53 protein-coding genes and 1 riboswitch (2 of these 54 running past the window's edge) are annotated in these 57,671 nt (G+C 63.4%); of the genes, 43 read left to right on the top strand and 10 right to left on the bottom strand.

What is annotated here, in order from left to right; all coding sequences use genetic code 11:
• The 4 genes in view from SADO_RS00550 to SADO_RS00535 are tightly spaced (at most 3 nt apart) and all read left to right on the top strand, a layout consistent with a single transcriptional unit that may run on beyond the window.
• On the top strand, window positions 1-29 hold the end of the coding sequence (locus SADO_RS00550) for a response regulator (protein ID WP_353108344.1). The gene continues 3,628 nt to the left of window position 1, outside the view; 29 of the gene's 3,657 nt are visible here — the last part of the coding sequence; the start codon falls outside the window, past its left edge; it ends in the stop codon at window positions 27-29.
• A 3-nt stretch (window positions 30-32) separates the two neighbouring features.
• Complete coding sequence (locus tag SADO_RS00545) at window positions 33-896, top strand: CheR family methyltransferase (RefSeq protein WP_353108343.1); 864 nt, start codon at window positions 33-35, stop codon at window positions 894-896.
• A complete protein-coding gene (locus SADO_RS00540) occupies window positions 893-1,501 on the top strand; it encodes a chemotaxis protein CheB (protein ID WP_353108342.1) in 609 nt (202 codons plus the stop codon). Before SADO_RS00545 ends, SADO_RS00540 begins: the two co-directional genes overlap by 4 nt.
• Complete coding sequence (locus tag SADO_RS00535) at window positions 1,489-2,559, top strand: diguanylate cyclase domain-containing protein (protein WP_353108341.1); 1,071 nt, start codon at window positions 1,489-1,491, stop codon at window positions 2,557-2,559. Before SADO_RS00540 ends, SADO_RS00535 begins: the two co-directional genes overlap by 13 nt.
• Here SADO_RS00535 and SADO_RS00530 read toward each other — a convergent pair.
• Entirely contained in the window at window positions 2,556-2,840 is a 285-nt protein-coding gene (locus tag SADO_RS00530; RefSeq protein WP_353108340.1) for an exodeoxyribonuclease VII small subunit, read from the bottom strand. The genes SADO_RS00535 and SADO_RS00530 overlap by 4 nt on opposite strands.
• A 191-nt stretch (window positions 2,841-3,031) precedes the next feature.
• Between SADO_RS00530 and parE the strand changes: the two genes are divergently transcribed.
• From parE to htpX, 3 genes are all read left to right on the top strand, one after another.
• Complete coding sequence (gene parE, locus SADO_RS00525) at window positions 3,032-4,939, top strand: DNA topoisomerase IV subunit B (protein WP_353108339.1); 1,908 nt, start codon at window positions 3,032-3,034, stop codon at window positions 4,937-4,939.
• A gap of 51 nt (window positions 4,940-4,990) precedes the next feature.
• Window positions 4,991-7,219, top strand: coding sequence for a DNA topoisomerase IV subunit A (parC, locus tag SADO_RS00520; protein WP_353108337.1), 2,229 nt, complete (start codon window positions 4,991-4,993; stop codon window positions 7,217-7,219).
• Window positions 7,220-7,456: 237 nt separating this feature from the next.
• The gene (gene htpX / locus SADO_RS00515; RefSeq protein WP_353110039.1) at window positions 7,457-8,353 is read left to right on the top strand and encodes a protease HtpX; all 897 of its coding nucleotides are present in this window, start codon (window positions 7,457-7,459) and stop codon (window positions 8,351-8,353) included.
• 68 nt (window positions 8,354-8,421) lie between these two features.
• Here htpX and SADO_RS00510 read toward each other — a convergent pair whose 3' ends face one another.
• A complete protein-coding gene (locus SADO_RS00510; RefSeq protein ID WP_353108335.1) occupies window positions 8,422-10,542 on the bottom strand; it encodes an EAL domain-containing protein in 2,121 nt (706 codons plus the stop codon).
• Between the two features lie 4 nt (window positions 10,543-10,546).
• Window positions 10,547-11,614: an EF-P beta-lysylation protein EpmB gene (gene epmB, locus SADO_RS00505; protein ID WP_353108333.1), complete on the bottom strand. Its 1,068-nt coding sequence runs from the start codon at window positions 11,612-11,614 to the stop codon at window positions 10,547-10,549.
• Window positions 11,615-11,702: 88 nt separating this feature from the next.
• Between epmB and efp the strand changes: the two genes are divergently transcribed.
• The gene (efp, locus tag SADO_RS00500) at window positions 11,703-12,275 is read left to right on the top strand and encodes an elongation factor P (protein WP_353108331.1); all 573 of its coding nucleotides are present in this window, start codon (window positions 11,703-11,705) and stop codon (window positions 12,273-12,275) included.
• Between the two features lie 15 nt (window positions 12,276-12,290).
• Complete coding sequence (epmA, locus tag SADO_RS00495; protein ID WP_353108329.1) at window positions 12,291-13,241, top strand: EF-P lysine aminoacylase EpmA; 951 nt, start codon at window positions 12,291-12,293, stop codon at window positions 13,239-13,241.
• A 24-nt stretch (window positions 13,242-13,265) separates the two neighbouring features.
• On the opposite strand, the gene asd is transcribed toward epmA, so the two are convergent.
• Window positions 13,266-14,162 (bottom strand): archaetidylserine decarboxylase, encoded by an 897-nt coding sequence (asd, locus tag SADO_RS00490; protein ID WP_353108328.1) that lies wholly within the window; start codon window positions 14,160-14,162, stop codon window positions 13,266-13,268.
• Between the two features lie 190 nt (window positions 14,163-14,352).
• Between asd and prmB the strand changes: the two genes are divergently transcribed.
• The 3 genes from prmB (at window position 14,353) to SADO_RS00475 (ending at window position 17,982) form a co-directional block, all read left to right on the top strand.
• Window positions 14,353-15,288: a 50S ribosomal protein L3 N(5)-glutamine methyltransferase gene (prmB, locus tag SADO_RS00485; RefSeq protein WP_353108327.1), complete on the top strand. Its 936-nt coding sequence runs from the start codon at window positions 14,353-14,355 to the stop codon at window positions 15,286-15,288.
• 6 nt (window positions 15,289-15,294) lie between these two features.
• Window positions 15,295-16,395, top strand: coding sequence for a chorismate synthase (aroC, locus tag SADO_RS00480; RefSeq protein WP_353108325.1), 1,101 nt, complete (start codon window positions 15,295-15,297; stop codon window positions 16,393-16,395).
• 87 nt (window positions 16,396-16,482) lie between these two features.
• A complete protein-coding gene (locus SADO_RS00475; protein WP_353108323.1) occupies window positions 16,483-17,982 on the top strand; it encodes a nuclear transport factor 2 family protein in 1,500 nt (499 codons plus the stop codon).
• 10 nt (window positions 17,983-17,992) lie between these two features.
• Here the strand turns inward: SADO_RS00475 and SADO_RS00470 are convergent, their stop codons facing one another.
• Window positions 17,993-18,871 carry a LysR family transcriptional regulator gene (locus SADO_RS00470; protein ID WP_353108321.1) on the bottom strand — a complete coding sequence of 293 codons (879 nt, stop codon included), beginning with the start codon at window positions 18,869-18,871 and terminating at the stop codon, window positions 17,993-17,995.
• Between the two features lie 106 nt (window positions 18,872-18,977).
• Between SADO_RS00470 and leuC the strand changes: the two genes are divergently transcribed.
• The 17 genes from leuC to SADO_RS00385 all read left to right on the top strand — a co-directional run bounded on the left by leuC (window position 18,978) and on the right by SADO_RS00385 (window position 37,581).
• Window positions 18,978-20,387 (top strand): 3-isopropylmalate dehydratase large subunit, encoded by a 1,410-nt coding sequence (leuC, locus tag SADO_RS00465; RefSeq protein WP_353108320.1) that lies wholly within the window; start codon window positions 18,978-18,980, stop codon window positions 20,385-20,387.
• Between the two features lie 65 nt (window positions 20,388-20,452).
• Complete coding sequence (locus SADO_RS00460) at window positions 20,453-21,160, top strand: class I SAM-dependent methyltransferase (protein WP_353108319.1); 708 nt, start codon at window positions 20,453-20,455, stop codon at window positions 21,158-21,160.
• Between the two features lie 33 nt (window positions 21,161-21,193).
• A complete protein-coding gene (leuD, locus tag SADO_RS00455; protein ID WP_353108318.1) occupies window positions 21,194-21,838 on the top strand; it encodes a 3-isopropylmalate dehydratase small subunit in 645 nt (214 codons plus the stop codon).
• A 44-nt stretch (window positions 21,839-21,882) separates the two neighbouring features.
• Window positions 21,883-22,959 (top strand): 3-isopropylmalate dehydrogenase, encoded by a 1,077-nt coding sequence (leuB, locus tag SADO_RS00450; RefSeq protein ID WP_353108317.1) that lies wholly within the window; start codon window positions 21,883-21,885, stop codon window positions 22,957-22,959.
• Between the two features lie 43 nt (window positions 22,960-23,002).
• Window positions 23,003-24,028 (top strand): aspartate-semialdehyde dehydrogenase, encoded by a 1,026-nt coding sequence (locus SADO_RS00445; RefSeq protein ID WP_353108316.1) that lies wholly within the window; start codon window positions 23,003-23,005, stop codon window positions 24,026-24,028.
• A 180-nt stretch (window positions 24,029-24,208) separates the two neighbouring features.
• Window positions 24,209-26,734 (top strand): motility hub landmark protein FimV, encoded by a 2,526-nt coding sequence (locus SADO_RS00440; RefSeq protein WP_353108315.1) that lies wholly within the window; start codon window positions 24,209-24,211, stop codon window positions 26,732-26,734.
• Window positions 26,734-27,513, top strand: a complete 780-nt coding sequence (truA, locus tag SADO_RS00435) for a tRNA pseudouridine(38-40) synthase TruA (RefSeq protein WP_353108313.1) — start codon at window positions 26,734-26,736, stop codon at window positions 27,511-27,513. Before SADO_RS00440 ends, truA begins: the two co-directional genes overlap by 1 nt.
• 44 nt (window positions 27,514-27,557) lie before the next feature.
• Entirely contained in the window at window positions 27,558-28,226 is a 669-nt protein-coding gene (locus tag SADO_RS00430) for a phosphoribosylanthranilate isomerase (RefSeq protein WP_353108311.1), read from the top strand.
• A gap of 101 nt (window positions 28,227-28,327) precedes the next feature.
• Window positions 28,328-29,575: a tryptophan synthase subunit beta gene (gene trpB / locus SADO_RS00425; protein ID WP_434547873.1), complete on the top strand. Its 1,248-nt coding sequence runs from the start codon at window positions 28,328-28,330 to the stop codon at window positions 29,573-29,575.
• Window positions 29,572-30,408 carry a tryptophan synthase subunit alpha gene (gene trpA, locus SADO_RS00420; protein ID WP_353108309.1) on the top strand — a complete coding sequence of 279 codons (837 nt, stop codon included), beginning with the start codon at window positions 29,572-29,574 and terminating at the stop codon, window positions 30,406-30,408. Before trpB ends, trpA begins: the two co-directional genes overlap by 4 nt.
• Window positions 30,405-31,316 (top strand): acetyl-CoA carboxylase, carboxyltransferase subunit beta, encoded by a 912-nt coding sequence (accD, locus tag SADO_RS00415; protein ID WP_353108307.1) that lies wholly within the window; start codon window positions 30,405-30,407, stop codon window positions 31,314-31,316. Before trpA ends, accD begins: the two co-directional genes overlap by 4 nt.
• Complete coding sequence (gene folC, locus SADO_RS00410) at window positions 31,313-32,569, top strand: bifunctional tetrahydrofolate synthase/dihydrofolate synthase (RefSeq protein WP_353108306.1); 1,257 nt, start codon at window positions 31,313-31,315, stop codon at window positions 32,567-32,569. The genes accD and folC overlap by 4 nt, the downstream gene beginning before the upstream one ends.
• 8 nt (window positions 32,570-32,577) lie before the next feature.
• A complete protein-coding gene (locus SADO_RS00405) occupies window positions 32,578-33,264 on the top strand; it encodes an SPOR domain-containing protein (RefSeq protein ID WP_353108305.1) in 687 nt (228 codons plus the stop codon).
• Window positions 33,265-33,331: 67 nt separating this feature from the next.
• Window positions 33,332-33,865, top strand: coding sequence for a CvpA family protein (locus tag SADO_RS00400; RefSeq protein WP_353108304.1), 534 nt, complete (start codon window positions 33,332-33,334; stop codon window positions 33,863-33,865).
• Between the two features lie 20 nt (window positions 33,866-33,885).
• Window positions 33,886-35,397 carry an amidophosphoribosyltransferase gene (purF, locus tag SADO_RS00395; protein WP_353108303.1) on the top strand — a complete coding sequence of 504 codons (1,512 nt, stop codon included), beginning with the start codon at window positions 33,886-33,888 and terminating at the stop codon, window positions 35,395-35,397.
• A 62-nt stretch (window positions 35,398-35,459) separates the two neighbouring features.
• Window positions 35,460-35,534: riboswitch (SAM riboswitch) on the top strand.
• Between the two features lie 62 nt (window positions 35,535-35,596).
• Window positions 35,597-36,784, top strand: a complete 1,188-nt coding sequence (locus tag SADO_RS00390) for an O-succinylhomoserine sulfhydrylase (protein WP_353108302.1) — start codon at window positions 35,597-35,599, stop codon at window positions 36,782-36,784.
• 2 nt (window positions 36,785-36,786) lie between these two features.
• Complete coding sequence (locus tag SADO_RS00385; RefSeq protein ID WP_434547881.1) at window positions 36,787-37,581, top strand: ferritin-like domain-containing protein; 795 nt, start codon at window positions 36,787-36,789, stop codon at window positions 37,579-37,581.
• A gap of 7 nt (window positions 37,582-37,588) precedes the next feature.
• Here SADO_RS00385 and SADO_RS00380 read toward each other — a convergent pair whose 3' ends face one another.
• From SADO_RS00380 to dusA, 4 genes are all read right to left on the bottom strand, one after another.
• Window positions 37,589-38,350 (bottom strand): SDR family NAD(P)-dependent oxidoreductase, encoded by a 762-nt coding sequence (locus SADO_RS00380; RefSeq protein WP_353108300.1) that lies wholly within the window; start codon window positions 38,348-38,350, stop codon window positions 37,589-37,591.
• Window positions 38,351-38,440: 90 nt separating this feature from the next.
• Window positions 38,441-39,163, bottom strand: coding sequence for a UDP-2,3-diacylglucosamine diphosphatase (locus tag SADO_RS00375; protein WP_353108299.1), 723 nt, complete (start codon window positions 39,161-39,163; stop codon window positions 38,441-38,443).
• A gap of 16 nt (window positions 39,164-39,179) precedes the next feature.
• Window positions 39,180-39,770, bottom strand: coding sequence for a peptidylprolyl isomerase (locus SADO_RS00370; RefSeq protein ID WP_353108298.1), 591 nt, complete (start codon window positions 39,768-39,770; stop codon window positions 39,180-39,182).
• Entirely contained in the window at window positions 39,770-40,777 is a 1,008-nt protein-coding gene (gene dusA, locus SADO_RS00365; protein ID WP_353108297.1) for a tRNA dihydrouridine(20/20a) synthase DusA, read from the bottom strand. Before dusA ends, SADO_RS00370 begins: the two co-directional genes overlap by 1 nt.
• Here dusA and SADO_RS00360 point away from each other — a divergent pair.
• A complete protein-coding gene (locus tag SADO_RS00360) occupies window positions 40,776-40,904 on the top strand; it encodes a hypothetical protein (RefSeq protein ID WP_353108295.1) in 129 nt (42 codons plus the stop codon). The genes dusA and SADO_RS00360 overlap by 2 nt on opposite strands.
• A 10-nt stretch (window positions 40,905-40,914) precedes the next feature.
• Window positions 40,915-41,997 (top strand): quinone-dependent dihydroorotate dehydrogenase, encoded by a 1,083-nt coding sequence (locus tag SADO_RS00355; protein WP_353108294.1) that lies wholly within the window; start codon window positions 40,915-40,917, stop codon window positions 41,995-41,997.
• Here the strand turns inward: SADO_RS00355 and SADO_RS00350 are convergent.
• The gene (locus SADO_RS00350) at window positions 41,948-42,466 is read right to left on the bottom strand and encodes a YqiA/YcfP family alpha/beta fold hydrolase (protein ID WP_353108292.1); all 519 of its coding nucleotides are present in this window, start codon (window positions 42,464-42,466) and stop codon (window positions 41,948-41,950) included. The genes SADO_RS00355 and SADO_RS00350 overlap by 50 nt on opposite strands.
• A 152-nt stretch (window positions 42,467-42,618) precedes the next feature.
• Here SADO_RS00350 and SADO_RS00345 point away from each other — a divergent pair, with 152 nt between their 5' ends.
• The 12 genes from SADO_RS00345 to pstB form a co-directional block, all read left to right on the top strand.
• Window positions 42,619-42,858 (top strand): hypothetical protein, encoded by a 240-nt coding sequence (locus SADO_RS00345; protein WP_353108291.1) that lies wholly within the window; start codon window positions 42,619-42,621, stop codon window positions 42,856-42,858.
• 46 nt (window positions 42,859-42,904) lie between these two features.
• Entirely contained in the window at window positions 42,905-44,341 is a 1,437-nt protein-coding gene (locus tag SADO_RS00340; protein WP_353108289.1) for an alpha/beta hydrolase family protein, read from the top strand.
• A 96-nt stretch (window positions 44,342-44,437) separates the two neighbouring features.
• Entirely contained in the window at window positions 44,438-45,559 is a 1,122-nt protein-coding gene (locus tag SADO_RS00335) for a beta-ketoacyl-ACP synthase III (RefSeq protein ID WP_353108288.1), read from the top strand.
• A 42-nt stretch (window positions 45,560-45,601) separates the two neighbouring features.
• Window positions 45,602-48,220, top strand: a complete 2,619-nt coding sequence (pepN, locus tag SADO_RS00330; protein ID WP_353108286.1) for an aminopeptidase N — start codon at window positions 45,602-45,604, stop codon at window positions 48,218-48,220.
• A gap of 94 nt (window positions 48,221-48,314) precedes the next feature.
• A complete protein-coding gene (gene phoB / locus SADO_RS00325) occupies window positions 48,315-49,010 on the top strand; it encodes a phosphate regulon transcriptional regulator PhoB (protein ID WP_353110036.1) in 696 nt (231 codons plus the stop codon).
• A gap of 36 nt (window positions 49,011-49,046) precedes the next feature.
• Window positions 49,047-50,369, top strand: a complete 1,323-nt coding sequence (gene phoR, locus SADO_RS00320; RefSeq protein ID WP_353108285.1) for a phosphate regulon sensor histidine kinase PhoR — start codon at window positions 49,047-49,049, stop codon at window positions 50,367-50,369.
• A 134-nt stretch (window positions 50,370-50,503) separates the two neighbouring features.
• Window positions 50,504-51,712 carry a porin gene (locus SADO_RS00315; protein WP_353108283.1) on the top strand — a complete coding sequence of 403 codons (1,209 nt, stop codon included), beginning with the start codon at window positions 50,504-50,506 and terminating at the stop codon, window positions 51,710-51,712.
• Window positions 51,713-51,799: 87 nt separating this feature from the next.
• Entirely contained in the window at window positions 51,800-53,410 is a 1,611-nt protein-coding gene (locus tag SADO_RS00310) for a choice-of-anchor I family protein (RefSeq protein WP_353108281.1), read from the top strand.
• Window positions 53,411-53,542: 132 nt separating this feature from the next.
• Window positions 53,543-54,568, top strand: coding sequence for a PstS family phosphate ABC transporter substrate-binding protein (locus SADO_RS00305; RefSeq protein WP_353108280.1), 1,026 nt, complete (start codon window positions 53,543-53,545; stop codon window positions 54,566-54,568).
• A gap of 104 nt (window positions 54,569-54,672) precedes the next feature.
• Window positions 54,673-55,902, top strand: a complete 1,230-nt coding sequence (gene pstC, locus SADO_RS00300) for a phosphate ABC transporter permease subunit PstC (protein WP_353108279.1) — start codon at window positions 54,673-54,675, stop codon at window positions 55,900-55,902.
• A 31-nt stretch (window positions 55,903-55,933) separates the two neighbouring features.
• Window positions 55,934-57,103 (top strand): phosphate ABC transporter permease PstA, encoded by a 1,170-nt coding sequence (gene pstA / locus SADO_RS00295; protein ID WP_353108277.1) that lies wholly within the window; start codon window positions 55,934-55,936, stop codon window positions 57,101-57,103.
• Between the two features lie 113 nt (window positions 57,104-57,216).
• Window positions 57,217-57,671: the 5' portion of a phosphate ABC transporter ATP-binding protein PstB gene (gene pstB, locus SADO_RS00290; protein WP_353110035.1), read on the top strand. 325 nt of this gene lie beyond the right edge of the window; 455 of the gene's 780 nt are visible here — the first part of the coding sequence; the start codon lies at window positions 57,217-57,219; its stop codon lies beyond the right edge, outside the window.

Here is a 57,671-nt window from a genome sequence, read left to right as displayed (position 1 = left end):
TGCTGCAACTCATGGCGCGCTTGGTGTAGACCATGATCAAACCCGTCGATACCGATGCCCAGGACGCGGCCGATGTGGAAGACATCGCGCTCGAGGTGTTCATTCAGGCGCTGCGCCTGCGGCACGGCTACGATTTTTCGGGTTATTCGCGCGCGTCGCTCAAGCGTCGGGTGGTCGAGCTGAGCCGCAAGTTCGGTGTCGAGCGGCTGGGCGATCTCATCCCCAGCACGCTCTACGAGCCCGAGCTCATGCGCGAGATCGTGTCGCATCTGTCGGTGCCGGTCTCGTCGCTGTTTCGCGATCCCGAGGTGTTTCTGCGGCTACGCGACGACGTGATGCCGATGCTGGCGTCCTGGCCGCGTATCAATATCTGGTTGGCCGGCTGTGCCTACGGCGAGGAAGTCTATTCGCTCGCGATTCTGCTGGCCGAGGCCGGCCTGACCCAGCGCTCCCAGATCTATGCCACCGATTTCAACGACCATGCTCTCGAGCGCGCCGCCGAGGGTATCTTCAACCGTCAGAATCTACCGGAATACCGGAACAATTATCGCGAGTCGGGCGGCCAGGGGCGACTTTCCGACTACTATCACACCCGGTACGAACTGTTGCGCATGCGCCGTGAACTGCTCGAACGAGTTGTCTTTGCCCATCACAACCTGGTGACCGACGGCGTCTTCGCCGAGGCGCATCTGATCATGTGTCGGAACGTGCTGATCTATTTCACCCAGCCGCTCAAGGATCGGGTGCTCGAGCTGTTCGCAGACAGCCTGGTGCGCGGCGGTTTTCTCGTGCTGGGCAATAAGGAAACGCTCAGCGCGTCGTCGCGCGTGGCCGACCGCTTCGAACTGGTCAGCGCGGCCGACCGAATTTATCGCCTCAAGCGGGATGCCGCATGAATAACGCCGAATACGCGGACTACGCAATACTCGCGATCGGCGGCTCGGCCGGCAGCCTGGATGTGATCTGCAACGTGCTGGAAGCACTGGTGGCGCCGACCGAGCTGGCGGTGGTTTTGTGTCTGCATACCGGCAGTCGCGATGTCGGTGATCTGTGCGACGTGCTGTCACTACATTGTGCGTTGCCTGTCGCCGAAGCGCTGGACGGCGAGACGCTGGCGCCGAATCGGGTCCATGTCGCCGGCGGCGGCTATCATCTGCTCGTCGAGCGTGCCGGCACGTTCGCTCTTTGTGCCGGCGAGCGCATCCAGTACGTGCGCCCCAGTATCGATGTGTTGTTCGAATCCATGGCCGAGGCCTATCGGCGGCGGCTCGCCGGTGTATTGCTGTCGGGCGCTAATGCCGATGGCGCGGTGGGGCTGCACGCCATCCATCGGCTCGGGGGACTGACCATCGTGCAAAACCCCGATACCGCTGCGGCGCGCGAAATGCCAGAGTCCGCGCTGAAACTATTCACCCCGGACCGGCAGAGCAGCCCCAGTGAGCTCGTGGACGCCGCTCTTGATATTTCACGGCTTGCACGGTGCATCGAATGTCGACGATAGATAGCGGGCTACAGGAACAGCGCCCGCGCATACTGGTTGTCGACGATCTGTACGCAAACCGCCTGGCGATGCGCAAGGTGCTCGCGACCCTGGCGGTGGAGGTCGTGGAGGCCGAAAACGGCAATGCCGCGCTCGCCGCCTGTATCGATAACGAGTTCGCGCTGATCCTGCTCGACGTGCAGATGCCGGACATGGACGGGATGGAGGTGGCCGAGATTCTGCACGGCGAGGAAAGCACCCGGGACACGCCCGTGATCTTCGTGACTGCGGGGGCCACCGACGATATGGATCGCCTCAAAGGCTATGACGTCGGCGCGGTGGACTACATCACCAAGCCGCTCAATCCGCCGCTGCTATCGGCCAAAGTGCGCAATTTCATCGATCATTATGAAAGCCGTCGTGCACTCAGGAATGCATTGGCCGAACTCGACGAGCGCAATAGCCAGCTCGAACGCGAGATCGAGGAGCGCAAGCGCGCCGAGGATCGCGCCCAGCAGCTGGCGACCCACGATGCGTTGACCGGCCTGCCGAATCGCCTGCTGTTTCTAGACCGCTTGGCGACGAGCATGCAGCGCGCCCGGCGCAACGGTACGGTGTTTGCGCTCGGCTATATGGATCTGGACGGATTCAAACCGATCAACGACGAGTTTGGCCACGGCATCGGTGACATCACGCTCCAGACCATCGCCGACCGGCTTGTCGAAAACACCCGAAAGTCCGACACCGTGGCGCGATTCGGCGGTGATGAATTCGCTCTGATTTTCGAGAACGTGACGGATGAAAAAAGCAGCGTGGCTATGTGTGAAGAGCTGCGCCTGCGTTTGAGCGCGCCGATTTCATTGCCTTGCGCCGGCGGCGAAGGCCTGCGGGTTGGCGTAAGCATCGGGCTGGCGTTCTATTCGGGGTACGATACGAACGCCGACCGGCTGATGCATAACGCCGATCGCGCGCTATACGCCGTCAAGCATGGCGGCAAAGGGGCGGTACACGTGTTCCGCGATGCCGACGAAGACGACGCCCATGTCCACGGCGCGCAGCTGCACCGCCATATGCGCTAGCTATCGGTCGTGTCGCTTTCTGGCGTATCGAAGGGGGCGATCTGTTCGCCGTTCTGGTCGGCAAGCAGTTGGTCGACGCGCAGTTCGGCGCGTTTGAGGGTCTGCTGGCATTCGCGGGCAAGGGTCACGCCACGCTCAAATTTTCCGAGTGCCTGTTCGAGTGACACGTCGCCGGTCTCGAGTGCTTCGACGAGGCCTTCGAGTTCGGTGACGGCATCCTCGAACTCGGCCAGACGGGGTTTGGTTTCGGCTTCGGCCGACGCGTCGGATTTCTTGGCCATGCGCGTTACTCGTATGGGGAACGATGAAGCCGGCAAGTGTAGCGACGCTGACGTGCTGCGTCAGTTCGGGCGTCGTACTCTATTGCCAGCGTGGGCGGCGTAGCTTAACGTGCCGCGCAATCTCTGGCGGGTATTTCAACGGCGGCCGATAGCGCCGCCGATCGATCAACTTTCTTGAATGACGAGGGCTCATGGCCAGCCGCTACGACGCTGCCGATATCGAAGTACTGTCCGGACTGGATCCGGTGCGCAAGCGCCCGGGGATGTTCACGGACACGGCCCGGCCGAATCATCTGGCCCAGGAAGTCATCGACAACAGCGTCGACGAGGCGCTGGCTGGTCATGCCACGGAGATCGACGTGGTGCTGTACGCGGACGGCTCGTTGTCGGTGTCAGACAACGGCCGCGGCATGCCGGTCGACGTACATCCCGAGCAGGGCGTGCCCGGGATCGAGCTGATCCTCACGCGCCTGCACGCGGGCGGCAAGTTCTCGAACAAGCAGTATCAGTTCTCGGGTGGCCTGCACGGCGTGGGCGTATCGGTGGTCAATGCCTTGTCGACCTCGCTGGTCGCCCAGGTCTGGCGCGGTGGCACGCATTACGAAATGCGCTTTGCCGGCGGCGAGCTCGAAAGCGCGCTCACCGAGATCGGCAGCTGTGCCAAGAACAAGACCGGCACCAAACTGCATTTCGATCCGGACCCGCAATATTTCGACAGCCCGCGTTTTGCTACGGCGCGCTTGAAGCACCTGCTGCGTGCCAAGGCCGTACTGTGCCCGAATCTCAAGGTGCACTTCGTCGATGAGGCGGGCGAAGAGGACATCGTCTGGCAGTACGCTGATGGCCTGGCTGACTACATGGCCGACGCGCTCGACGGGATCGAATGCATCATCAGCCCGGCCTTCACCGGGGCCGAAGACGGTGGCAGCCAGACCGTCGACTGGGCGCTGACTTGGCTCGCACCCGATCAACCGGGTATGGACGGCGTCGGCGAAAGCTATGTGAACCTGATTCCGACGTCCGCCGGCGGCACCCACGTCAACGGGCTTAGATCCGGCCTGACCGAAGCGGTGCGCGAGTTCTGCGAGTTCCGCAATCTGCTGCCGCGCGGCGTGAAGATCGCACCGGAAGACGTCTGGTCCGGCTGCACCTATGTGCTGTCGGTGAAGATGAATGAGCCGCAGTTCTCCGGTCAGACCAAGGAACGGCTGTCCTCGCGTGATATCAGCGGCTTCGTGTCCAGCGCGGTCAAGGACGGCTTCTCGCTATGGCTGAACCGTCACGCCGAGACAGGCGAGCTGCTGGCTGCTCAGATCATCGGCAATGCGCAGGCGCGGGCGCGCACGGCCAAGAAGGTCAAGCGCAAGCGAGTGACCGCCGGCCCGGCGCTGCCCGGCAAGCTCACCGACTGCGTGACCGACGATCCGTCTCGCTCCGAGTTGTTTCTGGTTGAGGGCGACTCGGCGGGTGGCTCGGCCAAGCAGGCGCGCGATCGCAATTTCCAGGCGGTGATGCCGCTGCGCGGCAAGATCCTCAACTCCTGGGAGGTCGAACCGGCCGATATCATGGCCTCCAACGAGATCCACGATATTTCGGTCGCGCTGGGTCTGGACCCGTCGAGCGACAACTTCGAGCGCCTGCGCTATCACAAGATCTGCATCCTCGCGGACGCGGATTCGGACGGCCTGCATATCGCCACGTTGCTGTGCGCGCTGTTCGTCAAGCATTTCCGGCCGCTGGTCGAGCACGGTCATGTGTTCGTGGCCATGCCGCCGCTGTTTCGTATCGATGCGGGCAAGGAAGTCTTCTACGCGCTGGATCGCGACGAACGCGACGCGGTGCTGCGCCGGCTCGAGAACGAGAAGAAGAAGCGCAAGATCAGCGTCACGCGTTTCAAGGGTCTGGGCGAGATGAGCGCACTGCAGCTGCGCGAAACCACCATGGCGCCGGATACGCGCCGTCTGGTGCAGCTGGGTATCGAAACGGCCAGCGAGGACGAGACCAGCGTCGACGAAATGCTCGACATGCTGCTGGCCAAGAAGCGCGCCGGCGATCGCCGCAGCTGGCTCGAGGCCAAGGGCCACGAAGCCGAGGTCTGATCCGGCGCCTGCAGCGCCACCTACTCGACAACATTCGGAACGACACAAGCCATGGCCGCCACGATGGAACACGAAAGCGAGCGCCAGCCGCTGCGCGTCTTTGCCGAAAAGGCGTATCTCGACTACGCCATGTACGTCATTCTCGATCGCGCGCTGCCGCATGTGGGCGACGGCCTCAAGCCGGTGCAGCGGCGTATTGTCTATGCCATGTCCGAGCTGGGCCTGTCGGCGGCCTCCAAGCCTAAGAAGGCCGCCCGCACGGTCGGCGACGTGATCGGCAAGTTCCATCCGCACGGCGATTCGGCCTGCTACGAAGCCATGGTGATCATGGCGCAGCCGTTCTCGTATCGCTATCCGTTGATCGACGGCCACGGCAACTGGGGTACCGCGGACGATCCCAAGTCCTTCGCTGCGATGCGTTACACCGAGTCGCGCCTGACCGCCTATGCGGCGACGCTGTTGTCCGAGTTGGGTCAGGGCACGGTCGAGTGGCAACCCAATTTCGACGGGACGCTCAACGAGCCGGTGACCATGCCGGCGCGTCTGCCGAACGTGCTGCTCAATGGCGGTACCGGTATTGCCGTGGGCATGGCGACCGATATTCCGCCGCACAATATCCGCGAAGTGGCGGACGCCACCGTGCACCTGCTCAACAATCCGCATGCCGATCTCGACGCACTGTGTGAATACCTGCCCGCGCCGGATTTTCCGACCGGTGCAGAGATCATCACGCCCGCCGACGAGATTCGTGAGCTCTATGCCAAGGGCAACGGCATCGTGCGTCTGCGCGCGACGTATACGATCGAGAACGGCGAAGTCGTGATCGATGCGCTGCCTTATCAGACCTCGGGCGCGCGCATCCTCGAGCAGATCGCCGGCCAGATGGCAGCCAAGAAACTGCCGATGGTGTCGGATCTGCGCGACGAGTCGGACCACGAGAATCCGACCCGTCTGATCATCGTGCCGCGCAGCAACCGGATCGATATCGAGTCGCTGATGGCGCATCTGTTCGCCACCACCGGGCTCGAGAAGGGCGTACGCGTCAATCTCAACGTCATCGGGCTGGACGGCGCACCCAGGGTGAAGAACCTGCGCGAGATCCTGAGCGAATGGCTGACCTATCGGCGCCAGACGGTCACTCGGCGCCTGCAGCATCGCCTCGATGCCGTGCTCGACCGGCTGCATATTCTCGAAGGCCTGCTCGTCGCTTATCTGAACATCGACGAGGTGATCCACATCATTCGCACCGAGGATGAGCCTAAGCCTGTGATGATGAAGCGCTTTGGGCTGACGGGCACGCAGACGGATGCCGTGCTGGATTTGCGCCTGCGTCATCTCATGAAGCTCGAAGAGTTCAAGATCCGCGGTGAGCAGGAAGAACTGGAAGCCGAACGCAAGACGCTGGAAGCACTGCTCGGCTCGAAGAAGAAGCTCGACAAGCTCATCGGCGACGAGATTATGGCCGACGCCGAGAAATACGGCGACGACCGGCGCAGCCGCCTGGTCGAGAGAGGCCAGGCCAAGGCACTGTCCGAAGCGGACCTGCTGCCCAGCGAGCCGATCACCGTGGTGCTGTCGCGCCAGGGCTGGATTCGTGCGGCCAAGGGCCACGAAGTGGATGCTGCCGGGCTGAATTTCCGTAGCGGCGATGATTATCTGACCCATGCTGCCGGGCGCAGCAACCAGACACTGATCGTGCTGGACTCGACCGGGCGCAGCTATACACTGGCGGCGCACAAACTGCCGTCGGCACGTGGCCAGGGCGAGCCGCTCACCGGCAGCCTGAACCCTGCCGATGGCGCGCGTTTCGTCGGCGTCGCGCTGGGCGACGAGAGCACGCGCTGCGTGCTGGCAAGCTCGGCGGGCAATGCGTTCGCCACCACGCTTGGCGATATCAGCAGCCGTAACAAGAGCGGCAAGGCGGCATTGTCCGTCGGCAAGGCCGCAGACGCGCTCTCGCCTGTGACGATCGCTGGAGAGGATCCCGAGGTCTGTGTTGTGACTAGTGCAGGGCAGCTGCTCTGCCTGCCGCTGGGTGAACTGCCCGAGTTGTCGAAGGGCAAGGGCAACAAGCTGATCTCTGTAAAGAAAGATGAGCAGGTGATCGCGCTCGCGGCCCTGCCGGCGAGCGCCGGACTGACCGTCTACAGCGGCAAGCGCCACATGACGCTCAAGTCCGGGGACCGGGATGCCTATCGCGGGCCGCGCGCCTCGCGTGGCAAACGCTTGCCGCGGGGCTTCACGCAAGTGCAATCCCTGGCGGTCGAGGGCGGCGAGTAAGCCAGCGCGGCGATCAGCTGGTCTGATGGGGCCGCTGGTCTCGTCTTTGGGCCGGCGCCCCGCATTCAACAGCGCGCGCGGTGACGCGGCTGACGAGTATCTCGCCTGCTTGGAGCGGCGTGGACGCCGCGCCGGGCGCGGACAGGCGCGGTAAAAATACCCGCGCTCGTATCTTGAAACCAATGACCGGCTCCGCTATCTAAAGCAGAGTAAACCATGGGCATTCGAGGGCCGTCGATGAAGCGTATCTTTCTGTTTCTGCTGACCAACATCGCCATCATGGTGGTGCTGTCGGTGATTCTGCAGCTGTTTGGTGTCACGAGCCTGCTGGACGAGCAGGGCGTGAATCTCGACCTGCCTTCCCTGCTGATCTTTGCGGCTGTTTTCGGTATGGGCGGTTCGCTCATTTCGTTGGCGCTGTCCAAGTTCATGGCCAAGCGCATGACCGGTGCGCGCGTAATCGAGCGGCCTTCGAACGCCATGGAGAACTGGCTCGTGGCGACAGTGACGCGCCACGCACGTCAGGCGGGTATCGGCATGCCTGACGTGGCGATCTACGACTCGCCGGACATGAACGCCTTTGCCACCGGTATGAGCCGTAACAAGGCACTGGTCGCCGTGTCCACGGGCCTGTTGCAGCAGATGAAACAGGACGAGGCCGAAGCGGTGATCGGCCACGAAGTGACCCATATCGCCAATGGCGACATGGTGACGCTGGCCCTGATCCAGGGTGTCGTGAACACGTTCGTATTCTTCTTCGCCCACGTAATCGGGCATATCGTGGATCGCATGGTGCTGCGCAACGAGCGCGGCCACGGCATCGGCTATTTCATGACCGTGATCTTTGCCGAGATGGTGCTCGGCGTGCTGGCGAGCATGATCGTGTTCTGGTTCTCGCGTCGGCGCGAATTCTCGGCCGATGCCGGCGGCGCGCATCTGGCCGGTCGGGCCAAGATGATCGCGGCGCTGCGCCGTCTGCAGGGCGGGGCGATCGCCACCGAACTGCCGGATCAGATTCAGGCGCTGGGGATTTCCGGCAAGAAAGGGCTGGGCATCAAGCGCTACTTCATGACCCATCCGCCGCTGGAGGAGCGCATCGCCGCGCTCGAGAACGCACGCGCCCAGCAAGCCTGATACCGATCGCGACCGCCCCGGGGCTACGTGTGGCCCCGGGGCGCAGTCGTATCAGCGCCGCGTAGCGGCTAAAGCGTCTGGCTGTCAGCCTGGGCCAGCGCCTCGGTATCCGGCTCCTGGATGAAATGGCCCTGCACGTAATTCACGCCGGCCTGCCAGAGCCGCGCCATGCTGTTGGCGTCCTCGATCTGTTCCGCGATCAGCGGAATCTCGCGCTCGCGCGCGCTGGCGATGATGTGCGTGAGGCGTTCGTCTTCGTCCCGACTCATCATCTGGCGCGCGAAGTCCGGTGCCAGCTTGATGAACGACGCAGGCATGCGGTCCAGTACCTGTACGGCCTTGGGCGTGCTGCCGTAGTGCGTCAAGGCGACGCGGAAACCCGCAGCCTCGAGCGCGTCGGCCAACTCGCGCGCCAGCCGCGTCTGCGTGCGGACGTCGTCCTCGCGGAAGCTGAAGATCAGGTTCCGTTTCGTGATCTCGCGTGTTTGCACGGCTGCGTTCAGCCAGGCCATGAAACCTTCGGCGTCTTCGATCGTGGCGGGCGACAGTTTTGCGAACAGCGCGATATGTGCGTCTCTTGCCCGCTGTTGCCAGATGACATCGATACAGCGCTGCACAACCCATCGATCAATATCGGGCATCAACCGCGCCTGTTCGGCAGCGGGTAGGAATTCGCCGGGGCGGACTAGCGATCCGCCATCATCCACATAACGAAGCAGCACGTCGAAGTAGGGTTGGCTGTCGCCGGCTAGGCTCGTGATGCCCTGATAAGCCAGACTGAATCGATCCTGCGTCAAGGCTTCTCGCAGTCGGGCGGCCCAGGCATCGTCGTCACTTGAATCGGCGCTCGCAGCGGTTTCCGTCTGACATCGTCTGATGGCGTTGCCGCCGTCCTCGCGAATCTCGTAGACGGTATCCATGAGCAGCTGCAGGCGGGAGTCGTTCTGTGCGGCGCCGCCCGACAATATGCAGTGCGCAAGGCTGGTCGAGAGACTGGCACTGCGGCGATCGTCGCCGAATACCTCGTCGGCGAGCGAGTTATGTAGATGCTGCGCGAAATCGTCGATTTCGGCCGCAGAGTTCCGCTCGACGAGCAACACATATTCGCCGGCGCCGAATCGGAAGACGCGATCCTCGCCGCGTAGCGCCTGCAGCAGATAGAGGCCGACCTCCTGCAAGAGCAAGTCGCTTTCGGCCGGACCGAGTTGATCCTGTAACGACGAGATTTCGTCGATCGCCACGAAGACCAGGCCCAGCACCCATTCCTTGGTACGGCTGACGGTCTGTGCGAGCACATTGTGCAGCGCCATACGACCGTCCATCGCAGGGCCGCGCGCGACATCGGCGGCGCGCTGCTCGCTATCGACCGACTGGAGCACCAGATTCGTACGCTGTTCGTCGGCCTTCTCGGCCACGCCTGCCTTCAGCAGGGCGCGTAGCGACTTGCGGTGGTTCAGGTGGGTGGTGATATCGAATACGAGTGCAGTGTCCGAATTCTCGGTCGCCACCTGTTCCAGTGCTTCGGAAAAACGTGTCCGGTCGTGGGGTGCAACGCGGTCAAGCATGTCGATGCCGCGCGCGGCGTCAATGTCGTCCACGCCGATCATTCGTGCGAATGCAGGACTCGGATCGGCCACGCGATGGTTCACAAGCGTGGCGCGCGCATCCTGGCCCTGGCTGAGAAGAACATCCAGCCGGCGCTGGGTCTGGTTCAACCGCTGGGCGGCATCGAGCATTTCGGCGCGTACGCGTCCGACCTCGAGCGCCTGGCGCAAGCGCAGGCGCAACTCCGCCTCGCTGGCCGGCGAAAGCAGGTCCCACGCACCGGATTCGATGGCAGCCGCGTGGTCGAGGCCTGCATCGCCGGTATCCAACATGATTACCGGCGCCGCACCGGCCAGTCCGCTTACCAGAGACAGTTCGCGGGTCGCGCGGGTGGTGTCTGCGTGACAGTGAAGAACAACAAGCGCGATGCCGGATACCAGCCCGTCATCGGCGAGCAGGGTGGGATCGTCCGAATGCACCAGATCGACTGGGTCGTTGTCGTCGTCCAACGCCTGCCGAATCGTCGCGAGCAGTTCATCCTCTGCGGTGATCGCCAATACGCCAAGAGTTTTGCCGACCCCGGTGCCGGGCGGCGGCAACGGTGCTGTGGTCTGCTGCTTCAATCCTGTCCCCTGTGCACTCATGAGTTCATAAGCCCGTCGCCTCGGCGCTATGGCCGAGCACCTGTTTGGCCTGTTCCCCGGCGTTCTCCCGCGCCAGCCGCGGCACGAGATACCCGGGAAGCCGGCCGGCGAGGTCTGTCATCAGCTGCTTTGCCGCCGCTTCGTCGACCTCGAAATGGGCCGTGCCCGCTACGCGATCGAGCATATGCAGATAGTACGGCATCACGCCGATGCTGAAGAGCCGCTCGCTCAGCGCAGCCAGTGTTTCAGCGTCGTCATTCACGCGGCGAAGCAGCACGGCTTGGTTAAGCAGGGTAGCGCCCGCCTCGCGCAGTCGGCCCATGCGCTGTGCCACGGCTTCGTCGAGTTCCTGTGCGTGATTCGCGTGGATGACAATGACGCACTGCTGAGGGCGACCGGCCACCCAGTCCACGAAGGCATCGTCGATACGTTCTGGCAGGACCACTGCGGTACGCGTGTGTATGCGTAGCCGTGTGACGTGCGAAATATCGTCGAGGCCGGCGCCGATCACGGCCAGTCGTTGGTTGCTTAGCGACAAGGGGTCGCCACCGGAAAGAATGACTTCACGAATACTGGTATCGGCCGCGATGTGGTCGAGTGCAGCATGGCCTTGTCGTGCGCCCGCGTGCTGGCTCGCGTAGTCGAAGTGCCGACGAAAGCAGTAGCGACAATGCACGGCACAGGCGCCGGTGGTCACGAGCAGCGCGCGGCCGTGATATTTGTGCAGTACGCCGTCGCCCAGCGCGCTGTCGCTGTCGCCGACTGCGTCGATGTCGAACCCGGGAACGACGTCATTTTCGGCGTCGATCGGCAGGACCTGACGTAGCAGCGGGTCGTCGATATCGCCGCGGCGCATACGCGCCACGTAGCCGCGCGGCACGCGAAGCCCGAATCCGGCGGCGGTCCGACGTGCCGGTTCGCGATAGCGCTCGGGCAGGGCGAGCAGGTCGAAAAGCGTATCCACGTCGGTGATGGCGCCACGCATCGCCTGCTGCCAGCCGCCGTCGCTTTGCGATAGACTGACGCGATCAACGGCTGGTACGCGCATCGACTCGGCAATTGCAGAATGCATGCCACGCAGTGTAGAGCGCTACCCTCGCCGCGCCAACCTTCGCGAATTGCAGTTGCGCGCGATTTCATTCACGCAAAAACAAGCTTCTATGGCCACGTTCAGCACTAACCAGTTCAAGGGCGGACTCAAGATCATCATTGACGGTGATCCGTACAACATCGTCGAGAATGAGTTCGTGAAGCCAGGCAAGGGCCAGGCTTTCAACCGCGTGAAGATGCGCAATCTCAAGACCAATCGTGTCGTCGAGCGGACCTTCAAGTCCGGCGATACCGTTGAAGCGGCCGATGTGTTCAATCTCGACCTGCAGTTTCTCTATCACGACGGAGAGTTCTGGCACTTCATGGAGCCGAACAGCTTCGAGCAGTATCAGGCAGGCGAGGCCGCCGTCGGTGAGTCGGCGAAATGGATCAAGGCCCAGGACATGTGCAGCATAACGCTCTGGAACGGCACGCCGTTGCAGGTCGATGCGCCGAACTTCGTGATCCTCACCGTGACCGAGACGGACCCCGGTGTACGCGGTGATACCTCAGGCGGCGGCGGCAAGCCGGCCACGCTGGAAACCGGTGCAGTGGTGCGCGTACCGCTTTTTATCGAAGAAGGCGAGACGTTGAAGGTAGACACCCGCAAGGGCGAGTACGTCTCGCGCGCCAGCGAAAGCTGATGCATCGAGTGCCCTGTGTCGGCTGAAAACTGGCGGCCCGGGGCGAGCTGGCCCACGCTCGAACGACGCGCGCGTCTGCGCGGCGACCTGCGCGCCTTCATGGCCGAGCGCGGTGTGCTCGAGGTCGATACGCCGCTGATCAGTTCTGCGGCGCCGTCCGAACGCGGGCTGCATACGTTCGTAGTCGAATCGGCAGGGCATCTCGTGCCGTCCCCGGAGCATGCGCTCAAGCGCCTGCTGGCCGCGGGCTCGGGGCCGATCTATCAGCTCGGGCCCGTGTTTCGGGCCGGCGAAGCCGGACGCTGGCATAACCCCGAGTTCTGCATGCTCGAGTGGTACCGCCCGGAAGCGACGGTGACCGACATCATCGACGAAACCGAAGCGCTGATGGGTGCTGTGACCGGTCTGACCTGCGCGCCGCGCCGTCGTTATCGCGACGTATTCGAGGCGGTTACCGGCCTCGATCCGATTACCAGCAACACACCGCAACTTGCCGCGTGGGCAATCCATCAGGATCTCGCGCCGCATACGGTCGAGGACCGCAGCGATCGCGCGTTCTGGCTCGATCTGATCATGAGCCTGGCGGTGCAGCCCTCGCTCGGCCGCGATGCGCCCATCTGCGTGACCGGGTTCCCGGCGGAAGACGCGGTGCTCGTGGAAACCCGCGCCAATGATCCACGTATCGCGGAGCGTTTCGAGTGCTTCTGGCAGGGCGTGGAATTGGCCAACGGCGCCCAGGAGCTCACGGACGTAGCACTCGCCCGTGAGCGCATGGATCGCGAGCACCGTCTGCGCGCCAAGGCAAACGCGCCGGAGACCCCGCGCGATGACCGACTGCTGGCCGCCATGGATGCGGGGCTGCCGCGCTGTGCAGGCGTGGCCCTGGGCGTCGATCGCCTGTTGGCGCTGACGTGCGGGTTCGATGCCCTCGCGCCGGTGCTCGCCTTCGACTGGATGCGGCGCTAGCGCTACAGGCTGCCGAGTCCGTATCTAAGCGCCGCTGCCAAGCCGCGCGATGGATTGCCCGAGCACCAGTTTCTGCCCGTTCTCGATACCGTCTTGCCAAGCCAGGGCGCCAGGGCCGAACAGCAGGATTACGCTCGAGCCGATCGAAAAGCGGCCCATTTCCTCCCCACGTGCGTAATACGCCTGCTCGAGCGCCGTATCGGCAAAGCTCTCGTCACGTGGCGCGGGGCGATGGGGCGGGCAGATCTGGCCGGCCCAGCGGGTATGGATGCCGCCTACGATGAACGCGCCGACCATGACCACGGCCATGGGCCCCACCGCCGTATCGAACAGCGTGACCAGGCGCTCGTTGCGGGCGAACAGACGCGGAATGGCGCGCACGCAGCGCGGATTGACGCCGAAAAGGCGTCCCGGAACGTAGCGCATTTCGCGCACGCAGCCGTCGAGCGGCATGTGAACACGGTGATAATTGTCCGGTGCGAGGTAGAAGGTCGCATAGCGCCCGCCCAGAAAAGCGGCCGACCAGGCTTCGCTGCCCCCCAGCAGGGTGCGTAGGTCGTAGGCCATGCCCTTGGTCTGGCAGATCATGCCCGTGGTGGCGTCTCCGAAAGCGCCGAGCGTGCCGTCCACGGGCGATACAATCTGTTCACGATCGACCGGCATCGGCCGCGCGCCGGGCGCGAGCGCGCGGGTGAAGAACGCGTTGAAACTGGAATAGGCCTTCGGGTCAGGCTGGGCGGCCTCGGCCATGTCGATGCCCGGGTAGAGCCGCATGAACGCGTCGATCAACCGCTGCTTCAGCCAAGGCATGCGCGAGCGCGCCAGAGAATGCGCAGCGCGCGAGATAGCCCGAGTGGGCAGCAGCCAGAGCAGGCCGGCGAACAGGCGGTCAGCAAAGCTGGCCGAGGTGGACGAGGTCATGTGCAGAAGGGGTCGCTCGATAGATGCGCGCAGCGTAGCGCTACGGTGGCGGCACGCAAAGTGCTCAGGTGGTTTATCCTAGCTGCGCCTCGGCCCGCTCTGTGGTCTAGACGCGCGCTGTCAGGCGTGTTTCCAAAGAGCGCCAAGGGCCGGAATTAAATAAAACAATGTCGCCAGACAACGAGCAGGTATGACGGAGAACGAACGCAACGAGATCGTCAGCACGCTCACTCGCGTGCTGGACTATATCCGCTGGGGAGCGTCGCAGTTCGCCGCCGCGGGACTGGCGTTCGGCCACGGCAGCGATAACCCGGTCGACGAGGCCGCGCATCTGGTGCTCGATACGCTGCGTCTCGACCCGAGCATGCCGGATGTCTATCTCGATGCCACGCTCACGCCGGATGAGCGCCGTGCCGTGGTCGCGATCATCGAGCGTCGTATCGATAGTCGCCAACCGGCTGCCTACATAACGCAGAAAGCCTGGTTCGCCGGGCTCGAGTTCTTTGTCGACGAACGAGTGATCGTGCCGCGTTCGCCGATCGCAGAGCTGGTGGAGACCGAGTTCCAGCCTTGGCTCGGCCACCGGGAGCCGCTTTCCGTCCTCGACTTGTGTACGGGCAGCGGGGCTATCGCCATCGCCTGTGCGCTGGCTTTTCCCGAAGCGCGCGTGGTCGCTACCGATGCCAGTCGCGACGCGCTCGACGTTGCCCGTATCAACAGCGACAAGCACGATATCGGCCCGCAGGTGGAGTATGTCGAGGCAGATCTGTTCGACGGGCTGCCTGCCGAACGGTTCGATCTGATCGTTACCAATCCGCCGTACGTCACCCGCGACGAATGGGAAGGCCTGGCGCCGGAATACCTGCATGAGCCGGGTTTCGCCTTCCACGGCAACACCAACGACCTGTCACTGGTCACGCGATTGCTGTTCGATGCCTGCGATTATCTCAGCGAGGACGGACTGCTCGTCCTTGAAGTTGGCTACAGCGCCTTTCTGTTGGAACAGGCCCATCCCGATCTGCCGATAACATGGGTCGAACTGGAACGCGGCGGGCTCGGCGTGGGCGTGCTCGAAGCGGAGGACCTGCGCGCCTGGGTTGCGGCGCAGCTCGAGACCACGGAATAGAAGACTATGGCTGGCAATACCTGGGGCGAACGATTCACGGTCACCACCTTTGGCGAAAGCCATGGGCCGGCGATCGGCTGCATCATCGACGGCTGTCCGCCGGGCATCGAGATCAGCGAGGCGGAATTGCAGGCCGATCTGGATCGGCGTAAGCCCGGCACGTCGCGCTATGTCACTCAGCGCCGCGAGGACGACGCCGCGCGTATCGTCTCCGGCGTGTTCGAAGGCAAGACCACGGGCACGCCGATCAGCCTGATCATCGAGAACACCGACCAACGCTCGCGTGACTATTCCAAGATCAAGGACGTGTTCCGGCCCAACCACGCCGATTACGCCTACCTGCAGAAGTACGGCATCCGCGACTATCGCGGTGGCGGGCGCTCCTCGGCCCGAGAGACGGCAACCCGTGTAGCGGCCGGCGCGGTCGCGCGCAAGGTCCTGGCCGAGCGCTTCGGCGTCCGTATTCAGGGCTATCTCGCGCAGATGGGCCCGCTCACGCTCGGTTGCGACGATCTCGATGCCGCCAACCAGAATCCGTTCTTCTGCGCCGAGCCGGCACGGCTGGAAGAGCTCGAGAACTACATCAACGCGTTGCGCAAGGACGGCGACTCGATCGGCGCGCGTATCAACGTCATCGCCACCGGTGTGCCGCCGGGCTGGGGCGAGCCGGTCTTCGATCGCCTGGATGCGGAAATCGCCAAGGCGCTGATGAGCATCAATGCGGTCAAGGGCGTGGAGATTGGCGACGGCTTTGCGGTGGTCAACCAGCGCGGCTCCGAACATCGCGACGAGATGGCGCCGGAAGGCTTTTCAAGCAACCATTCCGGTGGCATCCAGGGCGGTATATCCAGCGGGCAGACCATTCGCGCGAGCATGGCGCTCAAGCCGACCTCGAGCATCATCATTCCGGGTGACACTATCGACACCCAGGGCAATGCCACGCAGATGCGCACCACCGGGCGGCACGATCCCTGTGTGGGTCTGCGGGCGACACCCATCGCGGAAGCTATGCTCGCACTTACGCTACTCGACCATGCGCTGCGGCATCGCGCGCAGAACGCCGACGTCCAGAACACGCTGTCGCCAATCGCGGCTGAGCGCGACTAGGGCTTTGGCGTTCGTTTGCGTCGCAAGCTGATGACGACACGGCATAATATGATCGGATCAGAACATCGCTCGGGGGATTCAGTTTCGATGACCACCAGAATCAAGACCACGGCCGCCACGGCGCTCATTGTTTCCGCGCTGGCAGGCGGTATCGCACATGCTGATATGCAGAGCGCTCGTCAGGCGCTGGCGCAGAATAATTTTGCGGCTGCCGTCCAGGCGCTCGACGAAGTGCTGGCAGAGTCGCCGAACGACGCGGAGGCGCGTTTCCTAAAGGGGCTGGCGCTGGCACGCAATGGCGATACCGATGGCGCGCTTGATGTGTTCAACGCGCTGGTCGAGAACAACCCCGATATGGCCGAGGGCTGGAACAATCTCGGTGTTTTGCGCGCGCGAAACAACGATCTGGATGGTGCTCAACAGGCGCTGGAAAAGGCGGTCGAGCTCAACTCGGAACACGGGCCTGCACAAGAGAATCTCGGCGATATTTATGTCGCGATGGCCCAGAGTGCCTATAGCCGCGCCGGTGAACTCGAGAGCGACAACGCGATCGCGCGCGCCAAGAGTCAGCAACTGGCCGAGTTCATTGGCGGCGGCATGAATGCCGGCGGCGGTTCCTCGTCGCAGGCGCAGCCCACGCAGCCCACGCCGCCCGCGGTGCCGAACGTCACACGCAACGCCCAGGCCAAGGTGGCAGTCGACACGAGTACGCCGCAGGCGACGCTGCAGACCTGGGCCAAGCTCTGGTCGGCGCAGGACGTCAACGGCTATCTGTCGATGTACGGCGATGCGTTCGTGCCAGGCAACGGCATGAGCCGCTCGCAATGGGCTGCCCAGCGGCGTGACCGTGTCAGTGCGCCCGCGCGTATCGATATCGGTTTGAGCAACACGTCGATCGAGCGGCGCGGTGAACAGGCGCTGGTGTCCTTTACTCAGCGCTATCAGTCCAATACCTACCAGGACGAGGAGCGCAAGGCGCTGCTCCTCGGCGAGACGGCTGACGGCTGGCAGATCCTGCGCGAAGGCGAAGCCGATGACGTCGCGTTCACGGTTGCGAAGCAGGCCACGCCGGCGGAAACCGAGAGCGTCGACAGCCAAATCGTCAGCGAGGCGCCGCCGACGAGTGAGGCACCGCCGCAGGACGAGGCCGATGGGTCGGGCCAGGCGGCAGAAGTGGCGATGGCCGGCGAGTCCACTGAGAGCGCGCCGGCCGGATCAGCGCCTGCCCAGATGCAGGCCGAGAGCGAGGCGCAGGCCCGCCAGTCTGTGGAAAGCGCCTTGCGCGACTGGGCGGCTGCCTGGTCAGAACAGGATATCGGCGGCTATCTGAACGCGTACAGCGACAACTACGAGCCGCGTGGCGGCACCTCGCTGAGCGACTGGGTCCGTAGCCGGCGTCAGTCGCTAGGCGCGCCGGCCTGGATCAAGGTCGAAGTGAGCGACCTGCAGGTCAGCCTGCTTGGTGCGGACCGTGCGCAGGCCAGCTTCAACCAGCACTACCAGTCCAACACCTACGAGGACCGTGAGCGCAAACGCGTCACGCTGGTGCGTGAAGACGGTGGCTGGCGCATCGTGCGCGAAAGCTGAGAACCCGCCGCTACGCCGGCACGCGCGCCTGATCGAGTAACGACAGCAGAGCGCGTGCCGCATTCGACAAGCTGCGGCGCGGATGGCGGATCGCGCCGAGCCGGCGCCGTATGACGAGCTCCGGCAGTTCCAGGCGTACCAGTTCCGGGTGATCCATCGAAGTCGGTAATACCGTCCAGCCGATCCCCACGCCGGCAAGCATGCGCAGGGTTTCCAGGTAATGACTGGTCATGTGCGGTGCGACCTGTACATCGCGTGCGGCGAGCGCCTGCGCAATGATCTGATAGGTATAGCTGTCGACCGGCGGCAGCACGCAGGCGTGGGGCGCGAGATCGGTTGCCACGACCTGATTGCGTTTCGCCAGCTCGTGATCATGGCCGACGAAAACGCTCATCGGGTCTGGCCAGATACAGTCTTCGACCAGCGCCGGGTGCGCGGGCGTCGGTAGAGTAATAACGGCCAGTTCGCGTTCACCGTTGGCGACACTGCGGCAGGCGGCTTCCGAATCCACGAACACGATCTGCGGCTCGACGCCGGGATAGCGCGAGACGAACTCGCGCAACACGCCCGGCATGCGGTGCAGGCCGACATGATGCGACAAGGCCAGTCGTAATACGCCAGCTACCTCGGCGCCCAGGTTATCCAGCGCCCGGCGCCCATCCTGGAGCACTGCCAGAAGTTCACGGGCGTGGGGCAGGTAGGCGCGGCCTGCTTCGGTGAGCGCCACGCCGCGGCCGACGCGGTCGAACAGGGAATGTCCCAACCGCTGTTCGAGGCTCGCGAGGCGCTTGCTGATGGTCGGCTGGCTCAGATGCAGTGCTTCGCTCGCGGCCTGGAACGAGCCGAGATCACAGACAGCGACGAATGCGCGGATCGCATCGGTTTGCATGGCAGACCAATAAATGCCGAATGGTAATTGATTATATCCGAAAGATTCACTTGAGTAATCGACCGCACGGTCTTAATCTGCCGCGATCGAAAGTCAGGAGGCAGTCATGGGTCAGACCCTGTACGAAAAACTCTTCAACGAACATCTGGTGCGCGAAGAAGACGGCAACGCGCTGCTCTATATCGATCGCCATATGGTTCACGAAGTCACATCGCCGCAGGCCTTCGAAGGGCTGGACTTGGCTGGTCGGCCGGTATGGCGCGTGAATGCCAATCTCGCCGTGCCCGACCACAACGTACCCACGATCAACCGCGCCGGCGGCATCGCCGATACCATCTCGCGCGCCCAGGTCGATGCGCTGCTGAAGAACTGCAATACCCACGGTATTCGGTTGTTCGGTCTCGGCGACCCGCGTCAGGGCATCGTGCATATCATCGGCCCGGAGCAGGGAGCGACCCAACCGGGCATGACCATCGTCTGCGGCGATTCGCATACCGCTACCCATGGCGCTTTCGGTGCGCTCGCCTTCGGTATCGGCACGTCCGAGGTCGAGCATGTGCTGGCCACCCAGACCCTGCCGCAGGCGCGCGCCAAGACCATGTTGGTGCGTGTTGACGGCCAGGTCGCGCCGGGCATTTCGGCCAAGGACATCATGTTGGCGATCATCGGCAAGATCGGCACCGCGGGTGGTACCGGTTATGTCATCGAATATGGCGGCGAAGCGGTCCGCGCCCTGTCGATGGAAGGGCGCATGACCATCTGCAACATGTCGATCGAGGCCGGCGCCCGTGCGGGCATGGTCGCGGTCGACGACAACACCATCGACTACATGCGCGGCCGCAACTATGCGCCCAGCGACGAGCATTGGGACACGGCGGAAGCCTATTGGCGCACGCTGGTGTCCGACGACGACGCCGAATACGACACTGTTGTGGTGCTCGACGCGGCCGAGATTGCCCCGCAGGTGACGTGGGGCACGTCGCCGGAGATGGTCGGGCCGGTCAGTGCCCGCGTACCGGCTCTCGCGGACGCGGCGAACGACACCCAGGCCGAGGGTTGGCGCGCGGCGCTGGAATACATGGATCTCACGTCGGGCGTGCCGATCACCGAGATCATGCTCGACAAGATCTTTCTCGGCTCGTGCACCAATGCGCGCATCGAGGATCTGCGCGTCGCCGCCAAATATCTGGAAGGCCGGCATATCGCGCCGAATATCCAGTTGGCAATGGTCGTGCCTGGGTCCGGTCTGGTGAAACAGCAGGCCGAGAAGGAAGGGCTGGACGTGATCTTCAAGGCCGCAGGCTTTGAATGGCGCGATGCGGGCTGTTCCATGTGTCTGGGCATGAACGACGACAACCTGCTGCCCGGCGAGCGCTGTGCCTCGACCTCGAATCGGAATTTCGAGGGCCGCCAGGGCAAGGGTGGGCGTACCCATCTGGTGAGCCCGGCAATGGCCGCCGCGGCCGCGGTCCATGGTCATTTCGTGGATATCCGCGAACTCGACGTCAGTGCGTGATGGGTGCCGCGTCGACAATTGCTGATGACTGGGATGCCGACGGCTATGCGCAGCACGCGCATTTCGTGCCCGAGCTGGCGCGGTCGCTGGTGGATTGGCTAGCGCCGCAGTCCGGCGAACGGATTCTGGACCTGGGCTGCGGCGACGGCGTCCTGAGCCGTGTGATAGCAGAGCACGGCGCGCAGGTGGTCGGGTTCGATCGCAGCCCGGCTTTTGTCGGCGCCATGCGCGAGAACGGCTTCGAGGCCGTGCAGGGCGATGGTCAGACGCTGGATTACGACGGCAAATTCGATGCGGTCTTTTCCAACGCTGCGTTGCACTGGATGCGCGACGACCCCCAGGCGGTCATTGATGGCGTGGCGCGCGCGCTGCGTCCGGGTGGTCGTTTTGTGGCCGAGTTCGGTGCGCACGGCAACGTGGCGCCTGTGCACGACGCCTTGATCGCGGAGGCGCAGGCTCGCGGACGCGATCCATCAGTCCTCGACCCCTGGTTCTTTCCGAAGCCGGAAAACTATATAAAACAACTGGAAAGCGCTGGTTTCGCGATTAGACGTGAGCAGTGTTTCGAGCGGCCGACGCCGCTGCCAGGCGACATGGCCGACTGGCTCTTCACGCTGGCCGGCCCGTTCGTCCAGGCATTCGACGCCGGCGTCGAGCGGGATGCCTACGTCGCCGCAGTGCGCGCACGACTTGAGCCGGATCTTTGCAACGCTCGCGGCGAGTGGACCGTGCCCTATGTCCGGCTGCGTTTCGACGCGCACAAGCCGGTCTGAATCAAACCAACTTTTCGATATCGAGAGCGAATCATGCAGGCATTCACTATTCATGACGGCATCATCGCGCCGCTCGACCGGGCCAATGTCGATACCGACGCCATCATCCCCAAGCAGTTCCTGAAGTCGGTACGGCGCACCGGTTTCGGGCCGCATCTGTTCGACGACTGGCGTTATCTCGATGAAGGCGGGCTCGAAACCGAAATCAGCAGCCGTCGCGAGAATCCCGAGTTCATTTTGAACAACGAGCCTTATCGCGAGGCCAGTATTCTGCTTGCCCGAGAGAACTTTGGCTGTGGGTCTTCACGTGAACACGCGGTATGGGCGCTGGAGGACTTCGGCTTTCGCTGCGTTATCGCCCCGAGCTTTGCCGACATCTTCTACAACAACTGCTTCAAGAACGGCGTGCTACCTGTTGTTCTGGAAGAAAAAGAGATTGAAGAGCTCTTCAGGGCCGCAGGCGACGAGCGTGGTTTGACTGCGCGTGTCGATCTCGTCGAGCAGCGTATCGCGCTGCCAAGCGGGCAGTCCTACACCTTCGATATCGATGCCTACCGGCGCAAGAACATGCTCGACGGACTGGACGATATCGGGCTGACGCTGCAGCATGCCGACGACATCCGGGCGTTCGAGGCGCGCCGCGCAGAGGAAAAGCCGTGGCTTTTCCGTGACCTGTAGGCGCATCTTCAACTGCCCGTCGACTTGATAAGGACACCCAGTTCATGACTGCACGAATTCTTGTGATGCCCGGCGACGGCGTCGGCCCGGAAATCTGCCGCGAGGCAGTCCGGGTTCTCGACACGCTGGCGACCGACCACGGCCTCGACATAATGCTGGAAGAAGCGCTTGTCGGCGGCGCAGCCATCGACGCAACCGGCGATCCGTTGCCGGAATCATCGTTGGAGGCGGCACGTGCCGCAGACGCTGTTCTGTTCGGCGCGATCGGCGGTCCGGCGTGGGATGATCAGCCCCGCGACAAGCGTCCGGAATCGGGTCTGCTTCGGCTTCGCGCCGAGCTGGACCTGTTCGCCAACCTGCGACCCGCGATTCTCTATCCGCAGCTGGCGCACGTATCGGCGCTCAAGCGCGATATCGTGGCCGGTCTCGACATCATGATCGTGCGTGAGCTCACCGGCGGCATCTATTTCGGCAAGCCCTCGGGCATGCACAAGAACGCCAACGGCAAGCGCGAAGCCTTCAACACCATGCGTTACGACGAGGGCGAGATCTCGCGCATTGGCCGTGCCGCCTTCGACATCGCACGTGCCCGCGGCGGCCGTCTGTGCAGCGTCGACAAGGCCAATGTGCTCGACGTCTCGCAGCTCTGGCGCGACGTCATGAACGAGCTCGGCCGCGAGTACGAGGATATCGAGCTGACCCATATGTACGTCGACAATGCGGCCATGCAGCTGGTGCGCGCGCCCAAGCAGTTCGACACCGTTGTCACCAGCAACCTGTTCGGCGATGTGCTCTCCGACGCCGCGGCGATGCTGACCGGCTCCATCGGCATGCTGCCGTCGGCCTCGATGGATGCCAACGGCAAGGGGCTTTACGAGCCCGTACACGGCAGCGCGCCGGACATTGCGGGCCAGGATGTCGCGAATCCGCTGGCAGTGATCCTGTCGGTCGCGATGATGCTGCGTTACACGCTCAAGCGGCCGGATCTGGCCAAGAAGGTCGAGAATGCGGTCGGTTATGCGCTCGATCGCGGTCTGCGTACTCGCGATATCATGGACGACGAGAAACAGATCGCCAGCACCCAGGAGATGGGTGGCGCGATTGTCGATATGCTACGCTAAATCCCGTTATTACTTACTTTCTGGAACCAGATCAGGTATCTAAATGGCCAAGGAATATGATGTTGCCGTCGTAGGCGCCACCGGCGCGGTCGGCGAAACCATGCTCAAGATTCTCGAGCAGCGCGATTTCCCGATCCGCAATATCTATCCGCTAGCCAGCGAACGCTCGGCTGGCAAGAAGATCCAGTTCAAGGGCAAGAACGTCACCATCCAGAATCTCGCCGAGTTCGACTTCTCGCAGGTTCAGATTGGCCTGTTCTCGGCTGGCGGCTCGATCTCCGAAGAGTTCGCGCCCAAAGCCGCGGAAGCAGGCTGTGTCGTCATCGACAACACCTCGCATTTCCGCCAGGCCGAGAACGTGCCGCTGGTGATCCCCGAGGTGAATCCCGAAGCGATCGGCGATTACACCAACCGCGGCATCATCGCGAACCCGAACTGCTCGACCATTCAGATGGTCGTGGCACTCAAGCCGATCCACGATTTCGCCTATATCGAGCGCATCAACGTCGCGACGTATCAGGCGGTTTCGGGTAGCGGGGCATCTGCCATCCGCGAACTGGCCGACCAGAGTGCGCGCCTGCTCAACGGCAAGGAAATCGCGAAGCCGGAAGCCTATCCGAAGCAGATCGCTTTCAATGCCTTGCCGCATATCGATGTCTTTCTAGACAACGGTTATACGAAGGAAGAGATGAAGATGGTCTGGGAGACCCGAAAGATCCTGGGCGATCAGAACATCCGCATCAATCCCACTGCGGCGCGTGTACCCGTATTCTTCGGCCACTCGGAAGCCGTGCATATCGAAACCCGCGACAAGGTTTCTGCTGCCAAGGCAACCGAGCTGTTCCGTGCTGCGCCGGGCGTCACGGTACTGGATACGCGTGAGCCGGGCGGCTATGCGACGCCGGTGACCGACGCCGCAAACAACGATGACGTGTTCGTTTCGCGTATTCGTGAAGATATTTCTCACGAAAACGGTCTGGATTTCTGGGTCGTTGCCGATAACGTACGCAAGGGCGCTGCACTCAATAGCGTGCAGATCGCCGAAAAGCTCATCGAGAAGTACATCTAAAATCAAAATCTAAGGGCGCGGCCGCCACGAGCGAGGGGTCGCGCCGATCTGCATCCCGGCATGTTTCCGGCGTGCAGGTCGGAGCCAGGGGGATACGCAGGCGTCGTGCTCGAATTTAGCTCGTTAATCAGGCGAAGGCTGCGGCGCGCGGCTGTCCTTGTTCTGCTGTGCCAGGCCGGGGTGGCCTCTGCCCTAGGGTTTGGCGCGATCCGCGTCCACTCGGCGCTCAATCAACCGCTCGATGCCACCATCAATCTGGTCGCTCTCAGTCCCGAAGAGAAAGCCGCGCTGGATGTGCGTATGGCCAGCGTCGACATGTTCCAGCGTTTTGGTATCGAACGTTCCGCGCTCGCTGACCGTATTCGAGTGACGACCGCCGATGGTGATTCGGCCAGCCAGGTGCGTGTACGGCTGACCACAGCCAGCCCGGTCCGCGAGCCGTTCCTGCGCTTTCTGATCGAGGCCGATACCGGCGCCGGGCGCGCCCTGCGTGAATACACGGTGTTACTCGATCCGCCCGTGCGGGCGCCCGCGGCACCGGCGACATCGTCGCCGCCCGCGACGAGTCAGGCGGTGCCGCAAACCACCGCACGTACTTCGACCCCGCAGGCCGCGCCTCCGGCCTCGCCGCGCGCGACGCCGTCTTCGTCGGCTGTCGATCCCACGGCCGACGAGTATGGGCCGGTTCAGTCCGGCGAGACGCTGTCACGCATTGCCAACCGCGTGCGCCGGACGAATACCACGCTGGCGCAAATGCAGGTGGCGATCTATCGCAACAATCCGCAAGCGTTCAGTGACAACATGAACGTGCTGCTGCGCGGCGCCATGCTTGCGATTCCCCCGGCCGAGCGCATTCGTGCAATCGACTCGGCTGCGGCGCGCGCCGCCGTACGCGAACAGCGCCAGCAGGCGGCAACACAGATTGTGGCAGATGCCCAGAACGCGGAAAGCCGCACGCTCGCGAATGCCAGCGCGCCACCCGCCACGACCGATGCACGCCTACGTCTCGAAGCGCCGCGCGTCATAGGTGGTGATGGCTCTGGCGGCGGTGTCGTGGGCACGGCCGGATTTGGTCGCCTACTGGTTCCCGACTTCCCAGCGAAGACACAGGCGGACGGCGCAAACGCCGATGGCGAAGCAAGCGATGTCGCTTCGGCAGAGAACGAGGACACTTCTGCGACTGGCGGCGCGACGGTCGCAGAGCCGATAGCCGGGGCCGATGGCGTGACTGACGCCGACCCGATGGTGTCCAGCGGCAACGGCGACGCGGCCACCCGTGACGTGGCGGATCTCTCCGCGAACACCGGTGCCGAGCCGCAGATCGCTGAGCCCGATACGGAGACCGACTCGACGGTCGAGTTCGAGACTCCCGAGGCTGCAGCCGATACGGCAAATACCACGGATGGCGTCGCCGCATCTGACGATGCTTCGTCGTCGATGATTGAACCCGCCGTGCCCGCGGCGGACTCGGACGAGGCTTACCAGCCGTTGCCCAGCGAAAACCAGGATGTCGCCTATACCGGCGACGCGAGTGGTTTGCTGCAGCCGCGCAACCTGCTTCTTCTAGGGGCCGGTTTGCTGCTCTTGGTAGCGTTGCTGATCTGGAATCGCCGGCGCCAGTACAAGCCGGTGCCGTTGAATTTTGAGGCAGAGAACGAGCCGGCGCACGGCGCGCCGGTCGACTCCGAAGAATTCTTGGCTCCGGTCTATACTGATGCCGCGTCCGAGCCGCTTCCCGGCGACGAAGCCCTAGCGCCAGCACTGCGCGTGCAGGAAGCGGATCGACAGATAAAGCTGGGCTTATTTGATGACGCGCGCGCTGGGCTTGAAGAAGGGCTGCGCGTTTATCCCAGCGATATCGCGCTCCAGGATAAGCGGCTCGAACTCGATTATGTCGCGGGTGACAGTGAGTCGTTTTCACAGAATGTTGCGCGATTCGGCGAGCCGTTGCGTGAGAGCGGCGTACGCTGGGCCGGTGTTGCCACCATGGGTCGCGTGTTGCTGCCGCAAGATCCGCGCTTCAGCTTTGGTACTCGCCGTACCGACGAAACGCCGGCGCCCATCGACGGACCGGCCTCCGACAGCGGGTCACCGGATTCTGCGGAGTCGATCATTGCCCAGTTCGAGTCCGGGCTCGAGGACAAGCAGTCGACTGATGACACGGTCGCTCTCGCCGGAGATTACGACGCCGACCGTTTCTTCTCGCTGGAAGAGGACGAACCGGAAACCAGCGACGCCCCATCACGAGATACGCTGGAAGGCTGGGATCTCCCAGAGGGCACGTTAGACGATAAGCCGAAGGGGTCGCGGGACCCCGGCGCCGATGACCTCGGCGGCGACGGCGGTTTCGAATGGCAGGACCAGGCGATCGATACCGGCGGCGAGCGCGAGCGCGAGCACGATCGCGGCGAGGACCCGGGTATGGCGTTCGATCTCGACACGTCTTCAGCGGATATCCAGGACGAATCGGACAAGCCATCGCACATCGAGCCGATCGACACGAGCGAGTTCGATCTCGGCGACGACAGTGAGCCCAAGGGCGAAGGCGAGGATTCGGCCGATCCGGTCGAAGTGCGGCTCGATCTCGCGCGCATGTACATCGAGATGGAAGACTACTCCGCCGCGCGCGAGCTGCTCGAGGAAGCCATCAACGACGGTAGCGACGAGCAGCGCGCAACCGCACAAGAGTTGTTGAACAGCCTGTAGTGCGCTGGGCAGCGTGTGTCGAGTACGACGGCTCGGGCTATCACGGCTGGCAGAGTCAGCCTCATGCCTCGAGCGTGCAGGATACGCTCGAAGCGGCCTTGGCCCGTCTCGCGAACCGACCCGTGCGCACGATATGCAGCGGCCGTACGGACACGGGCGTTCATGCCCAGGGCCAGATCGTGCATTTCGATACCGACGCAGAACGTAGTGAACGCGCGTGGTTGCTGGGTACCAATCGGTATCTGCCGGACGATGTTGCCCTGCAATGGGTGATTCCGGTGCCCGAGACCTTTCATGCGCGTTTTGGCGCGATTGCGCGCGAATACCGCTACTGGATTCTCGATCGCACGGCGCCTAGCGCGCTATGGCGAAATCGCGCGTTCCATTCGCATAACCGGCTCGATGCCGAAGCCATGCACGCGGCGGCCCAGCATTTAGTGGGGCGCCACGATTTCAGTGCATTTCGAGCAGCCGCCTGTCAGGCGAAGACGCCCTGGCGTGAAGTCAGTCGCTGCGATGTGTCGCGGCGAGGCGACTGGCTGCGCCTAGACGTGCATGCGAACGCGTTTTTGCATCACATGGTTCGCAATATCGTGGGCACCTTGTTGCCGGTCGGCCGTGGGCAAAACGATGGGAACTGGGTCGCTGAGCTGCTTGCCGGTGGCGATCGGCGGCGTGCGGGCATGACCGCGCCGGCCCAGGGGCTTTCGCTCCGGCGTGTGCACTACGGCCCGGATTTCGAGCTGCCGCCCCCGGCGCTGGATGACGACGGCTGGTAAACTGACGCATTGGCTAAAGAGTCGAGCGGCGAGCGCGACGGCAGATGAAACGAGTACGGGTCAAGATCTGCGGAATTACACGGACCGAAGATGCGGCAGCGGCTGTAGACGCGGGCGCGGACGCGATCGGGCTGGTCTTTCACCCGGATAGCTCGCGGGCTGTTTCCATGGCGACCGCGCGACGCATCAGCGAAGAACTGCCCCCATTCGTGGCCCGTGTCGCGCTTTTCCTCGAGCCTGCTGCTGCCGATGTGCAAGCCGTGCTCGATGAGCTGCGCCCCGATGCCCTGCAATTTCATGGTCGCGAAACCGCGGAGTTCTGCCGTCGTTTTGCATGGCCCTACATGAAGGCCGTGCCTATGGGCGAGGAGGCGATCGACCTCGCTGCCTGGGCCGACCATTACCACGACGCCCAAGGGCTTTTGCTTGATGCGAACCGAGCCGGCGCGGCGGGTGGCAGCGGCAAGACCTTCGACTGGAACAGTCAGGCTCAGCTTCCGAACATGCCGACCATCGTCGCGGGCGGGTTGAACCCGGGGAACGTCGCTGCAGCCATAGAGCACTTTGCGCCGTATGCAGTGGATGTCAGCAGCGGTGTGGAGAGCGCGCCCGGCATCAAGGACGCGCAGCAGATCCGCGATTTCATGAGCGCTGTGGATCAGGCGCGCCCGGGCAGTCGCAGGAACGGCGCCGACCGCGCCGCCGAAGGATAGAGACAGCCGCGCCCGGTACGCGGTTACAAGACAGCGAAAGACAGAATCATCGATCGAAGTCCGGCAATGGGGCCGGCCGATCGGCCAGAGGTTCAATAGACATGGCGAATACAGACGCGCAATCCATCGATACATCGGCGCCGCTCGCTCAGGCCTGGCGGAATATGCCGGACGCGCGTGGACATTTCGGGCCCTACGGTGGTCGCTTCGTGGCGGAAACGCTCATGGCGCCACTCGAAGAGCTGGCCCAGGCGTACGAGTCGGCCCGCAACGACCCGGCTTTCATGCAAGCGCTGGATGCCGATCTGGCCGATTACGTCGGTCGGCCCACGCCGATTTATCACGCCGAGCGCCTGTCGAAGAAGGCGGGCGGCGCGCAGATCTGGTTCAAGCGCGAGGACCTGAATCACACCGGCGCGCACAAGATCAACAACACCATCGGCCAGGCATTGCTCGCCGAGCGCATGGGCAAGAAGCGCATCATCGCCGAGACGGGCGCCGGCCAGCACGGCGTGGCTTCGGCCACGGTCGCGGCGCGTCTCGGCATGGAATGCGTTGTCTATATGGGCAGCGAGGACATGCGCCGCCAGGCGACCAACGTCTACCGCATGCGCCTGCTGGGTGCGGAAGTGCGCCCGGTGGATTCGGGCTCGAAGACGCTCAAGGATGCGCTCAACGAAGCGCTGCGCGACTGGGTCGCGAATGTGGACGACACGTTCTACATCATCGGCACGGTGGCCGGGCCGCACCCGTACCCGGCGATGGTGCGCGATTTCCAGGCCGTAATCGGCCGCGAATCGCGCCGCCAGATGCTGGAACGCTGCAATCGACTGCCCGATGCGATCGTCGCCTGTGTGGGCGGCGGCTCGAACGCCATCGGTCTGTTCCACCCGTTTCTCGATGACGAGGATGTCGAGATCTACGGCGTGGAAGCCGGCGGCGACGGCGTCTCAACGGGGCGCCACGCCGCACCGCTGTCGGCCGGGCGTTCCGGCGTGCTGCACGGCAATCGCACCTACATCATGCAGGACGAAAACGGCCAGATCAGCGCCACCCATTCGGTTTCCGCCGGCCTCGATTATCCGGGCGTGGGGCCTGAGCATTCCTGGCTCAAGGATATCGGCCGGGCCCACTATGTGGATGTCGGCGATGCCGACGCGCTTGCGGCTTTCCACGAATGCACGCGTATCGAAGGCATCATGCCGGCGCTCGAGTCGGCCCATGCCGTGGCCTATGCGCAGAAGCTTGCGGCAACGATGCAACCGGATCAGATCGTGCTGGTGAACATGTCCGGTCGTGGCGACAAGGATATGTCGAGCGTTGCCGAGGCCGCAGGAGAAACGCTATGAGCCGGCTGGATAACCGTTTTCAAGCCTTGCGTGAGCAGGGACGTACCGCGCTCATCCCGTATATCACCGCGGGTGACCCCGCGCCTGACGCCACGGTCGGGTTCATGCACGCGCTGGTCGAGGCCGGTGCGGACGTGCTCGAAGTCGGCGTGCCGTTCTCCGACCCGATGGCGGATGGCCCGGTCATCCAGGGTGCATGTGAGCGTGCACTGGCGGCCGGGACGAGTCTGTCGCGTGTGCTCGACATGATTGCCGATTTTCGCGAAAAAGACGGCGATACGCCCGTGGTGCTGATGGGCTATCTCAACCCCATCGATCGGCTCGGGCTGGAAGCGTTTGCTTCGCGCGCACAGCAGGCCGGGGTCGACGGCGTGTTGATCGTCGACATGACCGCGGAAGAAGCGCCGGAAGTCACGCCGACGCTGCAGGCCGCGAATCTCGACCCGGTCTGCCTGATTGCGCCGACCACCGGCGACGAACGCATCGAGCGAATCTGTGCGAACGCGGGCGGGTTCATCTACTACGTATCCTTCAAGGGCGTGACCGGCTCGGCCAGTCTGGACGTGTCCTCGCTCGCGCAGGCGATCGAACGCATTCGCGCCAAGAGCGCGCTGCCCGTGGCTGTCGGCTTCGGCGTGAGCACCGCGGCCAACGCCGCCGATGTGGCGCAGGTCGCGGACGCAGTGGTGGTCGGCAGCGCGCTCGTGCGCCAGATCGCCGAACACGGCGCTGATCGATCTGCCACGGAGAACGCGTTACGCGATACGCTGTCGGCCATGCGTCACGCAATGGACGAACAGGACAACCGAAAAGGGGAGGCACGCCGCGCATGAGCTGGCTCGAAAAATTGATGCCGTCGCAGATGCGCAACGATTCCGCGGCGAAGAAGAGCAATGTCCCACAGGGACTCTGGACCAAGTGCAGCAATTGCGGTGCGGTCCTTTACAGCGCCGAGATGGAACGTTCGCTTGAGGTCTGCCCGAAGTGCAACGCTCATCAGCGTTTGCGTGCGCGCAAGCGTCTCGACTTGTTTCTCGATCCGGAGAACCGCGAAGAGCTGGCGCTCGGTATCGAGCCGCGCGATCCGCTCAAATTCCGGGACAGCAAGAAGTACCGTGACCGGCTGAGCCAGGCACAGAAGGACTCGGGCGAGCGCGAAGCCGCGCTTGCGATGGCCGGAACGCTCAAGCAGATGCCGATTGTTGCCGGTGCCCTGGATTTTCGTTTCATGGGCGGCTCGATGGGCAGCGTGGTCGGCGAGACCTTCGTGCGTGGCGTGGATGCCGCCCTCGAGCGCGGTTGCCCGTTCGTATTTTTCTCTGCGAGTGGCGGCGCGCGCATGCAGGAAGGCCTGTTCTCGCTGCTGCAGATGGGCAAGACGAGTGCCGCACTCACGCGCCTGGCCGATCACGGCCTGCCGTTTGTTTCGGTGCTTACCCATCCGACGATGGGCGGCGTCGCGGCAAGCTACGCCATGCTCGGTGATATCAACGTCGCCGAGCCCGAAGCACTGATCGGCTTCGCCGGCCCGCGCGTGATCGAGCAGACCGTGAAGCAGACGTTGCCGGAAGGCTTCCAGCGCAGCGAATTCCTGCTCGAGCACGGCGCGATCGACATGATCGTCGAACGCAAGCATCTGCGTGATCGTATTCATCAGGTGGTTTCGGTGTTCATGCATCAGGAAGCTGCGCCGGAGACACCGGCCGAAGAAGCGGCGGCGACTCCGACCGAAGAGGCGTGACGGCGGCGCCGCCGCTCAACGGCAGCGTCGACGACTGGCTGGCGTGGCAGCTCACCCTGCACGCCACCGAGATGGATCTCGGTCTCGAGCGTGTCGGTCGCGTGGCCGACACGCTTGGCGTGCGCGATCTGGCAGCACGCTGTGTCGTCATTGCCGGCACCAACGGTAAGGGCAGCTGTGCGGCGCTGATCGAGAGCATGCTGCGCGAGCAGGGCCGTGTTGGCACCTACACCTCGCCCCATCTATGGCGCTACAACGAGCGCTTTCGCATCGATGCCGAGCCTGTCTCGGACGCCGCGCTTTGTGACGCCTTCTGCGCCATCGAAGCGGCGCGTGGCGACACGTCACTGACGTTTTTCGAATACGGCACACTCGCCGCGCTCTGGCTGTTCGTGCAGGCGGGCGTGGACTATGCCGTGCTCGAGGTCGGTCTGGGCGGGCGGCTCGACGCGGTCAATATTGTCGATGCCGACGTGGCTCTGATTACTAATATCGGGCTCGATCATGTCGACTGGCTTGGCCCGGATCGCGAGAGTATTGGCTATGAGAAGGCCGGCGTGATGCGCGCGCAGCAGCCCGCGTTCTGTTGCGATCGCGATCGCCCGCGCGTGATCGATGCCCACGCGAAAAGCCTCGGTGCAAAGCTTGGATGTATCGGTGAAGCCTTTGACATCACGCAAACCAATGGCCGCTGGCGTTTCGTCTGCGGTGAAAAGACCATCGAGTGTGACGAGCCGCCCGGCGTGATAACCGACAATCTGGCGGGCGCGCTGGTCAGCGTTCAGGCGATGACTGGCGCGTGGCCGACGACGGCTACGATCGACAAGGCCTGTCGCGAGCAGGCGGCCCTGATTGGTCGGCGCGAGCGTGTCGACGACATACTGCCGATCATCTACGATGTCGGCCATAACGCCGAAGCTGTCGCCATGCTCGTGTGCGATCTGGTCAACGAACCCACGACAGGCTCTACTCACGTCGTACTCGGCATGCTGGCCGACAAACCGGTAGAGGCTGTGATCTCGAACCTTGAAAAAGTGGCCGATCGGTTCTATTTCGCGAGTCTGGACGGTATCGGTACACGTGGGCTGATGGCCGAAGTTCTGGCGCGCCGTAGCGAGATAGACGCGCCGTGTTTCGATCACCCCCGCGCGGCGCTCGAGGCGGCCCTCGATGCAGGCGAGGCCGGTGACCGTGTTGTGGTCTGTGGTTCCTTTCTCACCGTGGCCCACGCCCGGAGGCAATCCCCGTCATGAAGGACGTGATGAAAAAACGAGTCGTAGGCGCCGTGGTCCTGGTGATCATCGGTATTGCGTTGCCGCTGATGCTGGCGCGCTGCATGCAAGGCGGTGACGGCGATTCGGAATCGATGCGGGTCTACGAGGTATCGCCCGACGGCCAGGCACGCCCGGCATCGGACGAGGCGCGCCGTCGCGAAGACGACTCCCTGGAAGTCGATGGATCGAGTGGCGTTCGGGATGAGCGCGAGAGCGCGCCAGAACCAGAAGCAGAGCAGGCGCCGGAGCTGCCGGAAGCCGTATCGCCCTCGAGCGAGCCGGATCCCGAACCGGAGCGTGAGCCAAGCCCCGCGCCGGAGCCGGAACCCGCGCCTGAACCGCGCAACGAGCCTACGCCTGAGCCCGAATCCGCGCCAGAGCCGGCTGCATCCACTCCCGAGCCGTCCACTAACAGCGCGAGCCTGCGCCAGAACGCAAGCTTCAGCGGTGGTTACGTCGTACAGGTGGCGAGCTTTGGCGATGAAGCCAACGCTGAACGTCTGGCGCAGGAGCTCAACAGCGAATTCAAGGCGTTCTATCGCGCGGGCGACGTCAACGGCAAGACCTACTACCGGGTGCGCGTCGGCCCGTTCGAGAACGAGGAAAGCGCCAATGCGGCCGCTTCGCAGCTACGTAGCAGCGGTCGCGCGACCCTGGTTCGGCGCGCGGAATGACACCAGGCCGTCGGTGCCGCCGACGGTTTGCTAGAATTGGTGCGTCCGGCCGGCGCGAGCGAGTGCAATGATCTGGGTCGATTTAGCCATAGTTGCGGTGATCGCGCTGTCTGCGGTCATCGGCTTCTTTCGTGGGTTCCTGCGCGAAGCCATCGGTCTCGCGACCTGGGTGCTCGCGTTTTATCTGGCGTTTCTGTTCGCCGATGCTGGCGCCATCTTTCTCGAACGCTGGATTTCAGTCGCCTCGGCGCGGCTGGCGGTGGCGTTCGGCGTGATCTTCATCACCGTCCTCGTTCTCGGCGGCATCCTCAATTACATCATCGGGCGGCTGGTCAATCAGACCGGTTTCGCCGGCACGGATCGGGCCATCGGCGGCCTGTTTGGCGTGCTGCGCGGCATAGCCGTGCTCGTCGTGCTTGTGCTGCTGGCGGGCGTGACGCCCGTGCCACGCGACGACTGGTGGCAGCAATCGATCTTCATCGGTCACCTGCAGGACGGCGCAGTCTGGGTCCGCGGCTATCTGCCACCTGATCTGGCGGGCGCGGTGACCTATCCGGACGTGTCCGATACGCCGTCCTCGCCCAAGACGTCTTCTACTTAAACTCCTCTTCGGATCCCCTTATGTGCGGCATTGTTGGCATTGTTTCCCAGACCCCGGTTAACCAGGAAATATACGACGCACTCACGGTGCTGCAGCACCGCGGTCAGGATGCGGCCGGCATCGTCACCACGGGCGGCGGCAAGATGTTCCTGCGCAAGGACAACGGGCTCGTGCGTGATGTGTTCCGTACCGACCACATGCTGCGCCTGCAGGGTAATGCCGGGGTCGGGCACGTGCGCTACCCGACGGCCGGCGTCGAAACCAGTGCCGAGGCACAGCCGTTCTATGTGAACACGCCTTACGGCATCTGCCTGTCCCACAACGGCAATCTCACCAATGCGGACCAGCTCAAGGAAGAGCTGTTTCGTTCCGACCGTCGTCATCTGAACACCGACTCGGATTCCGAAATCCTGCTCAACGTGTTCGCCCACGAACTGATGCGCAGCGAGCGCCTCGAGCTCAGTCCCGGCGATATCTTCGAGGCGGTCACGGCGCTGCATCGGCGTTGCAGCGGCGGTTATGCCGCCACCGCGCTGATCACGGGCTATGGCCTGATCGGTTTCCGCGACCCGAACGGCATTCGTCCGGTCGTCTACGGCAAGCGCGAAACCGAGACTGGCACCGATTACATGATCGCCTCGGAATCGGTCGCACTCGACGCGCTCGGTTACGAGCTGATCGACGACATCAATCCCGGCGAATGCGTGGTCATCACGCTCGACGGCCAGATCCACGTACAGCAGTGCGCGGACAAGCCCAGCTATGCGCCGTGCATCTTCGAGTATGTCTATCTTTCCCGCCCCGATTCGGTGATCGATGACGTCTATGTCTACAAGGCGCGTCTGCGTATGGGCACCTATCTCGCCGAGAAGATCCAGCGCGAATGGCCCGATCACGACATCGACGTGGTGATCCCGATTCCGTCGACCAGCCGTACCGCGGCGGTCGAACTGGCCAGCCAGCTCGACGTAAAGTACCGCGAAGGCTTCATCAAGAACCGCTATATCGGGCGCACCTTCATCATGCCCGGCCAGGAACAGCGGGCGAAGTCGGTACGCCAGAAGCTCAACCCGATTGATCTCGAGTTCGCCGACAAGAACGTGCTGCTGGTGGACGATTCCATCGTGCGGGGCACCACCTCGCGCCAGATCATCGAAATGGCTCGCGAGGCCGGCGCACGCAAGGTCTACTTCGCCTCGGCCGCGCCGCCCGTGCGCTACCCGAACGTCTACGGCATCGACATGCCGAGCGCGACCGAACTCGTGGCGCATGGCCATAGCGAGGAAGAGATCGCCGATATTATCGGTGCCGACAAGCTGATCTATCAGGACATGGAAGACCTCGTGCGTTCGGTGGCGGCCGGCAATGCCGATCTCGACAAGTTCGAGGATTCGGTCTTCTCCGGCGAATACGTCACTGCGGATATCAGCGCGTCCTACCTGGAACAGCTCGAGCTGTTCCGTGCCGATGCCGCACGCGAAGAGCGCCGCCGCAAGGACAACGCGGTGCTCGAGCTGCATAACGACGGCTGAAGCCCATCGCGTGACGACCGCGCTGCGGCGATCGAGGTTGATCGTCGCAGCCTGTCGTTTCATACTGCAACTGCGCCGATTTGGAACAGCTTGCGGGCGCCCTATAAATTCCGCTAAACGGTCGAGGGACAGCAAGCCTGCATCGCGCTGCGATTGCGGGTTTTTTTGTGTCCGCGACCCAATGCCTGGAGAGTTTTCTATGACCGACGATTTCGACGACAGCTGGGGCACCGCCACACGCGGCGTGCGCGCGGGCACGCATCGCACGCCCGAGGGTGAGCACAGCAGCGCGATCTACATGACCTCGAGTTTCGTGTTCGATTCGGCCGACGCGGCCGCGGCGCGTTTTGCCGGAGACGAGCCGGGCAATATCTATTCGCGCTTCACCAACCCGACTGTGGATGCCTTCTCCAAGCGCCTGGCGGCGATGGAAGGTGGCGAGTACTGTGTGGCGACCGCATCGGGCATGTCGTCGATTCTCGCCACCTGTCTGGCGACCCTCGAAGCCGGCGACCATATCGTGGCCGCGCATACGCTGTTCGGGTCCACGATCGGGCTGTTCAACAACTATCTCGGCAAGCTCGGCATCACCACGAGCTATGTTGCGCCCGACGATCTGGACGGCTGGAAGGCCGCGATCACGCCGGCCACACGCATGCTCTTCGTGGAAACGCCGTCCAACCCGTTGACCGAAATCGTCGACATGGCGGCACTTGCCGACCTGGCCAATGAAAACGACGCCTTGCTGGTGGTCGACAACTGTTTCTGTACGCCTGCGTTGCAGCGCCCGCTCGACTTCGGTGCCCATGTGGTCATCCATTCGGCGACCAAGTTTCTGGACGGGCAGGGGCGTGCGCTCGGCGGCGCTGTGATCGGCGATGCCGATATCGTCGGCGACAAGGTGTTCCGGTTCCTGCGCACCTGCGGGCCGACCATGAGCCCGTTCAACGCCTGGGTGTTTTACAAGGCGCTCGAGACGCTGGAAGTGCGCATGCGCGCGCACTGTGAAGCCGCCCAGAAGGTCGCCGAATGGTTGGAGGCACAGCCCGCGGTCGAACATGTCTATTACCCGGGGCTGGCCTCGCATCCGCAGCACGATCTGGCCGCGCGCCAGCAGCCGGGTGGCTTCGGCGGCATTCTGTCGCTGCGTCTGGCCGGCGGACGTGATGCCGCCTTCAAGCTGATCAACGGCACGAACATGATCTCGATCACTGCCAATCTCGGTGATACCCGTACGACGATCGTGCATCCAGCCAGCACGACCCACGCCCGCATCTCGGCCGAAGACCGTGCCCGTGCGGGCATCACCGACGGCGTAGTGCGTATTTCGGTGGGTCTCGAAAACGTGGAGGACATCATTGCCGACCTCGAGCCGGGGCTCGCGTGAGCATGACGCCCGACGACGTTCTGGCCGCGCTGATGACGCGCGATCCGGCCGAAAAGTGTGTCGCCGCACGCGCACTACACGCGGCCGACAGCGCGCCGCTGGCTCAGGCGGGCGGCACGCCGGAAGAGGTCATCGTGCCGGGGCGGCCGGACGCGCCGGCGCTGGTGCATCCGGCGAAGCTGTCCAAGCGCGGGCTCGGCAAGCCGGAAGGGCGCGCGGCGCTCATTCACGCCATCGCGCATATCGAGTTCAATGCCATCAATCTGGGTCTGGACGCGGCCTATCGGTTTCGCGGCATGCCCGAAGCCTTCTACGTGGATTGGCTGCGCGTGGCGGCCGACGAGTCGCGCCATTTCGAGCTGCTCAACAACCGGCTCGCCGACTACGGTTTTGCCTACGGCGATTTCGATGCCCACAACGGGCTATGGGAAACGGCGGTCAAGACCGGGCACGACGTGATGATCCGCATGGCGCTCGTGCCGCGCGTGCTCGAGGCCCGCGGGCTGGATGTCACGCCGGGGATGATCGAGAAACTGCGCCAGGCCGGCGATACCGAGACGGTGACGATCTTCGAGATCATCCTCGAAGAGGAAGTGCCGCACGTGGAGATCGGCACGCGCTGGTTCCGCTACTGCGCCGAGCCGCGCGGCCTCGACCCGGATACGACCTTCACCCGGCTGCTCGACGAATACATGAACGGCGGCCCGCCCGGCCCGTACAACTTCCCGGCCCGGCGCGAAGCGAAGTTCTCGGAAGACGAGCTGGACTGGCTGGCCGCGCGCGACGCGTCGCGCTGACGGCCGATCAGCTGTTCAGCTTGAAGGCGATTCGACGCAGCACCAGGCGCGGCGAGATCTTGCCGAGCCATACGGTGAGCTTGTTGAGAAGGCCTGGAATGACGATCGCACGCCGCTTGTGCTGAACAGCAGCACTGGCGACCTTGTCGCTGGGCATGGTGCCGAGCTTGAACAGTAGCGAATTGTGCATGTCGGCGTGGTCGGCGAACTCGGATTCGGTCGCACCGGGACAGAGCGCGCTGACGCTGATTCGCCCACGCAGTTCCTCGGTCAGACTCTCTGAGAACGAAAGTACGAAGGCCTTGGTCGCGTAGTAGATCGCCATGTTCGGGCCGGGCTGGAAAGCGGCCAGCGATGCCACGTTGATGATGAACGGCGAGGCACCCTGTTCCAGCAGCGGCAATAGTCGGTGCGTGAGATCGGCCGGCGCGCGTACGTTCAGGTCGATCGCAGCGAGCTGCGCGTCACGATCGAGGTCGGCGAAACGCCCGCGGCCACCGATGCCGGCGTTGTTGACGAGCCCGTTCAGGCCCCAGCCGTTCTCGCTGATCGTATCGGACAGATGCGCCACGCCGTCGGCGCTGCTCAGATCGGCGACGACGATCTCCACCTGCAAGCGATGACCGGCGGTGATTTCGCGCGCGAGATCCTGCAGCCGCACCTCACGCCGTGCACACAGGATCAGGTTGTGGCCTTCCGCGGCGAGCGTGCGCGCGATATCGGCGCCGATGCCGGAACTGGCGCCGGTGACGAGGACATATTGGGTCATGGGTGGTTCTCGATGACGATTGTTTTCATGATGAGGCGGATCGCGGAGCCGGGCGCTCGCGCGTGTCGATCCGTTTGGAACAGGCAGATGCTAGTCGATTGCGGCGCGGCGGATGCCGTGGGCATCGACACAAAGATATTCGGCCTGATCCGGTCGCCAATCCGCCAGCACGATGCGCCGCGCGTCGCCGCCGTCGATTTCGAGTACGTGGTCGGCAGGCCGATGCGTGTGGCCGTGAATCAGACGACGCACGCCCAGGCGACGCATCGTCTCGCGCACTGCATCCGAATTCACATCCATGATGTGCGCGGCCTTCTGCTGTTTGCCGGCCTGGCTCTTGCGCCGCGCGCGACGGGCAAGTCGGCGGCGTAGCCAGAGCGGGAGCTTCATCATGCGCGCCCGCCAGCGTGGGTCTGTATAGCGGGCCCGGAATTTCTGGTGGGGCGTGTCGCCGGTACAGAACACGTCGCCGTGCGAGAGCAGGGTAGGCGTGCCGTGCAGATCGGCCACAACAGGATCGTCGAGGATCTGCATGTGGCTCGCGGACACAAAGGCCTCGCCCACCGCGAAATCGCGGTTGCCGCGCATGAAATAGGTCGGCACGCCGCTGCGCGCCAGCGCGGCGAAGTGCTCGATCACCTCGGCATGGATAGGCAGCGAGCCGTCGTCGCCAATCCAGACATCGAACAGATCACCCAGCACATAGACGGCCTCGGCCTCGCGGGCCGGGCCGTCCAGATAGGCGTTCAGACGCGCCGCGTTCGGGTCGTCGGCGCCGGTGAGATGCACATCGGCGAGCAGATGCGTCGCCATGAGCTGTTGCCGGCCGCTAGTTGCCGGTGATCTCGGCGGATTCGATCACGACCTGTTCCTGCGGCACATCCTGACGGAAGGGCCCGGCGGCACCGGTCTGGCCGGCGGCGATCTGGTCGACCACGTCCATGCCGTCGGTGACCTTGCCGAACACTGCATAGCCGGCGCTGCCACGGCTCGGGTTCAGCGGCGCGTTGTCCGAAAGGTTCACGAAGAACTGGGAAGTGGCCGAGTTCGGATCGCTGGTACGCGCCATCGACAGAGTGCCACGATCGTTCTTCACGCCGTTATCGGCTTCGTTGACGATCGGGTCACGCGTCTTCTTCTGCTGGTAACTCTCGTCGAAGCCGCCGCCCTGGATCACGAAGCCCGGAATCACGCGGTGGAAGATGGTGCCGTCGTAGAAACCGTCGCGGACGTACTGAAGAAAGTTCGCCGCGCTCTTGGGCGCTTCGTCCTCGAAAACCTCGATGGTGATATCGCCGAGGTTCGTATGCATGACAACCATGGGGTCTTCCTTGCTGGCGTCGCCGGCGGCGAACGCGATGGACGCGCTGAGCGCGACAGAGAGAGAAATAACGAGATACAGAAAACGCAGGGACTTCATCAGGCAACGGCCTCCAGGGGTTCGACACGGGCCAATGCCGCGTCCAGTACGTTCAGGTCGGCATCCGGCTTGTATGCCTGCTCGGAGAGCACGCGTCGCCAGGCCCGACCGCCCGGCTGGCCATGATACAGACCGAGCATGTGGCGGGTAATATCCTTGAGCGCGCCGCCAGCCTGCAGGTGATCGGCAATGAAACCGCGCATCGAATCGACGATCTCGCTCCGGCTCGGCACAGCGTGATCACTGCCGAAGAAGCGCCGATCCACCTCGGCCATCACATAGGGGTTCTTGTACGCCTCGCGGCCGATCATCACGCCGTCGACGTGTTCGAGTTGGTCCGCCGTCGTATCCAGATCGACGATGCCGCCGTTGATACTCATCGGCAACGCGGGAAAGTCCTGCTTGAGTGCGTGCACGCGCGGGTAATCCAGCGGCGGGATATCGCGGTTCTCTTTCGGGCTCAGACCCGATAGCCAGGCCTTGCGCGCATGCACGATCAGCTGGTCCGCGCCGGCTTCATTCACCGCATGGGTGAAGGCGTGCAGGAATTCGTAGCTGTCCTGATGATCGATGCCGATACGCGTCTTCACCGTCACCGGGATCGAGACCTGCGCCTTCATCGCCGCCACAGAGTCCGCCACTCGCTGTGGCTCGCCCATCAGGCAGGCGCCGAACGTGCCGTTCTGTACCCGGTCCGACGGGCAGCCCACGTTGATGTTCACCTCGTCGAAGCCGTGCTCTTCCGCCAGCACCGCACAATGCGCCATCGCCGCCGGATCGCTACCACCGAGTTGCAGCGCAACCGGGTGCTCGTCGGCGTGATACGCGAGAAAGCGGGCGGTGTCGCCATGGATCAGCGCTCCGGTCGTCACCATTTCCGTATACAGCAGCGCGTGCCGCGTCACCTGGCGCATGAAATAACGCTGTTCGCGCGTGGTCCACGCCATCATGGGCGCAACGGATATGCGCGAAGCGGCCAACGCGCGTTTTTCGGCGTCACTATTCATGCGCGACATTATCGCAGACGTGCCCGGTGGTTGGGACCATGGGGATACGGTCGCAGTCGGCTTTCGATGTCGCAGTGCGGCAGGCGCACCGGCACAATGGGTCGAGAACGCGCTTTCGCTGCTCTAGAGGATTGCCCATGTATTCGTTCGCCCGGGATGCGCTGTTCGCGCTCGAACCGGAAACCGCTCACGACGTGACGTTGCGCACGTTGGCGCGCACGGCGCCGTTGGCGCGGCGGCTTTACGGGCGCCATGTGCCGCATGCGCCGGTCGATCTGATGGGTATGCAGCTGCCGAACCCGATCGGGCTCGCAGCGGGGCTCGACAAGGACGGGCGCTGTATCGACGGGCTGGCCGCTCTGGGTTTCGGGTTCGTGGAGATCGGTACGGTCACGCCCGAGCCGCAGGCGGGCAATGACCGGCCGCGGCTGTTCCGCTTGCCGGAACAGCGCGCGCTGCTCAACCGCATGGGTTTCAATAACGACGGCGTCGAGGCGCTGGTCGCACGGGTGAAGGCCAGCAAGCGCGCTGGCGCGTTGGGTATCAATATCGGCAAGAACGCCGCCACGCCAGCCGACAAGGCGACGGACGATTATCTTGTCGCTCTGCGTGCGGTCTACGAATTCGCGTCGTATGTGACGATCAACATTTCGTCGCCGAATACGCAGGGCCTGCGCGACATGCAGGGCCGCGACAGCCTCGACGAGCTGCTCGGCCTGCTGCGCGCGGAGCGTGATCGCCTCGCGGATCAGCACGATCGTTATGTCCCGCTGGCCGTGAAGATCGCGCCCGATCTGGACGAGGAACAGCTCGACGCCATTGCCGACCGTCTGCTTCATCACGGTATCGACGGGGTGATCGCCACGAACACGACGATCAGCCGCGAAGGTCTCGCGCCGCGATGGTGGCAGGAGGCGGGCGGTCTGAGCGGCGTGCCGGTACGCCCGGCGTCTACGCGGGTGATTGCCGCGTTACACGCCCGGGTCGGAACCAAGATTCCCATCATTGGCGTGGGTGGTATCCAGAGCGCGAGGGATGCGACCGAGAAGCTGGAGGCGGGTGCTACGGCGCTGCAGATCTACACCGGGCTGATCTACAAGGGCCCGGCGCTGGTGAGGGAATGCGCACAAGCGGCGGCGCTGGTCCGCGCCGGTCAGCGTGCAAGCGCGCTCAAGGACCTGGTCGGGACCGATCGAGCGCGCGCTTCAGCTGATCGCTGAACATCTGGCCGATGAAATCGATCGATTCGGCCAGGCGATGGCCGTCGTCGACGATATGTAGTGCGGCATGCCGGGTGCGGGCAAACCGCAGGCTCGAATCCAGCGGCACGATATCGTCGCCCCAGCCGTGAACGACCACGCTGTCGGCGGGGCAGTCCTCGGGGTCGCCCGGGTAGCCGTCCAGATAGAGCGCCGGCGCCATCAATAGCAGGGCGTCGGGTTTGATGACCTTGCAGGCCATCGCGGAGACATAACCGCCCATGCTCGAGCCGACCAGTACCAGTGGTGTGCCGACCGGCGCATGGGCGGTGAGCCGCTCGACACGTTTCACCGGGTCCATGAGGTCGCTGTAGTCCAGGCTCTCCACGGCGAAACCGAGGGATTCGGCAATGTTCGCCAGATGCTGAATCTTGCTGCCCCAGGGGCCGCTTTCCTTACCGTGGGCGAAGATGACGCGGGGTTCGGACATGTCGTGCTCGCTCGAATGGACGCTGCTCAGACCGGCGGCGTACTATGCCACGAGACACGGTCTCATCGTGTACTGACCATTACTCTTCGCGGGGATCGACTCTGAAATTCCTGTCTTTTCTGAACTGGGCCGCACTCGGTGTCGGCGCGCTCATGACGCTGCTCTACGCCGTCGTCTGCCTGATGATGTTGCCGTACCCGCAGCTGGTGTCCGATGCCGGCGGCGGCTTCGACCATGTGGTGCAGATCACGCTGGTGATGACACTGTTCACGGCGGCCGCGGGCCTGTCGACCTGGCTGCTGCAGAAACGCCATCGTGCGCTCTGGCTGGGGCAGGGCGTGCTTGTTGTCGCGCTCGTCGGTGTAATCCTGTTCGCCGTCACGCAGCGCTGATGCGAATCGCTAACGCGGCGGCGTGCGCCTCACGCCGTAGGCGCTCGTGAGCGCTGCACAGATGCGCGCGCAGCCACGCTGGCTGCTCGGCGCGCTTGTCCCGCTGTTCACCGGCCTTTTCTGGCTCGGGCTTGGCCTGCCGCACAGCGTGATATTGGCGTTCGTAGCCTGCCTGCCGGGCGTGCCGTTGATTGCCACGGGCACAGCGCTGTTGCTGTGGCCGGGCGATCGGCAGATCACCCATTTTCTTGCGCTCGTTTCGTTGCTGAGTCTCGTTCTCGCCGTGCTGGTGGCACCGTGGCTGGGTTGGGCGAGCATCGGGCTGTTCGTCGGCGGGTTGCTGTCGTTCCTGATGGCCGGGCGTGTGGCCGCGCGCCATTCGGTATTGCCGGCCGGCGTGCCGTTGCCGCCCTTGTCCTTGCGTGTGTACGCCAAGGTTGCGACCGATGAAGCGTTACTGGGTTTTTTCGTAAGTTTTGCACGCATTCCGCGAGGTCGCGTGGTCGAACGCGATGTCGACGAGTTGCAGTCGCTGCGTGCGGTTGCCGACGCGCGCGACTGGCGCGGCACACCCGCTGCATTTCACCGCACCCCCGAGCGGCCGGTCGATTTCACCCTCACGCCGAAGAAGTCGCAGGGCTGTTCGTTCGAATGGCTGGATTTCGAAAGCGGTTTCGTGGCCGACCCCGAATTACCCGGCGCCGAGCGCTGGCAGGGCCATTTGCCAAACCGGCGCATGTCGGCACGCATCTTCCGCCACCCGGGCGGACCACGTCCCTGGCTGATCTGCATTCACGGCTATCGCATGGGCCTGGACGGGCTCGACCTGTCGCTGTTTCGTGCCAATCGCATGCACCACAAGCTGGGCCTCAACGTGGCGATGCCGATCCTGCCGCTGCACGGCGCGCGCCGTATCGCTCGCATCACGGGCGGTCATTTTCTGGACGGGCCGCTGGCCGACCTGATTCATGCGCAGGCGCAGGGGCTGTGGGATCTGCGCCGGCTCAAGGCGTGGATCGGCGCGCAGCAGCCGGATATGCCGATCGGCGCGCTGGGCTACAGCCTCGGCGGCTATCACGCCGCGATGCTTGCAGCCTTCGAAGCGGATTTGGCCTGCGTGATCGCAGGCATCCCGCTCACCGATATACCGAATGCGCTCTGGAAACACATGCCGGACCTGCATCTGCGTTACATGGAAGCGCAGGGCATTTCGCAGGCCGAGCTCAGCGCGTTGCTCGCGCCGGTTTCGCCGCTGCATCTGAAGCCGGTCGTGCCACACGAGCGTCGTTATATCTTTGCGGCGACTGCCGACCAGCTGGTCGAGCCCGATCAGCCGTATCGGCTCTGGGAGCACTGGGACCGGCCTGCGATGCACTGGTATCACGGCTCGCATCTGTCGGTCCGCCGCGAGGCGGATCTGCTGCCATTCGTCGAGGACGCGCTGCGACGACACGGCCTGATCGACAGCAAACCGCCGGCGTAATCAGGCGTTCGCCATGGCGCGTGGTTGTGACGGGACCGTTCGCGCGCGAGAATGCCGCCCATATCTCGCTTTGTCGCTCATGGAAGGGGAATACAGGTGAACAACGTCGTCATATCGGCCTCCGGGCTCTACACGCCGCCGGAATCGGTTTCCAACGAGGAGCTGGTCACCGCCTTCAATGCTTATGTCGAGAACTTCAATCGCGATAACGCTAAGGCGATCGAAGCGGGCGATGTCGAAGCGTTGACGCCGTCGAACGCCGACTTCATCTACAAGGCGTCCGGCATCAAGAGCCGCTACGTTGTCGACAAGAAGGGCATTCTCGATCCCGAGGTCATGCACCCCTGGACGCGCACCCGCGGCAACGACGAGCAGTCGCTGCAGTGCGAGATGGCGATCGCCGCCATCGAGCCCTGCCTGGAGCGCGCGGGCAAGCGGCCCGAGGATGTCGATGCCGTGATCGTGGCCTGTTCCAACCTGCCGCGCCCGTACCCGGCGCTGGCCGTCGAGGTGCAGAAGTATCTCGGCGCGGGGCGCTTCGGTTTCGATATCAATGTGGCCTGTGCCTCTGCGGCGTTCGGCATTCAGACCGCCGCCGACATGATCAAGAGCGGCAGTGCTCGCACGGTGCTGATGGTCAACCCGGAGATCTGTTCGGCGCATCTGAACTTCCGCGATCGCGACAGCCATTTCATCTTCGGTGATGTCTGCACCGCAGCACTCATCGAACACGCTGATGACGTGGAAGAGGGCAAGGGCTTCGACGTGCTGGGCACCAAGCTCAAGACCGAGTTTTCCAACAACATCCGCAACAACTTCGGCTTTCTGAACCGCACCGAGTCCGAAGAGCGCTCGAATGCCGACAAGCTGTTCGTGCAGAACGGCCGTCGCGTGTTCAAGGAAGTCGCCCCGATGGTCGCCGAGATGATCGTCGAGCACGCCAACGAGCTCGACCTGACTGCCGCCGACATCAAGCGACTGTGGCTGCACCAGGCCAACATCAACATGAACACGCTGATCAGCAAGCGCGTGCTGGGCCGCGAAGCCGAAGCCGAGGAAATGCCGTCGGTATTGGCCGAATACGGCAACACCAGCTCTGCTTCGCCGGTTATCGTGTTCCACAAGTTCTCGGACGATCTGAAGTCCGGCGATATCGGCGTGCTATGCGGCTTCGGTGCCGGCTATTCGGCAGGCAGCGTCGTGACCCGCAAACGCTAAAGCTCGCGCCAACATTCCTCGTTTTCGCAAGGCAGTGACCTTATGAGCGGCAACCCGCAGCGCAAGTACCGCGCCGACTACGCCGTGCCGGCCTATCTCGTCGACACCGTGGATCTCGATTTCGATATTCGCGATGACCATACGACGGTTCGTGCCGTCTATGCCGTGCGTCGCAATCCCGAAAGCACGGCCACGCAGCAATGGCAGCTCGACGGGCGCGAGATGCGATTGGTCTCGGTCGCGATCGACGACCGCGAACTGGCCGAGAACGAATACGAGCTCCGCGACGATGCGTTGCTGATCAACAACCCGCCGGAGCAGTTCACGCTCACGATCGAGAACAGCATCGACCCCGAGCACAACCTGTCGCTGGAAGGCTTTTATCGCTCCGGCGATATCCTGTGCAGCCAGTGCGAGGCGAACGGCTTTTCGCGCATCACCTATTTTCCGGATCGCCCGGACGTGATGGCGCGTTACACGACACGCATCAGCGCCGATGCCAAGCGCTATCCCGTCCTGCTAGCCAACGGAAACTGCGTGGACTCGGGCGCGCTAGATGGCGGGCGCCATTACGCGGTCTTCGAAGACCCGTTCGACAAGCCCTGCTATCTGTTCGCGATCGTGGCCGGCGATCTGGGCATGATCCGCGACAGCTACACCACGGGCTCCGGCCGCAACGTGGACCTGCGCCTGTATACGGAACACGGCAACGAGGATCAGTGCGATCACGCCATGGCGTCGCTCAAACAGGCCATGGCCTGGGACGAGGACACCTACGGGCTGGAATACGATCTCGACAGTTATGTCACCGTCGCGGTCGGCAGCTTCAACATGGGCGCGATGGAGAACAAGGGCCTCAACGTGTTTAACACGGCCTGTATCTTCGCGCGCGCGGATACCGCTACCGACGCCGACTTCGCGCTGGTGCGCGACGTTGTCGCCCACGAGTATTTCCATAACTACACTGGCAACCGCGTGACCTGCCGCGACTGGTTCCAGCTGTCGCTCAAGGAAGGGCTGACGGTGTATCGCGAGCACCAGTTCGCGATAGACCAGGGTTCACCGGGCGTGACGCGCATCCGCCAGGTGCGCACCATGCGCGAGATCCAGTTCCCCGAGGACGGCGGCCCGCGCGCCCATCCGGTCCGCCCGGAATCCTATGTGGAAATGAACAATTTCTACACCATCACGGTGTACGAGAAGGGCGCCGAGGTGATCCACATGATCGCCCAGATGGCGGGCCGCGATGCCTTCATCGAGGCGGTGTGTCATTACCTGGACAAGCACGACGGCCAGGCGGTCACGATCGAGGACTTCGCGGTCGCGATGGAAGAATCCACGGGGCTCGACCTGGGTCAGTTCCGGCGCTGGTATGCCCAGGCCGGTACGCCGCGGGTGCGTGTCGCGACGTCTTTCGACGACGGCCAGCTTGCACTCACGCTGTCACAGCACACGCCGGCCACGCCTGGGCAAAGCGACAAGGTGGATTTCGATATCCCGGTTGAGATCGCGCTGTTCGACGGCGAGGGCCAACCCGCCCGTGAACCCGAGGTGCTGCGTCTGACCGAAACCCAGCAGACGTGGACGTTCGACGGCTTCAGTACCGAACCGACGGTCTCGGCGCTGCGTGGTTTCACCGCGCCCGTGCGGCTGGAATATGAGCAGAGTGATGCCGCACTGGCCCGGTTGATGGCTCATGACAGCGATCCGGTCTGCCGCTGGGACGCGGCCCAGGCGCTGTATCTGAAGACACTGGTCGCGGACGTGGCCGCGCGTCGCGAAAGCGCAGCGCCGGTCGAGGCGCCGGGCCTGTTGTTCGATGCGATCGCGACACTGCTCGACGACCCGCCCCAGGATCGCGAGCTGCTGGCCGAGATGCTGACCCTGCCCAGCGAGGCCATGATCGGCGAACAGTTCGATGCGATCGACGTGTTCGCGATCGACGCAGCGCGTACCGCGCTCAAGCAGGCGATCGCCCACCGCTTCGCTGCGCGGTTCGAATCACTCGCCGACGATCACGCGGCGCGCGATGCCTACGCGTTCAACGTCGAAGAAGCCGGCCGCCGGCGCGTGTTCGCGCTGGCGCTGGATTATCTGGCTGCAATCGACGCGCCGGGTATCGCGGCGCGCGCCGCCTCGCTCTACGACGCGGCCGACAACATGACCGATCGCATGGCCGCGCTGGAAACGCTGCGCGATATGGATGATCCCGAGCGCGATCGCGTGCTCGACGACTTTGCTCAGGTCTGGGCGGATTACCCGCTGGTCATGGACAAATGGCTGCGCCTGCAGGCAATGACCCGACGTGACGACAGCGTCGAACGGGTACGCACACTGCTCGCGGACGAGCGCTTCGACTTCACCAACCCGAACCGTATCCGTGCGCTGCTCGGCGGCTTTGCCCGCGGTAACCGCCCGGGTTTCCACCGTGCCGACGGCGCGGGACATGCGCTCGTCGCCGACGAAATCCTGCGTCTGGACGCGCTCAATCCGCAGTTGGCGGCCGCGCTTGCCGGCATTCTCGCGCCGTGGCGACGCCATGTGGCGTCTCAGGCGGATGGCATGTACGCGGCGCTCGAACGCCTGAGCGCAGCCGAGCTGTCGGACAACACGCGCGAGATCGTCGACGCGGGCCTCGAGCGAAGTGGGGCTGCAGCGTAAAAAGCCCGTCGCGGCGCGGCCTTCGCGTTGTCATATTGTTGTAATATCGAGTGCCTAGCGTTACGGCGTCATAGTCCCCATGAGACCCAACGTAATGCAGCACAAGCATGTTCTGATCGTCGAGGACGAAGGGCCGATTCGCGACATGATTCGGTTCGCGCTCGAGCGCTCGGATTTCACCGTAAGCGAGGCCGAGGATGCCCAGGAGGCGCGGCTCGCAATCGCCGAGCGCCGGCCCGACCTGGTGCTGCTGGACTGGATGCTGCCGGGTGTCTCCGGCGCCGAGTTCGCACGCGAACTGCGCCGCGACGAGCTCACCGCTGATCTCGCCATCATCATGGTGACTGCGCGGGTGGATGCCGACGACCGGGTACGCGGGCTCAACCTCGGCGCGGACGACTATGTCACCAAGCCGTTTTCCTCCTCCGAACTGGTCGCGCGCGTGCGTGCGGTGCTGCGGCGCAGCCTGCCGGGCGGCGAGGACGAAACGCTGGAGCTGGACGGTCTCACGCTCGATGCTGCCAGCCAGCGCGTGGCGGCCGGCGACGCGCCGGTCAAGCTTGGGCCGACCGAGTATCGGTTGCTGCGTTTTTTCATGAGCAATCCGGAGCGCGTCTACTCGCGCGAGCAGATGCTCGACCGCGTCTGGGGCCAGAATGTGTTCGTCGAGGAACGTACGGTGGACGTGCATATCCGTCGGCTGCGCAAGGCCCTCGCGCCGTTCGGTTTCGATCATTTCATACAGACCGTGCGAGGCAGCGGCTATCGTTTTTCGAGCAAGGCGGTTTAGCCGCCTCCCCAGTGCGGTGATTGCGCCATGAGCGGCATGCCGTCTGTCAGCGCGGTGCGGGTATGGCGACGCGAGTGCATGATCATCGTGCTGTGGCTGGCGCTGTGCGCGGTGCTCGGGCTCACGGTGGGCTATGTCCTCGTGGCTCTCTTGCTCGGGGTGTGTGCCTATCTGGGCATGCAGCTGATCTACGCCTACCAGCTTCACCGCTGGCTGCTTTCGGATCGCATCGAACCCTCGGACGGGTTCGGCGCCTGGCAGGAAATCTACACCGAGCTTTATCGCCTCAAGCAGCGCAATCGCAAGCGCAAGAAGCGCCTGAAGAGCATCGTCCATGAATTCCAGGCGTCGACTGCAGCCTTGCCGGACGGCGCCGTGGTGCTCGACTCCCAAGGCCGTATCGTCTGGTTCAACGATGCCGCCGGCGCGCTAATCGCGCTGCGTAGCCCGCAAGACCTGGGCCAGCGATTGGCCAATCTGTTGCGCCACCCGAAGGTGTCGGGTTATCTCGCCAGCGATACGGAGATCGGCGAGCTCGAGATTCCTTCGCCGGTGAATGAGGACGACACCGTTCTTTTGCGGCTCATTCCCTACGGCAATAACCAGCGTTTGATGATCGCTCGAGATATCAGCGAACAGAAACGCCTCGAACACACACGCCGCGACTTCGTTGCCAACGCCTCACATGAACTGCGCACGCCGCTGACCGTGTTGCGTGGGTACCTGGAGATGATGGAGGAAGAGGCCGTCGAGGCCGGCGCGCTCGAAAGCTGGCACGCGCCGATCCGCGAGATGGGTGAGCAGTCGCGGCGCATGAACCGGATTATCGAAAGCCTGCTCAAGCTCGCGCGTCTCGAAGGTGAGGGGCTGCAGCAGCGCCAAGAACATGTGGATGTCCCCACCATGATCGGTTCGTTGGTCGAGGATATGCGGCGCACCACGGCGGGCGCGACGCAGCAGATCACGATCGATACGGAAGCCGAGCTGGGTCTTTTCGGACGTCCGGGCGAACTGGAGAGCGTGTTCTCCAATCTGCTGTCCAATGCGGTGCGCTATACGCCCGACGAGGGCAGCATTCATGTGCGCTGGTGGCGTGAAGACGACGCGGCGTGTTTTGCGGTCGCAGATACCGGTCCCGGTATCGAAGCAGAGCATATTCCCCGCCTGACGGAGCGCTTCTATCGGGTGGATCCCGGGCGCAAGTCGAGCAGCGGCGGTACCGGGCTGGGGCTGGCTATCGTCAAGCACTGCCTGGAACATCACGAAGGGGAGCTCGACATTGCCAGCACGCCCGGCGAAGGCTCGACGTTCACCTGTCGATTCCCGGCCCAACGCGCGCTGGACCGTCGCGCGGCCTGACATTTGCCAAGCGCGGCATGAGCGCGTTCGGGCTGTCATGGAAGCGTCATATTACGGTTACATAGCTGTCATATCGCTCCGGTAGTTTCTTCCGCGGCTGACCAAGCCGAGACATTTACAGGGAGACACTACTGATGAACCGTTTTCAATTGCGCGCCGGGGGCGTGCTTGCAGGTGTGGCGATGACGGCGATGCCGATGTTCGCATCTGCCGGCATCACGCTATATGAAGAGGGGGACAAGTCCCTCGAGATCGGTGGTCGGCTGCAGCCGCAGTATCGGCTTGTCGACGGCGACAACGAAGGCGCCGACGGCAGCGATTCCGGCGACGACTTTTTCCTGCGCCGCATGCGCTTCTATATCGAAGGCACCGTTACCGAGAACATCTACGGTATCTGGCAGGTCGATTTCGGCGACACGTCCGACGATCCGGAAGTCAAGGACGCCTTCATCAACTATTCCGGCCTGCCGATGGGCAACATCACGGTCGGTAACGCCAAAGTGCCGTTCTCGCGTGAGTTGCTGACTTCTTCCAAGCGTCAGCAGTTCGTCGAGCGCACGGTGGTCGGTGACAACAACTTCGGCGTGCCGGATCGCCAGATGGGCGTAACCTACAACCTCAACGACAACGACATGGTCCAGGGCTCCATCGGTGCCTACCAGGCCGGTATCGACCCGAGCTTCTCCAAGATCGATTTTGAATCCCGCGTGAGCTCCGACGCCGAGTACTTCGGCAACATGGTGGCAGGTCGTATCGACATCACCCCGATGGGCGCGTTCAAGCTTGCCCAGGGCGCTTTCGGTGAAGACACCAAGTTCGGTCTCGGCCTGAACGCCTTCACCTGGGCCAACGACGACGATATCAGCGAAGGCGACATCCAGAACCAGTTCGACAGCGTCAACGGCTACGGCGTGGACGCGGCCTTCCGTTCGGGCTACTTCTCGATGGATGCCGGTGTGCAGTACTTCGACGCCGACACCATCGACGGTGCCGACGCGGCCACGGGTGTGGTCAACGAAGACGGCGACGCCCAGTTCTCGACCTACCTCGTGAAGGCGGGTTACATGATCGTGCCGAGCAAGCTCGAGTTCGTTGCCGGTTTCTCCGCGCTCGATCCGGATGACGGGTTCTTCGCCAATGGCGAGAACTACGACGATATGGACAAGCGTTATTCCGCCGGTCTGAACTACTTCTTCAACAAGCACAACGCCAAGATCCAGCTGACCTACGAAATGGGTCGTGACGTGCTTTACACGAACGATGCCAACGGCCAGGTCGAAACGCCGTCCAACATCGGTGGTGATCAGAACACGCTGTTCCTGCAGTTCCAGCAGGTCCTGTAACAGCGCCCCTGAGAAGAAGAAGACGGATTGCTCCCCCAATCGTGACCCCGGCCTCGGCCGGGGTCTTTTTTTGGTACGAGGGTTTTCATGAAGAATCTAATGATCGGCAGTTTGATTGCTGCGAGCGTGCTGGGTCTGGCCGCATGCAGTGATGATGACAACGACAGCGCGAACGACGGCAACAGCGGTTCGCAGGCCGCCCTGCATATCCAGCAGGCGGGTCGCTATCAGGTCGACCCATTCGCCTTTGACGAAGGCGCCGCCGAAATCGTCGCCCACGATGCCAGCCTCCAGCGGCTTTTCGTGGTCAATTCGGATGCCAAGACGGTCGACGTGCTGGATATCGCCGACCCAGCCAATATCCAGTTACTGGGTCAGATCGACGCCACCACCGAAGGCGCCGCCGCGAACAGCGTTGCGGTGTACCAGGGCACGGTGGCAGTCGCCATCGAGGCCGAGGATGCCCAGGCACCGGGCAAGGTCGTGTTCTATTCCGGCACCGGGCTGGAGAAATTGGGCGAAGCCACCGTCGGCGCATTGCCCGATATGGTCATCTTCACGCCGGACGGCCAGCGGGCGCTGGTCGCCAACGAGGGTGAGCCGAATGACGATTATGACGACGACCCGGAAGGCTCAATCAGCGTTGTAAACGTCAGTGCCGGCTTCAACGCGCCGACCGTCACCACGCTCGATTTCACTGCCTTCAACAGCCAGGCCGATGCCTTGCGCGACGCCGGCGTACGTATCTTCGGCCCCGGCGCGACCGCAGCTCAGGATTTCGAACCCGAATACATCACGGTCAATGCGGATGGCACGCGGGCTTATGTCAGCCTGCAAGAGAACAATGCCATTGCGGTGGTTGATCTCGATGCTCTGGAGATCACCGATGTGCTGCCGCTGGGCTACAAGGACCACAGCGTCGCGGGGCAGGGTATCGACCCCAGCAATTCGGACGGTTTCAACGTACGCACCGTGCCGGTGCTGGGCATGTACCAGCCGGACACGATCGCCTCGTTCGTACGCGACGGGGTGACGTATCTGCTCACCGCCAACGAAGGTGACGCGCGCGACTATGACGCTTTCAGCGAAGAGGTGGACGTGTCCGAGGTCGTGCTCGATGCCGAGGCTTTCCCGAACGCCTCGGCGCTGCAGACCGAAGAGCAGCTGGGCGACCTGAAGATCACCAGCACGCTCGGTGACGGCGCCGCAGACGACGCCTACGAGGCTCTGTATGCCTTCGGCGCGCGCTCGTTCTCCATTCGTCGCGCCGACGATGCGGCGCTCGTCTATGACTCCGGCGATGATTTCGAACGCATCACCGGCGAGCGCTACGGCGACGACTTCAACAACGACAACACCGAGAACGACGGCGACTCGCGCTCCGATAACAAGGGCCCGGAACCCGAAGCGATCGCCTACGGCGAAGTGGACGGGCGCGCGTTCGTGTTTATCGGCCTCGAACGCATGGGCGGCGTGCTCGTCTACGAGATCGTTGACGTCGCCGCGCCGCAGTTCGTGACCTATCTCAACAATCGTGACCTTGAGGCCGACCCGGAAGCAGGCATGGCGGGTGATCTCGGGCCCGAGAGCATTGTCTTCGTAGCCGCTGCGGATAGCCCGATCGAAGGCACGCCGCTGCTGGTCGTGGGTAACGAGATCAGCGGGTCGACAACGCTATACCGACTCACGCTCGAATAACGTCGTTTAGTCAGCAAGTTACAGGCCTGTCACAAAGCTGTCATGAAACAGCAATACGCTGTTCAAAGTCAGCTCCCACACTCACCGCAGGCCAGCGATGCTGGTCTGATATTTTTCATCCGGGAGACATTGATGAAAGTTCGTTTGCAACATTCGCTGGGCGCTGCGGTCGTGGCCGCCGGCGTGCTGGCTACGGCTGGCACGGCACAGGCTGCCGAGCAGATTCGTATCGTCGGTTCGTCGACGGTCTATCCGTTCTCGTCCTATGTGGCCGAAGAGCTGGGCGCAACCACCGACATTCGTACGCCGGTGGTGGAATCCACGGGTTCCGGCGGTGGCATGAAGCTGTTCTGTGGTGGTGTGGGCGACAAAACGCCGGACATCACTAACGCCTCGCGTCGCATGAAGCCGTCCGAGTTCAAGATGTGCCAGGACAATGGCGTCACCGACATCACCGAGAACGTGGTCGGCTTCGACGGCATCGTGGTCGCACAGAGCAAGCAGGACGACGCCATCGACCTGAGCCGCGAGCAGATTACGCTGGCCGTTGCTGCGAAGGTTCCGAAGGACGGCAAGCTCGTCGACAACCCCTACAACAAGTGGAGCGATATCGATTCGTCGCTGCCGGATCGCGAGATCCTGGTATACGGTCCGCCGACCTCGTCGGGCACGCGTGACGCCTTCGAAGAACTGGTTCTGGAGCATGGCTCCGAGAACATCGATGGCTATGGTGAGGCCTATACGAAGATCCGCCAGGACGGAAAGTACGTGCCTTCCGGCGAGAACGATAACCTGATCGTCAAGAAGCTCGCCCAGAACAAGGACGCTTTCGGCGTGTTCGGTTTCTCCTATCTTGAAGAGAATCGCGACACGCTTCAGGGCGCCAAGGTCGACGGCGTCGAGCCCGAGCGTGACCTGATCTCCTCGGGTGAGTACCCGGTCTCGCGTTCGCTGTTCTTCTACACCAAGAACGCGCACGTCGAGAAGGTCGAGGGCATGAAGGACTATGTCGACATGTTCCTGTCCGAGCAGATGGCCAGCGATCGTGGCTACCTGAAAAACTTGGGCCTGATTCCGCTGCCGGAAGATCGTCTCAAGTCAGAGCGTAGCGAGTGGGAATCCCGCGCGAAGCTGAAGGCTTCTGATCTGAAAGGCTAAGCACGCCTGCAAATGCAAGCCGGGACGGGGATCATCCCCGTCCCGGCTTCATCTTTCGTATCATGGCGACCCGTCGCCCGATATCTTTTCGATAGGAACGCGCTTTGGATACCAGCCAGACCCTGCTCGTTTTCTTCGGTGGCCTCGTGCCGATGGCGGCTATCGCCTTCGTGCTCGGCCGTCGCAAGGCGCTGCTCTCCGACGCCCGCGGTGCGCGCATGCACTCGCTGCCGGGGCAGTACGGCGTTTACGTCGCAACCTGGATGGCGTTGCCGGCACTGGCGATCGGCATCGTCGCCGCCTGTGCGGTTCTTGTTGGGGTGCGCGTGCCCGCAGCTCCGTTCGTGCTCTCTTTTGCACTGTTCGCTGCCGCGATTGGTTTTGCGATGGCGCTGCGGCGGGTGGAACCCAGCCTGCGTGCGCGCAATGCAATCGAGAAGTTTGTCTACTGGACGCTGTTTGCAGCGTCGCTGGTGTCGATCCTGACCACGTTCGGCATCATCATCTCCATTCTTTTCGAGGCGCTGAAGTTCTTCAATCAGGTCAGCGTCTGGGACTTCGTGACCGGCACCAACTGGAGCCCGGTCGCGAGCTTTCGCCCTGGTCAGGACGTGGCCGACTCGCAATTCGGCTCGGTGCCGCTGTTTGCCGGCACGTTCATGATCACGGCCATCGCGATGACGGTGGCCATTCCGGTCGGCCTGTTCGCCGCGATCTACATGTCGGAGTACGCCAGTTATCGCGTGCGTACCCTGGCCAAGCCGATGCTCGAGATCCTGGCCGGCATCCCGACCGTGGTCTACGGCTTCTTCGCCGCCATCACGGTCAGCCCGCTGGTCGTCGATTTCGCCAATTACTTCGGCCTCAACGCGTCGTATACCAACGCGCTCGCGCCCGGCCTGGTGATGGGGATCATGATCATTCCCTTCATCTCCTCGCTGTCGGATGACGTGATCAACGCCATCCCCAACAGCCTGCGCGAGGGTGCCTACGCGCTCGGCGCGACCAAGTCGGAGACGATCAAGCAGATCGTGTTGCCGGCCGCATTCCCCGGCATCATGGCCGCCGCATTGCTGGGTATCTCGCGCGCGTTGGGTGAAACGATGATCGTGGTCATGGCGGCCGGCCTGCGGCCGAACCTGACCTGGAACCCGCTCGAGGACATGACCACCGTGACCGTGCGCATCGTTGATGCGCTCACGGGCGATCAGTCCTTCGACAGCCCCGAGACACTGGCCGCCTTTGCACTCGGCCTGGTGCTGTTCGTGGTCACCCTGACGCTGAACCTGATTTCGATCATCGTGATCCGCAAGTTCCGCCAGTCCTACGAATAGCTACGCCCGGACTCGAAAGGAAATAATCGACATGAGCCAAGGGATAAGCCTGACGCCTTCGCGCCAGCTCAAGAAGCGATATCGCGCCGAGCGGCGCTTCAAGGCCTACTGTGTCGGCGCGCTGCTGCTGGCCATGGCCTTCCTCGTACTGTTCTTCGCCGACATGATTCGCCAGGGCCACTCGGCGTTTGTGCAGACGCAGATCCGAGCCGAGGTCACCTATAACGAAGACACGGTCAAATTCACGAGTGAAGCGGTCGACGAAAGCATTGCGCCATTGGTGTCGCGAGCGTTCTTTCGTGCCATCCCGCGACGCGTGGAGAACAATCCGGATCTCATGGGCACGACCCAGAGCGTATGGCTGACCGCCAACGCAGACGTGGATCAGTACCGCAAGGGCTACACCGACCGTCTCGAACCGGAAATGCTGTCTGCACTCGAGCGGCTGACATCCGAGGGCAACGTTGGCTACGGCTTCAACAAGGGGCTGTTCTTCTCCGGCGACTCGAAGATCCCCTCGAATGCCGGGCTTTGGTCGGCGTTCGTAGGCACGTTCTACGTGATGCTGGTTGTGCTCGCGGTGAGTTTTCCGATCGGTGTCGCGACGGCGATCTACCTGGAAGAGTTCGCGCCGGACAATCGCTTTACTCAGGCCGTCGAGATCAACATCAACAATCTCGCGGCAGTGCCATCGATCCTGTTCGGTCTGCTGGGTCTGGCGATCTTCATCAACTTCTTCGGGGTCCCGCGTTCGTCTGCGCTGGCAGGCGGTCTGACGCTGTCGTTGATGACGCTGCCGGTGATCATCATCAGCACACGCGCCGCGCTGCGAGCCGTGCCGCAGAACATTCGCCAGGGCGCACAGGCCGTTGGTGCGTCGCGCTGGCAGGCGATTCGTGATCATGTGCTGCCGCTGTCGTTGCCCGGCATTCTCACCGGCACGATCATCGGCGTGGCCCAGGCCATGGGTGAAACCGCGCCGCTGCTGCTCATCGGCATGATTGCCTATATTCCGGACGCACCCACGAGCATGACCGAGGCGGCTACCGTCCTGCCGGCCCAGATCTTCACCTGGGCGGGCATGCCCGAACGGGCATACGTCAGTCTTACCGCCGCCGGCATTCTCGTGCTGCTGTCGTTGCTGATCACCCTGAACGCAACGGCCGTGATTCTGCGAAACCGTTTCGAGCGTCGCTGGTAGGCCCCGAGTGAACGTTAACGATTTGAAACATTTTCCCTTTTCCAGGGCGGAGATTTAGGATGCGTACTCGAGACTTGACCGGTGACACGACCCAGGTGGTGCGTGTGCCCACCATGGAGCGCCCGCGAGTGAACCAGAGCACGAAGATGAGCATTGGCGATCTGGCCGTCTGGTACGGCGAGAAGCAGGCGCTGCACGGCGTGTCGATGGACGTCTACGAGAACGAGGTCACCGCGCTGATCGGCCCGTCCGGCTGTGGCAAGTCCACGTTCCTGCGCTGCCTGAACCGCATGAACGATCTGGTGCCCGGCGTGCGTATCGAAGGCGAGGTCGTGCTCGACGAGCAGAACATCTACGCCCCCGAGGTCGACGTGGTCGAGCTGCGTTCGCATATCGGCATGGTGTTCCAGAAGCCGAATCCGTTCCCGAAGTCGATCTACGAGAACATCGCCTACGCGCCCAAGATTCTCGGTCAGATCCGAAAGCGCACGGATATGGACGATCTGGTCGAGCGCTCGCTTCGGCGTGCCGGCCTGTGGGAAGAGGTCAAGGACCGGCTGTCCTCGCC

It is taken from the genome of Salinisphaera dokdonensis CL-ES53 (genome assembly GCF_040361215.1).
Taxonomy (GTDB): domain Bacteria; phylum Pseudomonadota; class Gammaproteobacteria; order Nevskiales; family Salinisphaeraceae; genus Salinisphaera; species Salinisphaera dokdonensis.
The sequence above is the reverse complement of the archived record's forward strand: the minus strand, read 5'-3'. Positions and strand labels throughout refer to the sequence as shown.

Excerpts from the sequence above, each read along its gene's own strand:
- leuD (WP_353108318.1), top strand. The coding sequence starts at position 21,194 with ATGCAGGCATTCACTATTCATGACGGCATCATCGCGCCGCTCGACCGG.
- SADO_RS00305 (WP_353108280.1), top strand. The coding sequence starts at position 53,543 with ATGAAAGTTCGTTTGCAACATTCGCTGGGCGCTGCGGTCGTGGCCGCC.
- pstA (WP_353108277.1), top strand. The coding sequence starts at position 55,934 with ATGAGCCAAGGGATAAGCCTGACGCCTTCGCGCCAGCTCAAGAAGCGA.
- SADO_RS00530 (WP_353108340.1), bottom strand. The coding sequence starts at position 2,840 with ATGGCCAAGAAATCCGACGCGTCGGCCGAAGCCGAAACCAAACCCCGT.
- SADO_RS00310 (WP_353108281.1), top strand. The coding sequence starts at position 51,800 with ATGAAGAATCTAATGATCGGCAGTTTGATTGCTGCGAGCGTGCTGGGT.
- parC (WP_353108337.1), top strand. The coding sequence starts at position 4,991 with ATGGCCGCCACGATGGAACACGAAAGCGAGCGCCAGCCGCTGCGCGTC.
- SADO_RS00385 (WP_434547881.1), top strand. The coding sequence starts at position 36,787 with ATGACGCCCGACGACGTTCTGGCCGCGCTGATGACGCGCGATCCGGCC.
- trpA (WP_353108309.1), top strand. The coding sequence starts at position 29,572 with ATGAGCCGGCTGGATAACCGTTTTCAAGCCTTGCGTGAGCAGGGACGT.
- SADO_RS00405 (WP_353108305.1), top strand. The coding sequence starts at position 32,578 with ATGAAAAAACGAGTCGTAGGCGCCGTGGTCCTGGTGATCATCGGTATT.
- phoR (WP_353108285.1), top strand. The coding sequence starts at position 49,047 with ATGCCGTCTGTCAGCGCGGTGCGGGTATGGCGACGCGAGTGCATGATC.
- htpX (WP_353110039.1), top strand. The coding sequence starts at position 7,457 with ATGAAGCGTATCTTTCTGTTTCTGCTGACCAACATCGCCATCATGGTG.
- SADO_RS00540 (WP_353108342.1), top strand. The coding sequence starts at position 893 with ATGAATAACGCCGAATACGCGGACTACGCAATACTCGCGATCGGCGGC.
- asd (WP_353108328.1), bottom strand. The coding sequence starts at position 14,162 with ATGACCTCGTCCACCTCGGCCAGCTTTGCTGACCGCCTGTTCGCCGGC.
- SADO_RS00475 (WP_353108323.1), top strand. The coding sequence starts at position 16,483 with ATGACCACCAGAATCAAGACCACGGCCGCCACGGCGCTCATTGTTTCC.
- SADO_RS00345 (WP_353108291.1), top strand. The coding sequence starts at position 42,619 with ATGACGCTGCTCTACGCCGTCGTCTGCCTGATGATGTTGCCGTACCCG.
- trpB (WP_434547873.1), top strand. The coding sequence starts at position 28,328 with ATGGCGAATACAGACGCGCAATCCATCGATACATCGGCGCCGCTCGCT.
- SADO_RS00400 (WP_353108304.1), top strand. The coding sequence starts at position 33,332 with ATGATCTGGGTCGATTTAGCCATAGTTGCGGTGATCGCGCTGTCTGCG.
- SADO_RS00390 (WP_353108302.1), top strand. The coding sequence starts at position 35,597 with ATGACCGACGATTTCGACGACAGCTGGGGCACCGCCACACGCGGCGTG.
- dusA (WP_353108297.1), bottom strand. The coding sequence starts at position 40,777 with ATGAATAGTGACGCCGAAAAACGCGCGTTGGCCGCTTCGCGCATATCC.
- SADO_RS00470 (WP_353108321.1), bottom strand. The coding sequence starts at position 18,871 with ATGCAAACCGATGCGATCCGCGCATTCGTCGCTGTCTGTGATCTCGGC.
- SADO_RS00350 (WP_353108292.1), bottom strand. The coding sequence starts at position 42,466 with ATGTCCGAACCCCGCGTCATCTTCGCCCACGGTAAGGAAAGCGGCCCC.
- SADO_RS00380 (WP_353108300.1), bottom strand. The coding sequence starts at position 38,350 with ATGACCCAATATGTCCTCGTCACCGGCGCCAGTTCCGGCATCGGCGCC.
- SADO_RS00355 (WP_353108294.1), top strand. The coding sequence starts at position 40,915 with ATGTATTCGTTCGCCCGGGATGCGCTGTTCGCGCTCGAACCGGAAACC.
- purF (WP_353108303.1), top strand. The coding sequence starts at position 33,886 with ATGTGCGGCATTGTTGGCATTGTTTCCCAGACCCCGGTTAACCAGGAA.
- SADO_RS00430 (WP_353108311.1), top strand. The coding sequence starts at position 27,558 with ATGAAACGAGTACGGGTCAAGATCTGCGGAATTACACGGACCGAAGAT.
- leuB (WP_353108317.1), top strand. The coding sequence starts at position 21,883 with ATGACTGCACGAATTCTTGTGATGCCCGGCGACGGCGTCGGCCCGGAA.
- leuC (WP_353108320.1), top strand. The coding sequence starts at position 18,978 with ATGGGTCAGACCCTGTACGAAAAACTCTTCAACGAACATCTGGTGCGC.
- accD (WP_353108307.1), top strand. The coding sequence starts at position 30,405 with ATGAGCTGGCTCGAAAAATTGATGCCGTCGCAGATGCGCAACGATTCC.
- SADO_RS00375 (WP_353108299.1), bottom strand. The coding sequence starts at position 39,163 with ATGGCGACGCATCTGCTCGCCGATGTGCATCTCACCGGCGCCGACGAC.
- phoB (WP_353110036.1), top strand. The coding sequence starts at position 48,315 with ATGCAGCACAAGCATGTTCTGATCGTCGAGGACGAAGGGCCGATTCGC.
- aroC (WP_353108325.1), top strand. The coding sequence starts at position 15,295 with ATGGCTGGCAATACCTGGGGCGAACGATTCACGGTCACCACCTTTGGC.
- SADO_RS00535 (WP_353108341.1), top strand. The coding sequence starts at position 1,489 with ATGTCGACGATAGATAGCGGGCTACAGGAACAGCGCCCGCGCATACTG.
- SADO_RS00545 (WP_353108343.1), top strand. The coding sequence starts at position 33 with ATGATCAAACCCGTCGATACCGATGCCCAGGACGCGGCCGATGTGGAA.
- SADO_RS00445 (WP_353108316.1), top strand. The coding sequence starts at position 23,003 with ATGGCCAAGGAATATGATGTTGCCGTCGTAGGCGCCACCGGCGCGGTC.
- pepN (WP_353108286.1), top strand. The coding sequence starts at position 45,602 with ATGAGCGGCAACCCGCAGCGCAAGTACCGCGCCGACTACGCCGTGCCG.
- SADO_RS00315 (WP_353108283.1), top strand. The coding sequence starts at position 50,504 with ATGAACCGTTTTCAATTGCGCGCCGGGGGCGTGCTTGCAGGTGTGGCG.
- SADO_RS00510 (WP_353108335.1), bottom strand. The coding sequence starts at position 10,542 with ATGAGTGCACAGGGGACAGGATTGAAGCAGCAGACCACAGCACCGTTG.
- SADO_RS00360 (WP_353108295.1), top strand. The coding sequence starts at position 40,776 with ATGCGCGACATTATCGCAGACGTGCCCGGTGGTTGGGACCATGGGGAT.
- prmB (WP_353108327.1), top strand. The coding sequence starts at position 14,353 with ATGACGGAGAACGAACGCAACGAGATCGTCAGCACGCTCACTCGCGTG.
- efp (WP_353108331.1), top strand. The coding sequence starts at position 11,703 with ATGGCCACGTTCAGCACTAACCAGTTCAAGGGCGGACTCAAGATCATC.
- parE (WP_353108339.1), top strand. The coding sequence starts at position 3,032 with ATGGCCAGCCGCTACGACGCTGCCGATATCGAAGTACTGTCCGGACTG.
- epmB (WP_353108333.1), bottom strand. The coding sequence starts at position 11,614 with ATGCATTCTGCAATTGCCGAGTCGATGCGCGTACCAGCCGTTGATCGC.
- SADO_RS00370 (WP_353108298.1), bottom strand. The coding sequence starts at position 39,770 with ATGAAGTCCCTGCGTTTTCTGTATCTCGTTATTTCTCTCTCTGTCGCG.